The sequence below is a fragment of the Vibrio gangliei genome (genome assembly GCF_026001925.1).
GTDB classification, from domain to species: domain Bacteria; phylum Pseudomonadota; class Gammaproteobacteria; order Enterobacterales; family Vibrionaceae; genus Vibrio; species Vibrio gangliei.
In genome coordinates this window covers 57672-113955 of record NZ_AP021871.1, presented here as the reverse complement: position 1 = coordinate 113955, position 56284 = coordinate 57672, and the positions used below count along the sequence as shown (strand labels likewise).

General features: G+C 44.4%; 62 protein-coding genes and 4 pseudogenes (2 of these 66 only partly in view). 18 read left to right on the top strand and 48 right to left on the bottom strand.

The features are described 5' to 3' along the window. The 3 genes in view from Vgang_RS17025 to traD are tightly spaced (each overlapping or abutting the next) and all read right to left on the bottom strand, a layout consistent with a single transcriptional unit that may run on beyond the window. Positions 1-620 carry the 5' portion of a DUF4400 domain-containing protein gene (locus Vgang_RS17025; protein ID WP_105903636.1) on the bottom strand. 115 nt of this gene lie to the left of the window's left edge, so 620 of the gene's 735 nt are visible here — the first part of the coding sequence; it begins with the start codon at positions 618-620; the stop codon falls past the left edge of the window. Beyond that, entirely contained in the window at positions 617-979 is a 363-nt protein-coding gene (locus Vgang_RS17020; RefSeq protein ID WP_105903637.1) for a hypothetical protein, read from the bottom strand. The genes Vgang_RS17025 and Vgang_RS17020 overlap by 4 nt, the downstream gene beginning before the upstream one ends. Further along, a complete protein-coding gene (traD, locus tag Vgang_RS17015) occupies positions 976-3147 on the bottom strand; it encodes a type IV conjugative transfer system coupling protein TraD (RefSeq protein WP_105903638.1) in 2172 nt (723 codons plus the stop codon). Before traD ends, Vgang_RS17020 begins: the two co-directional genes overlap by 4 nt. Positions 3148-4447: 1300 nt before the next feature. On the opposite strand from traD, the gene Vgang_RS17010 reads away from it, so the two are divergent. The 5 genes and pseudogenes from Vgang_RS17010 to Vgang_RS16990 all read left to right on the top strand — a co-directional run bounded on the left by Vgang_RS17010 (position 4448) and on the right by Vgang_RS16990 (position 8715). Further along, on the top strand, positions 4448-5446 hold the full coding sequence (locus Vgang_RS17010) for a replication initiation protein (RefSeq protein WP_157946058.1): 999 nt from the start codon (positions 4448-4450) through the stop codon (positions 5444-5446). Between the two features lie 670 nt (positions 5447-6116). After that, the gene (locus tag Vgang_RS17005; protein ID WP_105903641.1) at positions 6117-6404 is read left to right on the top strand and encodes a hypothetical protein; all 288 of its coding nucleotides are present in this window, start codon (positions 6117-6119) and stop codon (positions 6402-6404) included. Positions 6405-6494: 90 nt separating this feature from the next. Beyond that, a complete protein-coding gene (locus Vgang_RS17000) occupies positions 6495-6887 on the top strand; it encodes a LexA family protein (protein ID WP_105903642.1) in 393 nt (130 codons plus the stop codon). A 2-nt stretch (positions 6888-6889) separates the two neighbouring features. Further along, a pseudogene (locus Vgang_RS16995) lies at positions 6890-7117 on the top strand (Y-family DNA polymerase); the annotation flags it as partial. Between the two features lie 188 nt (positions 7118-7305). Next, complete coding sequence (locus Vgang_RS16990; RefSeq protein ID WP_061094527.1) at positions 7306-8715, top strand: tyrosine-type recombinase/integrase; 1410 nt, start codon at positions 7306-7308, stop codon at positions 8713-8715. 47 nt (positions 8716-8762) lie between these two features. On the opposite strand, the gene Vgang_RS16985 is transcribed toward Vgang_RS16990, so the two are convergent. Beyond that, a protein-coding gene (locus Vgang_RS16985) for an IS3 family transposase (RefSeq protein WP_102140835.1) occupies positions 8763-9916 on the bottom strand; the annotation gives its coding sequence in 2 pieces (ribosomal slippage) (positions 8763-9670 and positions 9670-9916; 1155 coding nt in all). Between the two features lie 372 nt (positions 9917-10288). On the opposite strand from Vgang_RS16985, the gene sul2 reads away from it, so the two are divergent. Both sul2 and glmM read left to right on the top strand, forming a co-directional pair. Further along, positions 10289-11104 (top strand): sulfonamide-resistant dihydropteroate synthase Sul2, encoded by an 816-nt coding sequence (sul2, locus tag Vgang_RS16980; protein WP_001043260.1) that lies wholly within the window; start codon positions 10289-10291, stop codon positions 11102-11104. A gap of 86 nt (positions 11105-11190) precedes the next feature. After that, positions 11191-11433, top strand: a pseudogene (gene glmM, locus Vgang_RS16975) (phosphoglucosamine mutase); the annotation flags it as partial. A gap of 235 nt (positions 11434-11668) precedes the next feature. On the opposite strand, the gene Vgang_RS16970 reads toward glmM, so the two are convergent. The 10 genes from Vgang_RS16970 to tetR(D) form a co-directional block, all read right to left on the bottom strand. Further along, a complete protein-coding gene (locus Vgang_RS16970) occupies positions 11669-13162 on the bottom strand; it encodes an IS91-like element ISCR2 family transposase (protein WP_001120888.1) in 1494 nt (497 codons plus the stop codon). Positions 13163-13273: 111 nt separating this feature from the next. Then, positions 13274-13579 (bottom strand): LysR family transcriptional regulator, encoded by a 306-nt coding sequence (locus tag Vgang_RS16965; protein WP_001255015.1) that lies wholly within the window; start codon positions 13577-13579, stop codon positions 13274-13276. Positions 13580-13606: 27 nt separating this feature from the next. Next, complete coding sequence (floR, locus tag Vgang_RS16960) at positions 13607-14821, bottom strand: chloramphenicol/florfenicol efflux MFS transporter FloR (protein ID WP_000214122.1); 1215 nt, start codon at positions 14819-14821, stop codon at positions 13607-13609. 216 nt (positions 14822-15037) lie between these two features. Further along, positions 15038-15922 carry a DUF3363 domain-containing protein gene (locus Vgang_RS16955; protein WP_001447541.1) on the bottom strand — a complete coding sequence of 295 codons (885 nt, stop codon included), beginning with the start codon at positions 15920-15922 and terminating at the stop codon, positions 15038-15040. A gap of 30 nt (positions 15923-15952) precedes the next feature. After that, positions 15953-17446 carry an IS91-like element ISCR2 family transposase gene (locus Vgang_RS16950; RefSeq protein WP_001120888.1) on the bottom strand — a complete coding sequence of 498 codons (1494 nt, stop codon included), beginning with the start codon at positions 17444-17446 and terminating at the stop codon, positions 15953-15955. Between the two features lie 210 nt (positions 17447-17656). Next, positions 17657-17881: a hypothetical protein gene (locus Vgang_RS16945; RefSeq protein ID WP_000743213.1), complete on the bottom strand. Its 225-nt coding sequence runs from the start codon at positions 17879-17881 to the stop codon at positions 17657-17659. Continuing rightward, positions 17878-18615, bottom strand: a complete 738-nt coding sequence (locus Vgang_RS16940) for a recombinase family protein (RefSeq protein ID WP_001446887.1) — start codon at positions 18613-18615, stop codon at positions 17878-17880. Before Vgang_RS16940 ends, Vgang_RS16945 begins: the two co-directional genes overlap by 4 nt. Before the next feature lie 485 nt (positions 18616-19100). After that, complete coding sequence (locus tag Vgang_RS16935) at positions 19101-19241, bottom strand: hypothetical protein (RefSeq protein WP_001044210.1); 141 nt, start codon at positions 19239-19241, stop codon at positions 19101-19103. A 5-nt stretch (positions 19242-19246) separates the two neighbouring features. Continuing rightward, positions 19247-19951, bottom strand: a complete 705-nt coding sequence (locus Vgang_RS16930) for an IS6-like element IS26 family transposase (RefSeq protein WP_001067855.1) — start codon at positions 19949-19951, stop codon at positions 19247-19249. An 11-nt stretch (positions 19952-19962) separates the two neighbouring features. After that, entirely contained in the window at positions 19963-20619 is a 657-nt protein-coding gene (tetR(D), locus tag Vgang_RS16925) for a tetracycline resistance transcriptional repressor TetR(D) (protein WP_000113282.1), read from the bottom strand. Between the two features lie 95 nt (positions 20620-20714). Between tetR(D) and tet(D) the strand changes: the two genes are divergently transcribed. From tet(D) to Vgang_RS16910, 3 genes and pseudogenes are all read left to right on the top strand, one after another. Next, positions 20715-21899: a tetracycline efflux MFS transporter Tet(D) gene (gene tet(D), locus Vgang_RS16920; RefSeq protein WP_001039466.1), complete on the top strand. Its 1185-nt coding sequence runs from the start codon at positions 20715-20717 to the stop codon at positions 21897-21899. A gap of 94 nt (positions 21900-21993) precedes the next feature. Continuing rightward, the gene (locus Vgang_RS16915; protein WP_000842134.1) at positions 21994-23103 is read left to right on the top strand and encodes an S-(hydroxymethyl)glutathione dehydrogenase/class III alcohol dehydrogenase; all 1110 of its coding nucleotides are present in this window, start codon (positions 21994-21996) and stop codon (positions 23101-23103) included. 21 nt (positions 23104-23124) lie between these two features. Further along, positions 23125-23547, top strand: a pseudogene (locus Vgang_RS16910) (alpha/beta hydrolase-fold protein); the annotation flags it as partial. A gap of 45 nt (positions 23548-23592) precedes the next feature. Here Vgang_RS16910 and Vgang_RS16905 read toward each other — a convergent pair. The 3 genes and pseudogenes from Vgang_RS16905 to Vgang_RS16895 form a co-directional block, all read right to left on the bottom strand. Next, positions 23593-24297 (bottom strand): IS6-like element IS26 family transposase, encoded by a 705-nt coding sequence (locus Vgang_RS16905; RefSeq protein ID WP_001067855.1) that lies wholly within the window; start codon positions 24295-24297, stop codon positions 23593-23595. Positions 24298-24412: 115 nt separating this feature from the next. Continuing rightward, the gene (locus tag Vgang_RS16900; RefSeq protein ID WP_000985631.1) at positions 24413-27391 is read right to left on the bottom strand and encodes a Tn3 family transposase; all 2979 of its coding nucleotides are present in this window, start codon (positions 27389-27391) and stop codon (positions 24413-24415) included. Positions 27392-27528: 137 nt separating this feature from the next. Further along, positions 27529-28107: pseudogene (locus tag Vgang_RS16895) on the bottom strand (Tn3 family transposase); the annotation flags it as partial. 274 nt (positions 28108-28381) lie between these two features. Here Vgang_RS16895 and Vgang_RS16890 point away from each other — a divergent pair. The 3 genes from Vgang_RS16890 (at position 28382) to Vgang_RS16880 (ending at position 31407) form a co-directional block, all read left to right on the top strand. Next, positions 28382-29563: a DUF4113 domain-containing protein gene (locus Vgang_RS16890; protein WP_105903518.1), complete on the top strand. Its 1182-nt coding sequence runs from the start codon at positions 28382-28384 to the stop codon at positions 29561-29563. A 12-nt stretch (positions 29564-29575) separates the two neighbouring features. Further along, entirely contained in the window at positions 29576-30031 is a 456-nt protein-coding gene (locus tag Vgang_RS16885) for a hypothetical protein (RefSeq protein WP_105903519.1), read from the top strand. Between the two features lie 527 nt (positions 30032-30558). Next, positions 30559-31407 (top strand): GMA family class A beta-lactamase GMA-1, encoded by an 849-nt coding sequence (locus tag Vgang_RS16880; protein WP_012774820.1) that lies wholly within the window; start codon positions 30559-30561, stop codon positions 31405-31407. 219 nt (positions 31408-31626) lie between these two features. On the opposite strand, the gene Vgang_RS16875 is transcribed toward Vgang_RS16880, so the two are convergent. The 26 genes from Vgang_RS16875 to mobH all read right to left on the bottom strand — a co-directional run bounded on the left by Vgang_RS16875 (position 31627) and on the right by mobH (position 49652). Continuing rightward, positions 31627-31953, bottom strand: a complete 327-nt coding sequence (locus Vgang_RS16875; protein WP_105903520.1) for a hypothetical protein — start codon at positions 31951-31953, stop codon at positions 31627-31629. A 78-nt stretch (positions 31954-32031) separates the two neighbouring features. Next, complete coding sequence (locus Vgang_RS16870) at positions 32032-32862, bottom strand: hypothetical protein (RefSeq protein ID WP_105903521.1); 831 nt, start codon at positions 32860-32862, stop codon at positions 32032-32034. 506 nt (positions 32863-33368) lie between these two features. After that, on the bottom strand, positions 33369-33794 hold the full coding sequence (locus Vgang_RS16865) for a hypothetical protein (RefSeq protein WP_105903522.1): 426 nt from the start codon (positions 33792-33794) through the stop codon (positions 33369-33371). 77 nt (positions 33795-33871) lie between these two features. Then, on the bottom strand, positions 33872-34336 hold the full coding sequence (locus Vgang_RS16860; protein ID WP_105903523.1) for a JAB domain-containing protein: 465 nt from the start codon (positions 34334-34336) through the stop codon (positions 33872-33874). Positions 34337-34409: 73 nt separating this feature from the next. Continuing rightward, positions 34410-34904 (bottom strand): JAB domain-containing protein, encoded by a 495-nt coding sequence (locus Vgang_RS16855; RefSeq protein ID WP_105903524.1) that lies wholly within the window; start codon positions 34902-34904, stop codon positions 34410-34412. Between the two features lie 92 nt (positions 34905-34996). Then, positions 34997-35485, bottom strand: coding sequence for a Mov34/MPN/PAD-1 family protein (locus Vgang_RS16850; protein WP_105903525.1), 489 nt, complete (start codon positions 35483-35485; stop codon positions 34997-34999). A gap of 88 nt (positions 35486-35573) precedes the next feature. Beyond that, positions 35574-35825, bottom strand: coding sequence for a hypothetical protein (locus Vgang_RS16845; RefSeq protein WP_105903526.1), 252 nt, complete (start codon positions 35823-35825; stop codon positions 35574-35576). Beyond that, entirely contained in the window at positions 35825-36415 is a 591-nt protein-coding gene (locus tag Vgang_RS16840; protein WP_105903527.1) for a hypothetical protein, read from the bottom strand. The genes Vgang_RS16845 and Vgang_RS16840 overlap by 1 nt, the downstream gene beginning before the upstream one ends. A gap of 294 nt (positions 36416-36709) precedes the next feature. Then, a complete protein-coding gene (locus Vgang_RS16835; protein WP_105903528.1) occupies positions 36710-37000 on the bottom strand; it encodes a hypothetical protein in 291 nt (96 codons plus the stop codon). Between the two features lie 98 nt (positions 37001-37098). Then, a complete protein-coding gene (locus Vgang_RS16830; protein WP_105903529.1) occupies positions 37099-37284 on the bottom strand; it encodes a hypothetical protein in 186 nt (61 codons plus the stop codon). A gap of 81 nt (positions 37285-37365) precedes the next feature. Further along, positions 37366-38040: a single stranded DNA-binding domain-containing protein gene (locus Vgang_RS16825; RefSeq protein ID WP_105903530.1), complete on the bottom strand. Its 675-nt coding sequence runs from the start codon at positions 38038-38040 to the stop codon at positions 37366-37368. A gap of 412 nt (positions 38041-38452) precedes the next feature. Beyond that, positions 38453-38584 (bottom strand): hypothetical protein, encoded by a 132-nt coding sequence (locus Vgang_RS16820; protein WP_264923656.1) that lies wholly within the window; start codon positions 38582-38584, stop codon positions 38453-38455. 21 nt (positions 38585-38605) lie between these two features. Then, complete coding sequence (locus Vgang_RS16815; RefSeq protein WP_105903531.1) at positions 38606-38806, bottom strand: hypothetical protein; 201 nt, start codon at positions 38804-38806, stop codon at positions 38606-38608. 304 nt (positions 38807-39110) lie between these two features. Continuing rightward, positions 39111-39308 (bottom strand): hypothetical protein, encoded by a 198-nt coding sequence (locus tag Vgang_RS16810; RefSeq protein ID WP_170066862.1) that lies wholly within the window; start codon positions 39306-39308, stop codon positions 39111-39113. Between the two features lie 31 nt (positions 39309-39339). Next, a complete protein-coding gene (locus Vgang_RS16805) occupies positions 39340-39945 on the bottom strand; it encodes a hypothetical protein (RefSeq protein ID WP_105903534.1) in 606 nt (201 codons plus the stop codon). A gap of 67 nt (positions 39946-40012) precedes the next feature. Continuing rightward, complete coding sequence (locus Vgang_RS16800; protein ID WP_105903535.1) at positions 40013-40609, bottom strand: PFL_4695 family integrating conjugative element protein; 597 nt, start codon at positions 40607-40609, stop codon at positions 40013-40015. Continuing rightward, a complete protein-coding gene (locus Vgang_RS16795; RefSeq protein ID WP_157946049.1) occupies positions 40606-41190 on the bottom strand; it encodes a transglycosylase SLT domain-containing protein in 585 nt (194 codons plus the stop codon). The genes Vgang_RS16800 and Vgang_RS16795 overlap by 4 nt, the downstream gene beginning before the upstream one ends. 8 nt (positions 41191-41198) lie before the next feature. Beyond that, positions 41199-42014 (bottom strand): hypothetical protein, encoded by an 816-nt coding sequence (locus Vgang_RS16790; protein ID WP_105903537.1) that lies wholly within the window; start codon positions 42012-42014, stop codon positions 41199-41201. Positions 42015-42023: 9 nt separating this feature from the next. Next, complete coding sequence (locus Vgang_RS16785) at positions 42024-43013, bottom strand: hypothetical protein (RefSeq protein WP_105903538.1); 990 nt, start codon at positions 43011-43013, stop codon at positions 42024-42026. 14 nt (positions 43014-43027) lie between these two features. Beyond that, positions 43028-43438 (bottom strand): hypothetical protein, encoded by a 411-nt coding sequence (locus Vgang_RS16780; RefSeq protein ID WP_105903539.1) that lies wholly within the window; start codon positions 43436-43438, stop codon positions 43028-43030. Between the two features lie 669 nt (positions 43439-44107). After that, positions 44108-44974 carry an AcaB family transcriptional regulator gene (locus Vgang_RS16775; protein WP_105903540.1) on the bottom strand — a complete coding sequence of 289 codons (867 nt, stop codon included), beginning with the start codon at positions 44972-44974 and terminating at the stop codon, positions 44108-44110. Between the two features lie 7 nt (positions 44975-44981). Continuing rightward, positions 44982-45584 (bottom strand): hypothetical protein, encoded by a 603-nt coding sequence (locus Vgang_RS16770; RefSeq protein ID WP_105903541.1) that lies wholly within the window; start codon positions 45582-45584, stop codon positions 44982-44984. A gap of 13 nt (positions 45585-45597) precedes the next feature. Continuing rightward, entirely contained in the window at positions 45598-45816 is a 219-nt protein-coding gene (locus Vgang_RS16765) for a hypothetical protein (protein ID WP_105903542.1), read from the bottom strand. A 5-nt stretch (positions 45817-45821) separates the two neighbouring features. After that, positions 45822-46103 carry a hypothetical protein gene (locus Vgang_RS16760; protein WP_105903543.1) on the bottom strand — a complete coding sequence of 94 codons (282 nt, stop codon included), beginning with the start codon at positions 46101-46103 and terminating at the stop codon, positions 45822-45824. Then, the gene (locus tag Vgang_RS16755; RefSeq protein WP_105903544.1) at positions 46100-47032 is read right to left on the bottom strand and encodes a hypothetical protein; all 933 of its coding nucleotides are present in this window, start codon (positions 47030-47032) and stop codon (positions 46100-46102) included. The genes Vgang_RS16760 and Vgang_RS16755 overlap by 4 nt, the downstream gene beginning before the upstream one ends. Before the next feature lie 331 nt (positions 47033-47363). Next, entirely contained in the window at positions 47364-49652 is a 2289-nt protein-coding gene (mobH, locus tag Vgang_RS16750) for a MobH family relaxase (RefSeq protein WP_105903545.1), read from the bottom strand. A gap of 150 nt (positions 49653-49802) precedes the next feature. Between mobH and Vgang_RS16745 the strand changes: the two genes are divergently transcribed. Then, positions 49803-50057 carry a hypothetical protein gene (locus Vgang_RS16745; protein ID WP_105903546.1) on the top strand — a complete coding sequence of 85 codons (255 nt, stop codon included), beginning with the start codon at positions 49803-49805 and terminating at the stop codon, positions 50055-50057. Here the strand turns inward: Vgang_RS16745 and Vgang_RS16740 are convergent. Next, positions 50041-50406 (bottom strand): helix-turn-helix domain-containing protein, encoded by a 366-nt coding sequence (locus Vgang_RS16740; RefSeq protein ID WP_105903547.1) that lies wholly within the window; start codon positions 50404-50406, stop codon positions 50041-50043. The two genes, Vgang_RS16745 and Vgang_RS16740, sit on opposite strands and share 17 nt — an antisense overlap. Before the next feature lie 209 nt (positions 50407-50615). Between Vgang_RS16740 and Vgang_RS16735 the strand changes: the two genes are divergently transcribed. The 3 genes from Vgang_RS16735 to Vgang_RS16725 all read left to right on the top strand — a co-directional run bounded on the left by Vgang_RS16735 (position 50616) and on the right by Vgang_RS16725 (position 52447). Further along, positions 50616-50900 carry an H-NS family histone-like protein gene (locus Vgang_RS16735; RefSeq protein WP_105903548.1) on the top strand — a complete coding sequence of 95 codons (285 nt, stop codon included), beginning with the start codon at positions 50616-50618 and terminating at the stop codon, positions 50898-50900. A gap of 19 nt (positions 50901-50919) precedes the next feature. Then, a complete protein-coding gene (locus Vgang_RS16730) occupies positions 50920-51282 on the top strand; it encodes a hypothetical protein (RefSeq protein WP_105903549.1) in 363 nt (120 codons plus the stop codon). Positions 51283-51652: 370 nt separating this feature from the next. Further along, positions 51653-52447: a site-specific integrase gene (locus Vgang_RS16725; RefSeq protein WP_105903550.1), complete on the top strand. Its 795-nt coding sequence runs from the start codon at positions 51653-51655 to the stop codon at positions 52445-52447. 29 nt (positions 52448-52476) lie between these two features. Here Vgang_RS16725 and Vgang_RS16720 read toward each other — a convergent pair whose 3' ends face one another. Further along, a complete protein-coding gene (locus Vgang_RS16720; protein ID WP_105903551.1) occupies positions 52477-53121 on the bottom strand; it encodes a hypothetical protein in 645 nt (214 codons plus the stop codon). A 199-nt stretch (positions 53122-53320) separates the two neighbouring features. Here Vgang_RS16720 and Vgang_RS16715 point away from each other — a divergent pair, with 199 nt between their 5' ends. Next, the gene (locus Vgang_RS16715; protein ID WP_105903552.1) at positions 53321-53872 is read left to right on the top strand and encodes a porin family protein; all 552 of its coding nucleotides are present in this window, start codon (positions 53321-53323) and stop codon (positions 53870-53872) included. Positions 53873-53906: 34 nt separating this feature from the next. On the opposite strand, the gene Vgang_RS16710 is transcribed toward Vgang_RS16715, so the two are convergent. The 3 genes from Vgang_RS16710 to Vgang_RS16700 all read right to left on the bottom strand — a co-directional run. Beyond that, complete coding sequence (locus Vgang_RS16710; RefSeq protein ID WP_105903553.1) at positions 53907-54737, bottom strand: restriction endonuclease subunit S domain-containing protein; 831 nt, start codon at positions 54735-54737, stop codon at positions 53907-53909. A gap of 58 nt (positions 54738-54795) precedes the next feature. Then, on the bottom strand, positions 54796-55953 hold the full coding sequence (locus tag Vgang_RS16705; RefSeq protein ID WP_105903554.1) for a toprim domain-containing protein: 1158 nt from the start codon (positions 55951-55953) through the stop codon (positions 54796-54798). 67 nt (positions 55954-56020) lie between these two features. After that, positions 56021-56284: the end of a lambda-exonuclease family protein gene (locus Vgang_RS16700; protein ID WP_105903555.1), read on the bottom strand. Its footprint extends 804 nt past the window's final position; the window shows 264 of its 1068 coding nt (coding positions 805-1068); its start codon lies beyond the right edge, outside the window; the stop codon is at positions 56021-56023.

Sequence of the window (56284 nt, the reverse complement as noted above, 5' to 3'; positions counted from 1 at the left end):
AGTGATAAGGAAAATAGACCTAAGCCAATAATCTTTTGAGACATAACAGTTAGCCAGTCTGAGCTCAGTCGGCCTTCGTAAATCCGCTTGATCCGATATACGTAGCCATCCGCCCCGAACTGCACGATAAGTAAGGCCACCAAGGGTAGTGAACTAAAGAAGTACCCAACCTTTACAATGAAAGTGATGGTGGTAAAGGCAATCGATATTAAAAATGCCTTAAATATGCTCCCTGACAGGTTATCAGTCGTGAATCCACTCGATAAGTTAAAAGCATCCGTTAAAGTGAAGCCGAACCACTTTGTTGTAAACTCAGATAGCCAAAGTAGTGGTAATGATGGAGATAGCACGAAATCTCTATTAGTTGCACTCAAATCATCATTGATAAGTTGGATATATTCACTTGCTACCGCTTTGGAATGGTACTCATAAGGTTCATTCCACCAGCCAAAGAAAATCCCAATCCACTCAATTAGAATTGAGACCATAAGAGCCCCAAAAAGAAGCCCACACAAAGACATTATGTAATTAATGACCGGTTTAATTAATCCCGTAGAATGCTCGTGTGAATCGCCTCTTTGGGTGTTTACTGGTGGTGTTCTGTTTTTGGTCTCGCTCATAGGTATTCATTCGCTTTTTCAGGACAAGTAACCGGTGAGTGCCAAACATCAAATTTAGCGATCGGATCATCGCTTACCCAATCAATACCTACTACTCGTTGAGAATACTTTTCACAAATTGGCGAATCTTCACTTGTTTTACCAACAAGGTAAGTTCTATCAATATTTTTGGCTTGTTTTGATTCACCAAGATTTATGGTTTTTGTTACCACTTCTGATAACAAAATAGCTTCGGACCGATTAATGCCATTGCTATTAGCAGAATCATTGCCAGGCTTTTTACTGCTGCTGCATCCAGCTAGTGGCACCAAAAGTACAACTAGGTTTAGGGTTAAAATTATTCCTTTCAATTTCATCATGCGGCCTCTTTTTCCCACCAATTATCGTAACTTCGATATTGAATTTTCATGTTTCGATATACGTCTTTCATTTCACTCGGTAATGGGTTTATTTCTTCTTTCGGCAGTGGGAATCTGATTTTGTATAATTTACTTCCCTCTAGGAGTGCAAATGCTTGGCCTTTAGGCAGGCTGACTATATCGCTAGGGGCTAGTAATGGTTGCGTTCTAACGATTGATACACCATCGGAGAAGCGAGTGTTTGTGTTCGCTTTTTCTTCTTCAATATTCAAATCTGCTGATGCACCCTGTGTTGTCGAGCGATCATAAATATTGATTTCTTTGAGTTGGTCGGTAAGGATTTGAGCTGTACTTGTGGTTTTAACCCTAAACATAATGGTTGTGTTAAAGTTAGATTCAATAACAGAAGCTTTCGCTTTGTCACCCATTCGAACTTCAAGGTCTTCCCTTGCTTGTGTGTATGCAATTACACGAACGCCACTACCACGAGCTTTATTGAGAATTGGTATAAATTCCTCACCACACATTTCATTTGCTTCATCCATGTGTAGGTAAATTTTCGGCTTGTCATGCGAACTACTGCCGTCCAAACCATAATTAATCCCTGTCTGGTAAATCTTACCGCTCAAAGAAAGTAAATCGGATAGCATTGAATTTGATACTGCGCTTGCAACATCGCGGTCTACCATTGCTGCAAAACCACAATACACAACCGCATTTCCACGAATAGCTTGAGTCCAATCAAGAATTGGCCTCATATCACTTGTGTCTGTGTAGTCAGGGGAAAGAATGTTTATTAGATCGCCTGAACAAAGCTTCTCAAGGAGAGGTAATAATGAGGCAGTTATTTTAGAAAAGTAACTTGAATCATATCGAACAGCGTTGAGTAGCCCTTCATAAGCAGAATTGCGTAGATTAGGGTCTTCGGCCATCAATGATTCTACGGTCATTGATAAACCAATGGTTCTACGGGCTAAGCCTTTTAAGTGTTCAGGGGTATTTTTTTCTTTTGAATATATATCAACAAGTTCACGCCACTCGCTCATATTTTGCTTACCTAGCCAGTGTTCGCAAAACTCAACAAACAACACCTCCATGTTCATTATGTATCGCCTTACGTGGTCATACGTTGGCCTTATACCCATTGCGAACAAAGCTTTAGAAATGATTGCAATAAAGCGCCATGCGAACTCTTTAAAGGCAGCCGAATCACCGCCACCACTTAATTGGCCAGCAATTCGAGTCGCACATTCAGAAAGGCGACTAAAGTTACCAATTCCGTTATACCGGCAAGTAATCTCCTGTTCACCAAGGTGAAAGAAATAGAATGGACGTCCATGTTTAAGTGCTTCTGTGTAAGCTCTAGCAAGTAAATCTGCATCACCTTTTGGATCAAGTACCGCAACCATGCCATCCGGTTGTTCTTCAATCCGAGTAATGACTTCATCTTGTTTGTTTTTGAACCGAGTTTTGACTTTGCGTTTTCGTGCTATGTCATTGGTAATGAACAGTTCAGCGGAACGAGTCTTACCACAACCGGTTGTCCCCATAACAAGAACGTGCCCTTCTAAAGACCCTAGCTGCGGTAGTATGTCATCTTCTTCATCAACACCAACTCCATGCAATACAGAGGAACCACCAACAGGCGGCAAAGGTGCTAATGGGTTTTTGAGGAATTTAAACTTACCAATACGGAAAAAATATTTGTCATTCAGTGTATTAACAAGTTTTTTGACGATAATGCTTTTGTTATCAGCATTAACATTGCAAAACTTTCTGGCTTTTTTGTACAGACTGGAATTACTAACTATCTTTTCGCCATTTGGTGTAGAGGCTTCATAAAGTCTTTGGGCGTGTTTTTGTTGCCACTCAAACCCCTTACCAAGCCAAAAATATTTATCAGACGATTTCAACTCATCCGTAGACATGTAGTAAGCATCGATGTTCTTTAATGCGTTATGGTAAGCCTTTAGCTTGCGCCCGCGAATGAACTGAGCCACACCCATAGCCGCGCTTGTTAAACATAAGGCATGTGCTGTTGTGTATGGCAAGCCGAATAAGAATGGTGCTTGGTACAGCACGAGACTTGAACAAGCTGAGACTAATGCAGCTTCATATTCAACAACTGGTCTCATCCTGCCATCTAAGGTGTTATTGCGCTCTATCAAAACATAATTCCTTTAGCTTAGATCTCTCTAAACTGGAACGTAATAGATCTGCATCTTGAGATCGAATTTAGACGGTTTTGTTTGCCCGTCTAAATTGGTCTTTAACTATCTAATGAATATGATGGCGACACAAAAGAATGGAAATTAAAAAAGCAGAAAACAAATAACATAGTTATTTGATTGATCTTTATTGATCTTTGATCTTACTGTTGATCTTCTCTTAGGGGATATAACTTATTGTTTTAAAAGGCTTAAAATGGTTAATTAAGGACAATTTATCGGTCATTAGTGGACAATTTATCGGTAAAGTCTGGACGATTTATCGGTGTTCGCTGGACAGTTTATCGGTAAAGTCTGGACGATTTATCGGTGAAAGCCGGACAAATATTTTGTGGATAAATGATCTGGATCTTCCGTTCCTTAACCTGCTTTCTTCTATTTAACTCAAGTACATACCCCTAGTATATATCGTATGGAGAAAAATTTCTTTTTATTGTCGTTGATATTTCCATTTTTATTTTTCTCATTAAATCAGTGATTTAATATTAACTCTGGACAATTTATCGGTTGATAACGTGCAAACTTGTTTTGTATTGGTTAATGATCACAGGAGTCAATTTTGGACAATTTATCGGTCTAATTCTGATGATTTCCGCTTAACTCTGGACAATTTATCGGTTTGATTTGCCTGTTAGGTATTTGAATTGTCCGTGATAAGTATCACAAATATAAGCATTAATTATAATTATGCTTGTTTTTTATTCAATTTTTGCAGGGTGGCGGTGAATTTGCTAGTGGCGATCTCATTTTTTTTTAAATTGTCCGGTTTTAAAGGGGGTATATGGGCATTTTGTTAGTTTTAACGGGTTGTACTCCCCCTAACTCTGGACAATTTATCGGTTAAAAGTGACCAAATATGCGTAATTCTGGACAATTTATCGGTCGGGTTATGTGCGGAATCGGCTAACTCTGGACAGATTATCGGTCTGAATCGGGCTGTCTTAGTTTAACTCTGGACAATTTATCGGTCTGTGACGGGGTTTTCTTGCTTAACTCTGGACAATTTATCGGTCAAGAGTGTGTGTAGTGGAGCTAACTCTGGACAATTTATCGGTGATAGCCAGTGTGTTCCTGATATAACTCTGGACAATTTATCGGTCATCGTAAGTGAGATGGTTTTCTTTTGGGGGGAGTTGGTTGCTGTTCTTTGTGCTTCAAAAATTAAAGTCGGACAATTTATTTTAAATTTCCTGTTTTAACGTGTATTCTAAAACTAACAATAAAAATGGACGAGAGTTTCATGAGTTTACCTGAATTATCTGATATTACTGTCAATCAAAGTAACGAGCTTTTATCTGCTCAATATACTTTACCTTTGCCGCAGTTTCGTATCGTTTTGATGAGCTTATCAAAGGTTAATAGTAGTAAGTCTAGTGTAGGTTCGGTGACGATCACATCGAGAGAATTTGCTGAAGCCTATGGGTATGATGTTACTGATTGTGCTCAGATAATGCGTGATGCGATTAAAAGTATTAACAAATCACCAATTAATATGATTGTTGAAGATCGCTTGCGTACCTTTCATTGGTTTGAAGTTACTGACGTTCCTCGGGTTGGTGATGAAGGTGTGTTTAAAATTCAGTTTAGTAAGTCGATTGAGCCATTTGTTTTTGAGCTTAAAAATAACTATTCAATTTCTGAGTTTAAGTACGTCAAACAGTTAACAACCTTGTTTCAGTTTAGATTGTACCAGTGGCTTAAAGATGGCCAGTTCTTGGGTATGAACAATTTTCAGAAAGGAAGTAATGGTTCGCACTCGATTAAGTTTGAGATCGAGTGGATGAAAGAAAGGGCTAATATCTCGGGATATGATGATTGGAGTGATTTCAAAAAACGAATTCTTCAACCGTCAGTTGATCACATCAATGCCAGTACAAACCTTTCAGTAACCTACGAACCGGTAAAAACAGGTAGAAAAACGACTCATATTAGATTCTATGTTCTAAAAGAGAATAGCGTGGATGTTATTACCAAGCCTATAAGGCCACGTCTAAAGCGTAGACCTAAAGTTGCCTCTGGTAGTGATGCGCACGGCAAGTGGGCTAGGACAAATATTGCTTTGCTGGTGGGTTATGAATCTGAATTAAAAGATTATGATCCAAGTGAAAAGTTGGCAATTGATGATGTTCGTAGGCTGATTGATTATTATAAGGTTATTGGTAGTAAATTTGAGCAGAAAGAAAGAGAGCTGGAAGTGAAAGAGCGAGTTGAATCAAAAGCTAATAGCTCTACTAAGTAGTAACTTTGATACTGCTAAAGGCATAGTCATCTTAATTTTAAAACCACAAAAAACGAACACACAAAGCCGCATATAATACTTGTATTATATGCGGCTTTTGTTTATCTTTATGTAATGCTGTCGTCAGACAATAAAGATTGAAATTTAACTACTGTTTTAGAGGGAATTTACGATGCTAGATTTAATCAGTTGGTTTGAACGTTTAGCAAGCAGTAAACAAATAGATGAAATCCTTATATTAGGGCTGAACGATGTGTCTTTGTGGATTCAAAATCTAAGTACAAATCAACGTGTGGTAGTCGCTGTTTCCGCGTTTGTTTTCATAATTATTTTAAAGTATATGAGCAGGTACGGTCTTCGCATATTTATTTCGTTGAGGCGTTGGTTGCGTAGAAAATGCATTCCTAAGAAAGTCAATCTTCACCTAGACAGGGAGCAGAAAAAATGAGTGGGCTGCGTACTGTTTCTACTACTTTTTTGGTGATCGGAGTAGTGGGTGTCGCAGGAGTTAAGTTGATGAAAATCGAAAGTATTGACGATAATCATCGAGTAAATAAGGAAAATGAAGTATATGGAATCATTAGTAAAATTAGGCCGTAAGTATGGTTCTAAGTCTCATACGGTTAACCAAAGTTCCTACAAGAAATAAACGATAACTAGGTTGTATGGGTTGAGAAAATTACTATCAAAAAAATTGATTCTAGCTGCTTTAACTGAACGTTATGAGTTATCGGTTGGAGATGTTGAGTTAATCAAATTCGATGGTGAATATCATTGGGCTGGCCGTGTTGGTGCGTGTTTTGCTGATACTTTGGCGGTCACTGGTAATTTGTCTACTTGGCCATTAGAGCGATGGTTGGAGGACTTTAACTTTAAGTCGGAGAAATTACTTGCTGATAAGGGCGCATCACTAAAAGCGTATATAGATTCTATTGATTGGAATGTCGAGTACGAGTAGTTCTAAAGCGCTTCCTCGGTTATATCCAACTTGCAAACTAAGCATTGATCGGTAAAAATATACTGTATGTATAAACAGTATGAGCCGCTTATGAAAGTTATTCCTATCCCCCTTTCGGTATCTGCGGGTTTAACCGGTTTTGCTTCCCCTGCTGATTCCTACGTACAAAAAAGATTGAGCTTGGATGATTTGCTGATTAGAGATCAGCAAGCATCATATTTTTGCCGTGTCTCGGGTAACTCGATGAGTGATGAGGCTGTAATAGATGGCGATATTCTTCTTGTTGATCGGTCACTACCGGTTAGGCAGAACTCACCGATAGTCTGTAACTATAATGGTGAAATGCTATATAAGCGCATAGATTTAGCTAATCGGCTATTGCTTTCTTCGAATGAACAATTTCCTCCAATTCCGGTAAGTGATACAGATACATGCTCATTCGAGGGTGTTGTCACTGCTGTCATTAGAAAAATGGAACTCTGATTTTGTATTTTTTGGTTGACTGCGATCAGTATTATTGTTCGGTCGAAAGCTTGTTCAGGGTTGGCATTAGAGGGCTACCTCAAATTGTCTTGAGCAACAATGACGGGTGCGTCATCTCAATGAATCGACAAGCTAAAGAATTGGGTATTCCCAAGTTTGCGCCCTATTTCAAAATAAGGGAATTATGTAATAAAAACAATGTGATAGTAAGCTCATCAAATTACGCTCTTACAGTTGGGAAATACTTTAGACATCACATGTTGTAATGTTTCAGGTTGTATAAATTAGACGTCGAGATGAGGGGTGGTTACAATTTTTACTATTGGTTAAGAAATATCTTGAAAAAGTAGATGTATGAACGCGTAACCCCCTGGGGGAAGGCTTAGCAGTGTGAATAACGGATGATTTAGGTGTTAATGTGATTGAACAAAATAGGTCGTTTCCAGATGACTTCGGCTTTGACTATTGTCTTATGTGGATTAGTACGGAGAAATATCCCTCATTTATAAGTAGGCCACACCCTGACAGTGGCGAGATCATCCATGACGTTAGGGACAACTCAAAACCATTTGCTCATAAACTTCCAATTTTAATAGACCCCGATGGTATCAATGTGGTGCCAGTGAATCTATATCTTCACTCTTTGTTGGCAGATCCAGATATATCCTCCGATAAGACGATTCAATCCCATGCAGTTGCGTTATTGAGCTTCTATCGGTGGTTGAGCACGGAAATCCCCGAACATACACACCCAAGGACTGGCCTTCTGGTTGATGAAAAACCTCCGTTAACAATATATGACTGCACCGAGAAGGTAGAGGAAAGTCCAATCGTGAGATATCGAGACTATTTATTGGAAAACCTTTATACCAAGGATGAAACTGGAAAAGTCGGTGGTTCTCCAAGTACAGCCTCTAACTATGTTTTGAAAGTTGTCAATTACTTCATCTTCCTTCATCGCCAGCGGATCATTTCAATCAGCAAAACCTTTCGACCATTTGAGTTTAAGGCAAAGACTGTTCGCATAAGCAACAAAGGAAACAGAGCACAACATGAAATGCTCTCACATCTCAATCGCAGTCACAGTAAGGAAATTATTGTATACACCACAGGTCTCACTAGACCATTTAAGAACATAAAAAAACCTCAAGATGCTGATATTCGAGAGCTTAACCCACTTCGTGAAGATGAAAAACAAGAGCTTTATAAACACCTTGATATTGAAAATTCATCTGACACTAAAGCCCTAATGGTGTACTTAAAAACTGAAACGGGATTGAGATTGGAGGAATTAATAACATTTCCTGCCTCTGTCGTGGACAAGCCAAAAGCTAAAGTAGTTAAGGTGCAAATTGGTGAGAATATTAACGGTTGCTTAACCAAGTTCAAAAAAAACAGAACAATTGAAATCCCAGCCAGTGTCATGGATCTGTTGTACGAGTACAAGTTAAGTAAGGCGAGGAAGAAGGCTATTGAAAAAGGATTACTTCGCCATAACCACTTATTCGTTAAATCGAATGGCAATATCTACGCTCCAAACACCATTCAAAAGTATGTGGAAACTATCCGCAATGATTTGACACACTGTGGGCTTGATATTTATTTTGCCCCTCATGACTTACGAGCCACTTTCGCAACCGACTGGCTGTACAGCAAACATATGGAAACAGGTAAGCCCTTCGAGGCTTTGTTACAGGAGCTGGCTGATTTGATGGGGCATGAAAGCACCTCTACCACTCAAAAATACGTTAACTACATGAATGACAATAAAACATGGTTGGAATTCGCTCAGCGTAAAAATCAATTCGCACAACAATCGCTGAGGTGATGATATGGCAAAAAGTCGATTAGCAGCATCGAGATGATCTGGTCAAGCTAGGCCGCACACTTTTTCCTTACACTTTCAAACTCAATTGGCGACATATCATTTAATGAAGTATGAAGCCGAACTGAGTTGTAGTATTTGATGTATTTCTCTACATCAGTTTTCATGCTTTCTCTGGTTAAATGGTAAACATTTAATAGCCATTCATTTTTCAAGCTGCCGAAAAACCTTTCAACCACAGCATTATCTAAACATGCTCCACAACCACTCATTGATGGCGTAATTCGATTGCTCCATAGCAATGATTGAAAACGCTTACTGGTGTATTGTGAGCCTCTGTCGCTATGGAAGATCAAGCCTGCTTTGGGTTGACGCAGGTTGATAGCCATTTGCATCGCTCTCATGGTTAAATCAACCGTCATGCGTTTACTCAACGCCCAGCCAATAATACGGCGAGAATGCAAATCCATCACAACAGCTAGGTACATCCAGCCTTGATGCGTTCTTAGATAGGTGATATCACCCGCCCACGCCTGATTTGCTCTGGCTGGATTGAATTGGCGCTTCAATAAGTTATCAGCAACCGCATGGCTATGTTTGCGCATAGTCGTCACTTTATAAGCCACTCGCTGTTTAACGACTAAACCGAGCTTTTTCATCAAGCTCTTAACCCGACAAATACCAATTTTAAAGCCTTCTTTGCGTAGCAACTTCATTAAGGTTCTGGCACCAGCACTACTGCGGCTATCATCAAATAACCTCTTCATGCGACGATAAAGCATTAACTCTTCAACACTAATAATCTTGGCTGGTCGCCTCAGCCATGCGTAATAGGCTGACCGACTCACTTCTAGAACCTCGCACAAAACGCTAATTGGAAAGCGCCATTGCTGCTCTTTAATATATTCGAACTTTATTTCATTTCTTTCGCAAAGAAGGCACTCGCCTTTTTTAAGATCTCACGCTCCATCTGTAAGCGTTTATTCTCTTTTCTGAGCTTAACCAGTTCAGCTCTCTCATCTTTGCTTAATGCTTCGCCTGAAGTTTGCTTGGCTAGTTTGTCTTTCCAGTTGTAAAGCAGCTTAGTTGTTATGCCTAATGATTTGGCTGCTTCAGTAACACTGTAACCTTGTTCAGTGACTAGCTTTACAGCTTCTTCTCTGAACTCATCAGTATATTTTCTAGGTTTTCTTCGTTGGGTCATTTTCACACCTTTGTTGTTGGACTAATTATCCTTCACAAAAGTGTGCGGTGCCATTAAATCAGATCAGTATCCCACTCTATTGTAAACAAGACATTTTTATCTTTTATATTCAATGGCTTATTTTCCTGCTAATTGGTAATACCATGAAAAATACCATGCTCAGAAAAGGCTTAACAATATTTTGAAAAATTGCCTACTGAGCGCTGCCGCACAGCTCCATAGGCCGCTTTCCTGGCTTTGCTTCCAGATGTATGCTATTCTGCTCCTGCAGCTAATGGATCACCGCAAACAGGTTACTCGCCTGGGGATTCCCTTTCGACCCGAGCATCCGTATGAGACTCATGCTCGATTATTATTATTATAGAAGCCCCCATGAATAAATCGCTCATCATTTTCGGCATCGTCAACATAACCTCGGACAGTTTCTCCGATGGAGGCCGGTATCTGGCGCCAGACGCAGCCATTGCGCAGGCGCGTAAGCTGATGGCCGAGGGGGCAGATGTGATCGACCTCGGTCCGGCATCCAGCAATCCCGACGCCGCGCCTGTTTCGTCCGACACAGAAATCGCGCGTATCGCGCCGGTGCTGGACGCGCTCAAGGCAGATGGCATTCCCGTCTCGCTCGACAGTTATCAACCCGCGACGCAAGCCTATGCCTTGTCGCGTGGTGTGGCCTATCTCAATGATATTCGCGGTTTTCCAGACGCTGCGTTCTATCCGCAATTGGCGAAATCATCTGCCAAACTCGTCGTTATGCATTCGGTGCAAGACGGGCAGGCAGATCGGCGCGAGGCACCCGCTGGCGACATCATGGATCACATTGCGGCGTTCTTTGACGCGCGCATCGCGGCGCTGACGGGTGCCGGTATCAAACGCAACCGCCTTGTCCTTGATCCCGGCATGGGGTTTTTTCTGGGGGCTGCTCCCGAAACCTCGCTCTCGGTGCTGGCGCGGTTCGATGAATTGCGGCTGCGCTTCGATTTGCCGGTGCTTCTGTCTGTTTCGCGCAAATCCTTTCTGCGCGCGCTCACAGGCCGTGGTCCGGGGGATGTCGGGGCCGCGACACTCGCTGCAGAGCTTGCCGCCGCCGCAGGTGGAGCTGACTTCATCCGCACACACGAGCCGCGCCCCTTGCGCGACGGGCTGGCGGTATTGGCGGCGCTGAAAGAAACCGCAAGAATTCGTTAACTGCACATTCGGGATATTTCTCTATATTCGCGGTTCAGCAGGCATGTCCCCTTTGAGGGCGACCCGACGACAGGATAATCGACCTTATGGTGCGCAAATATTTCGGCACAGACGGTATTCGTGGCAAAGCCAACGAAGGCGCGATGACGGCGGAAACCGCCTTGCGCGTCGGCATGGCGGCTGGCCGTGTCTTTCGTCGCGGTGACCACCGCCATCGTGTCGTGATCGGCAAGGATACGCGCCTGTCGGGCTATATGCTTGAACCCGCGCTCACAGCCGGTTTCACCTCGATGGGCATGGACGTATTCCTTTTTGGCCCGCTGCCGACAACGTATAGGAAGAATAAACGCCCTTTTCACCCAAGTCCAACAGCTTTGGACCGCAGTTGACTCTTTCGACACCCCTGCGATGCAACCCAATCCGGCTGACGGGGAGCCAGCAACGCTGAAAATTTACCCTCCTCTTTCCCACTAGCGGCTCCTTTTCCGACAACCAGCACGGCGGATCCCTGCCGCGGCGCTGTGAACGCAGCATTTTGATTGGTATCGTTGGCCTTCAGGCTCGTCAGTCAAACAGACCCAGGAGCAGCTCAGCCGGTGGCGCCCGGCTTTCGGGTAACGCCCTGGTCCCGCTGGTTTCGGCTTTGTGCTTCAGGTGATCAAGGATCTGCTTGATCACTATAGGGTCTTCAATGCAGGCGATGACTTTCATGGCGCCGCCGCAGCCGCTGCAGGTCTCGATGTCGATATTGAAAACACGCTTGAGCCGTTGCGCCCATGTCATCGACGCTCGCCGTTGTGCTGGTGTTGCCGGTTCATCAGCCACCCTGACCTTGTTGCCCCTGCCCCGTTTTGCCGGCGTGACCAACGCCCGGTGCCGACTGTTGGGTGCGAACACCCCGTGGAAGCGGGTTAGGTTGACTCTGGGCTTCGGTACCAGGGCGGCCAGCCTTGCAATGAAATCCAATGGTTCGAAAATGACGTGCGTGGTGCCGTCCCGGTACGGCGTCTTGAGCTGGTAGCGCACGTTGCCGCCTCGTGTTAACGACAGCCGCTTCTCGGATACCGCCGGGCGGCTGATGTACCGGCACAGCCGTTCGAGCTTCTTGCGTTCATCGGCCCTGGCCGCCACGCCGGCGTGCAGGCTGGACCCGGCTACCTTGCCAATCCCGTCACCGAACGGATCACCACTGGTCGGCAGAGTTTGCAAAGTGAACACCTTTCGCCCCGCCTGTGAACCGACAGCGATACGGTAAGTGATCGAGTGCCCCAGCAGGGGTGTCATCGGGTCGTCATCCACCGCATCCGAGGCCAGATAGCTGTTTTCGACATCCCGTTCCAGCAGGCCTTGCCGTTCCAGATAGCGACCCACCCGGTGGGCGATGGTGTGCGTCAGCTGGGTGAGCTCTGGGCTGGTCGGCGCCTTGACCCAGCGGAAACGCGCTGAGCCGTGGGATTGCTCGACATACACACCGTCGAGAAACAGCATGTGGAAGTGAACATTCAGATTGAGCGCCGATCCAAAACGCTGGATCAGGGTGACCGCGCCCGTCTTGGCCACTTGGTGGGTATGGCCCGCTTTCTTGACCAGGTGCGTGGCAATGACGCGGTAAACGATGCCCAGCACCCACCCCATGATCTCGGGCCGGCTGGCAAACAGGAAACGCAGCTGAAACGGGAAGCTCAACACCCACTGACGCATGGGTTGTTCAGGCAGTACTTCATCAACCAGCAAGGCGGCACTTTCGGCCATCCGCCGCGCCCCACAGCTCGGGCAGAAACCGCGACGCTTACAGCTGAAAGCGACCAGGTGCTCGGCGTGGCAAGACTCGCAGCGAACCCGTAGAAAGCCATGCTCCAGCCGCCCGCATTGGAGAAATTCTTCAAATTCCCGTTGCACATAGCCCGGCAATTCCTTTCCCTGCTCTGCCATAAGCGCAGCGAATGCCGGGTAATACTCGTCAACGATCTGATAGAGAAGGGTTTGCTCGGGTCGGTGGCTCTGGTAACGACCAGTATCCCGATCCCGGCTGGCCGTCCTGGCCGCCACATGAGGCATGTTCCGCGTCCTTGCAATACTGTGTTTACATACAGTCTATCGCTTAGCGGAAAGTTCTTTTACCCTCAGCCGAAATGCCTGCCGTTGCTAGACATTGCCAGCCAGTGCCCGTCACTCCGCGGTCTTCACTGCGTGATCGAGTTGATCGACACCCGCCGTGACACGCTCCATGAAGTGCCTGCCTGCGTCTGTTAGCCGAACGCCCCGCGCATGGCGCTCAAATAGCAGGACACCAAGGTTATCCTCCAGCGCTTTCACACGCGCGCTGACGCTCGACTGGCTGATACCAAGTGCCTTGGCCGCATGCCGAAAATTCAGATGCTCGGCGACGGCGATGAACTGAACAAGGGAAATGAGCGGTATCCTGCCAGACAGGATACCGACATTCACGAGGTTTCGATGGTTAGTGCGCCGCATCGGAGCGGGCCTGCTACCAGTCGTCGGTTAGACGACTGGCGACTTCTCGGTGGCAGCCCCACGGAGCCGAAGGAGCACCAGCCCCAACGAAACCAGTACCGCCATCGCCGTGGCGTAACAGATCACGGGCCACGCTGTGTCACCGTTTAAAAGTGCCACCGCCAATGTCCCGACAATGCTGACTATCAGGCTTTGAACGCAGAAGTAGAACGCGACCGCTGATCCCGCGATGTCGTCGAACTCTGCCAAAGCGCCGTTCGCGGTAACGGACACCGTGAAGACAATACCGACCGCGACAACCCACATCGGTAGGATGAAGGTGAGGAATGACGGCGAGCCGTAAAGTTCGCCGATCCCCAACAGGACCGCTCCGCAAACAAGCAACGCCATCCCACGCGCCACGCATCCTGCGATGCCCCATCTGGCGACAAAGGACTTCGCGAAACGGGTTGTCACGATCATTACAAGCGCGACAGTGGCGAAGGCAAAGCTGAATCCGATCTCGGAATATTCCGCTTGGCCTATGAGCACACGGGGAGCCGTCGAGAAGAAGACGAAGTAGGTGCCCATACCGGCGCTAAAGCCGACAGTGTAAACCCAAAAAGCCGGACTCGCGAAGATCGGCAAGACAGATCGGCGCGTCTTGACTTGATCCAGAGGGCGGGTTTCGTGCCACCTGAAACCCGCATTTAGGAGTGCGAGCATCGCCAGTATAGCCAAAGTAATGAATATCGCCTGCCATCCCAAGAACTCGCCGATCAATACTCCGGCGATAGGGCCGAGCGCAGGCACGAACGCCAGCATCGAACTGAAAAGGCCGTAGATGACGACACCCTCAGGACGGTTGGCATAAACGTCGCGAACCGTCGCGAACGTCGCCACCAGCATGGCCGACGCGCCCACTGCTTGAAGTAGACGGAAAGCGACAAAGGCCGGTGCAGTTGAAGACCAAGCTGCTCCCAGAGACGCAATGACGAAAGCCGTTGCGCCCGCAAGTAGAATTGGCCGTCGCCCGATTCTGTCTGAGAGCGGACCAAAAATCACCTGGCCCACGCCGAGCATCACCATATAGAGGCTCAACGTGAGTTGGATCATAGCGGGCGTCGTGTTCAGGATGCCGGGCATCGCTGGAACGACAGGGAGATAAATATCCATCGCCAGTGAAGCGAGGATGTCGAAAGGAGCCATCAGCAGCAGTGCTGCCGGCAGCGTATAGGCCCACGCGGGGCGTGTGGTGGTCATGACGAATCAACCCTCGATTAAGGAATACCGGGCGACGTCTGCTCGTCAGCAATCAGATGAGACTAGCCTTACAGAGCGCCGCAACAACAATACTGGTTGTTGCGGCTTACTTGTCTGCTGACTTGGAATTTCCCATCTGATTACTCCACGCTTACGAATATGAATTGCTACATTTTATCCGATTATCTTTTGCTTCGCAATGCGGCATGGGCGCACTCAGCGTTCCAGCCCCCTCTGCCGCCCTAACTGCCACGACACCGACCCGCCCTGCACGATGCCCATAACCTCGCGGCCGAGTTGGCGGTCGATGATCGGCCGCCACGGGACAAGGGTGAACTCATGGGATTTCTCGACCACGGCGAACTTGCCGCTCGATAGATGCACGGTTCCGGTAAACTTGCCGCTGACGCTCTCGCCGTCCGTGGCGGCGCGGAACGGCAGGCCCTTACTCAAAGCCATATCCGATCCGACGCCGGCTACCTCGCGCTCCCGCAGGATGGCGAGAAGGTTGCGCCGGTAGAAGACGCGGCTGTCCCGGCTGCGGGTGGCGTCGCCCTGTTCGATATGGTGCTCGCGGCGCTGGTCCATGGCTTCGCGGACTTGTTGCCCGAAGCCGGTTGGCGCAAGGTCGGCCGTCTCGCCGTGGATCAGCCGCCGGTCCAGCCAGGTCGCGCCGTCCGATCCGATCTGTTTGTTCAGATCGACCGGGGAAAGGACGCGAACGCTGGCCTGACTGTCTCGGCCGGCGTCATGGGCGGCGGCACGGCTGACCAGATCATCGGGGATGCGCCATTGGTCGGCGTCGATCCGCTCGACGATACCGGCCCGGCGTAGCGCCTCCAGCCGGCGCACATGGGCATCGACATAGCCCTCATAGTCGCCGCCTGGAACGCGGCACGTATAGGAAGAATAAACGCCCTTTTCACCCAAGTCCAACAGCTTTGGACCGCAGTTGACTCTTTCGACACCCCTGCGATGCAACCCAATCCGGCTGACGGGGAGCCAGCAACGCTGAAAATTTACCCTCCTCTTTCCCACTAGCGGCTCCTTTTCCGACAACCAGCACGGCGGATCCCTGCCGCGGCGCTGTGAACGCAGCATTTTGATTGGTATCGTTGGCCTTCAGGCTCGTCAGTCAAACAGACCCAGGAGCAGCTCAGCCGGTGGCGCCCGGCTTTCGGGTAACGCCCTGGTCCCGCTGGTTTCGGCTTTGTGCTTCAGGTGATCAAGGATCTGCTTGATCACTATAGGGTCTTCAATGCAGGCGATGACTTTCATGGCGCCGCCGCAGCCGCTGCAGGTCTCGATGTCGATATTGAAAACACGCTTGAGCCGTTGCGCCCATGTCATCGACGCTCGCCGTTGTGCTGGTGTTGCCGGTTCATCAGCCACCCTGACCTTGTTGCCCCTGCCCCGTTTTGCCGGCGTGACCAACGCCCGGTGCCGACTGTTGGGTGCGAACACCCCGTGGAAGCGGGTTAGGTTGACTCTGGGCTTCGGTACCAGGGCGGCCAGCCTTGCAATGAAATCCAATGGTTCGAAAATGACGTGCGTGGTGCCGTCCCGGTACGGCGTCTTGAGCTGGTAGCGCACGTTGCCGCCTCGTGTTAACGACAGCCGCTTCTCGGATACCGCCGGGCGGCTGATGTACCGGCACAGCCGTTCGAGCTTCTTGCGTTCATCGGCCCTGGCCGCCACGCCGGCGTGCAGGCTGGACCCGGCTACCTTGCCAATCCCGTCACCGAACGGATCACCACTGGTCGGCAGAGTTTGCAAAGTGAACACCTTTCGCCCCGCCTGTGAACCGACAGCGATACGGTAAGTGATCGAGTGCCCCAGCAGGGGTGTCATCGGGTCGTCATCCACCGCATCCGAGGCCAGATAGCTGTTTTCGACATCCCGTTCCAGCAGGCCTTGCCGTTCCAGATAGCGACCCACCCGGTGGGCGATGGTGTGCGTCAGCTGGGTGAGCTCTGGGCTGGTCGGCGCCTTGACCCAGCGGAAACGCGCTGAGCCGTGGGATTGCTCGACATACACACCGTCGAGAAACAGCATGTGGAAGTGAACATTCAGATTGAGCGCCGATCCAAAACGCTGGATCAGGGTGACCGCGCCCGTCTTGGCCACTTGGTGGGTATGGCCCGCTTTCTTGACCAGGTGCGTGGCAATGACGCGGTAAACGATGCCCAGCACCCACCCCATGATCTCGGGCCGGCTGGCAAACAGGAAACGCAGCTGAAACGGGAAGCTCAACACCCACTGACGCATGGGTTGTTCAGGCAGTACTTCATCAACCAGCAAGGCGGCACTTTCGGCCATCCGCCGCGCCCCACAGCTCGGGCAGAAACCGCGACGCTTACAGCTGAAAGCGACCAGGTGCTCGGCGTGGCAAGACTCGCAGCGAACCCGTAGAAAGCCATGCTCCAGCCGCCCGCATTGGAGAAATTCTTCAAATTCCCGTTGCACATAGCCCGGCAATTCCTTTCCCTGCTCTGCCATAAGCGCAGCGAATGCCGGGTAATACTCGTCAACGATCTGATAGAGAAGGGTTTGCTCGGGTCGGTGGCTCTGGTAACGACCAGTATCCCGATCCCGGCTGGCCGTCCTGGCCGCCACATGAGGCATGTTCCGCGTCCTTGCAATACTGTGTTTACATACAGTCTATCGCTTAGCGGAAAGTTCTTTTACCCTCAGCCGAAATGCCTGCCGTTGCTAGACATTGCCAGCCAGTGCCCGTCACTCCCACTCGATTGTAAACAAGCACACAAAACCCTTTAGTGACAACAATTTGCAAGAACTATCAGGCTCAGTGCCATGAAAAATACCATGACCAGATCATGAGGTTGAACACGGCTTGCGCCGGCAGCGTTCACGCTCCTGGTCGGCGATCTCGCCCGGCTGCAATGCTAGCTCAGCATCGGTCATGCGCTCCAGCACGTCGCGTAGGCGGATGGTGCAAGGAATGGGCGGCAGCTCGAACTCATAGCCGCCGGCGATCATTTCGGCCGCAATCTCCTCGGTGATGAAAAACGGCTCGTCGTCTTGGTTCGGCTTCTTCATGCCCTTTCCTCCTGGCGCTCATCCTGGCCGACAGCGGCCAGGGCATCGGCTTCCGTCAATGCGTCCTCCACGAACGCGCCGTGCTGCTTCGCTTCGGCCTGGCTGACCTCGGCCCATATCCGTTTCACCTGGGCCGCACTGTACCCGGCCAGCTCGGCGGTCTTGTTGATGCTGTAGCCGGACTTGCGCAGCGCGACAACTTGGGCGCGGCGCTTCGGATCAGCACGGCGGCCCTTGTACCGCCCGGCCTGGCGGGCCAACTCAATGCCTTGGCGCTGGCGTTCGCGCCTGTCCTCGTAGTCGTCGCGGGCCATCTGCAAGGCCAGGCGAAAAAGCATGATCTGCACGGCTTCCAGCACGATCTTGGCGACGCCCTGGGCCTCGGCCGCCAGGTCGGATAGATCGACCACGCCAGGGACGGCCAGGCTTGCGCCTTTGGCCTGTATCGAGGCCACCAGGCGCTCGGCCTCGGGCAAAGGTAGGCGGCTGATGCGGTCGATCTTCTCGGCAATGACCACCTCGCCGGGCTGTAGGTCGCCGATCATGCGCAGCAGCTCAGGCCGGTCGGCGCGTGCGCCGGATGCCTTCTCACGGTAGATGCCGGCGACGTAGTAGCCGGCGGCCTTCGCGGCCGTAGTGATCGCCTCTTGGCGTTCCAAGTCCTGCGCGTCGGTGCTGACGCGCAGATAGACCCGCGCCACCATCGGCGCGGCTACTGGCTTCGTCCTGCGCATACTTGCGGGCTCCTTTGGGCATACGCAAAGTGTCCGGTCATGCTACCCCCGGCCAAAAAGGCCGTCATGCGATTTATCTTGGCCGGGTCGTTATTGGCGGGTCTAAATGGCCGCTCCGTGGATCTCATCGCCAGAAATGGCGATGCGAGATCCAGGGCAGGGCGGCCGCCATCGTCAGACCTGGCGATGGTCGACGCCGGCGCGCATCGTCGGATGTGGCGATGCGAGCTCGAGGTCGGTGGCCACCGCCGGCGACCTGGTGCCATCGTCGGCAATGGCGATGCTGCAGCTCGACGTGCGCGGCCTGGTCGTCTCGGCATCGTCGGATGCGGCGATGCTCGAGCGAGGCGAAAAAAAACCGCCTCGGGGTGTCCGAGGCGGCAAGTCTGCATGCGGTTCAGGGAGGAAGAAACCGCGCCGGCGATCAGGGAGGAAAACCGCGCGGCCTGATGTGCAGCTCGGCCACTTTAGCCGGATTTTTCGACTTATCCGATGCGAGCGGCCCGCCGTGGGCGCTGCTCGATCTGCTGTTGCTTTTTCTCGACGTGCTTCTGCTCCTGGTGCTGCTGCTCGTCGCGCGGCACTGTTGCAAAGTTAGCGATGAGGCAGCCTTTTGTCTTATTCAAAGGCCTTACATTTCAAAAACTCTGCTTACCAGGCGCATTTCGCCCAGGGGATCACCATAATAAAATGCTGAGGCCTGGCCTTTGCGTAGTGCACGCATCACCTCAATACCTTTGATGGTGGCGTAAGCCGTCTTCATGGATTTAAATCCCAGCGTGGCGCCGATTATCCGTTTCAGTTTGCCATGATCGCATTCAATCACGTTGTTCCGGTACTTAATCTGTCGGTGTTCAACGTCAGACGGGCACCGGCCTTCGCGTTTGAGCAGAGCAAGCGCGCGACCATAGGCGGGCGCTTTATCCGTGTTGATGAATCGCGGGATCTGCCACTTCTTCACGTTGTTGAGGATTTTACCCAGAAACCGGTATGCAGCTTTGCTGTTACGACGGGAGGAGAGATAAAAATCGACAGTGCGGCCCCGGCTGTCGACGGCCCGGTACAGATACGCCCAGCGGCCATTGACCTTCACGTAGGTTTCATCCATGTGCCACGGGCAAAGATCGGAAGGGTTACGCCAGTACCAGCGCAGCCGTTTTTCCATTTCAGGCGCATAACGCTGAACCCAGCGGTAAATCGTGGAGTGATCGACATTCACTCCGCGTTCAGCCAGCATCTCCTGCAGCTCACGGTAACTGATGCCGTATTTGCAGTACCAGCGTACGGCCCACAGAATGATGTCACGCTGAAAATGCCGGCCTTTGAATGGGTTCATGTGCAGCTCCATCAGCAAAAGGGGATGATAAGTTTATCACCACCGACTATTTGCAACAGTGCCGTAAGCTGCACCTCAAACCCCCGGATCAGGCTCTCCAGGCCATGCAGAAAGGCCTGCTCACCATCATCACTGTCCATAATCTGCAGCGCTTCCCGCAATAGCGGCGGCAGGTTTTCGTCCGGTGCTGCAGGGCGGTCGGTCAGGGCGGCAGTATGCTCCTGCTGCTCCAGTACGGCACCAAGGGTAAAATGACTGACCGCTGAAATCGCATATAACCCGTCGCGCAGTGAAAAGCCGTTTTCTGTCATAAAGCGTAACTGGGTTTCCACCGTATCATACTGTTTTTCATCAGGGCGGGTGCCGAGGTGCACTTTTGCCCCGTCACGGTAACGCAGCAGCGCCCGGCGGAAACTCATTGCATTATTGCGCAGAAATGACTGCCAGGATTCCCCCGCCGCAGGCAGTGAATAATCATGATGACGCGCCAGGATCTCCACCGCCAGCGCATCCAGTAACGCCCGTTTATTTTTCACATGCCAGTAAAGTGTCGGCTGTTCTATTCCCAGCTTCTGCGCCAGCTTGCGGGTCGTCAGCCCGTCAATCCCTGTCTCATTCAGCAGTTCCAGTGCCGCATCAATAACCGATTCTCTGTTCAGCCGTGCCATGACCGTCTCCTCCGATTTTCAGATTGACACTCTATCATTGATAGGGATATATTCCAACTCTATCAATGATAGGGAATTAACACAGGATCTGAAAAATGAATAAACCCGCTGTCATCGCGCTGGTGATTACACTGCTGGACGCGATGGGAATTGGTCTGATCATGCCGGTATTACCGTCACTGCTGCGGGAATATCTCCCGGAAGCGGATGTGGCAAACCATTACGGCATTCTGCTGGCGCTGTATGCGGTGATGCAGGTCTGTTTTGCTCCGCTGCTGGGCAGATGGTCAGATAAGCTGGGGCGCAGACCGGTGCTGCTGTTATCCCTGGCGGGTGCCGCGTTTGATTACACACTGCTGGCACTGTCCAATGTGCTGTGGATGTTGTATCTCGGGCGGATTATCTCCGGGATCACTGGTGCCACCGGCGCGGTTGCGGCTTCGGTAGTGGCGGACAGCACGGCGGTCAGCGAGCGTACCGCCTGGTTCGGCCGTCTCGGTGCGGCCTTTGGTGCCGGGCTGATTGCCGGGCCGGCTATCGGCGGACTGGCGGGGGATATCTCACCGCATCTGCCGTTTGTCATTGCGGCAATACTGAATGCCTGCACCTTTCTGATGGTCTTTTTTATCTTTAAACCGGCGGTACAGACAGAAGAAAAACCGGCGGAGCAGAAACAAGAAAGCGCAGGTATCAGCTTTATCACACTGCTTAAACCTCTGGCGCTGTTGCTGTTTGTCTTTTTTACCGCGCAGCTTATCGGGCAGATCCCGGCCACTGTCTGGGTATTGTTTACGGAGAGCCGCTTTGCCTGGGACAGCGCGGCGGTCGGTTTTTCACTGGCGGGACTCGGGGCGATGCATGCACTGTTTCAGGCGGTGGTTGCCGGGGCGCTGGCAAAACGGCTGAGTGAGAAAACCATTATTTTCGCCGGATTTATTGCCGATGCCACCGCGTTTTTACTGATGTCTGCTATCACTTCCGGATGGATGGTGTATCCGGTCCTGATCCTGCTGGCAGGCGGCGGAATTGCACTGCCTGCATTGCAGGGCATTATCTCTGCCGGGGCATCGGCGGCAAATCAGGGAAAACTACAGGGTGTGCTGGTCAGCCTGACCAATCTGACCGGCGTGGCGGGCCCGCTGCTGTTTGCTTTTATTTTCAGTCAGACACAGCAGAGTGCGGACGGTACGGTGTGGCTGATTGGCACGGCACTGTACGGTCTGCTGCTGGCAATCTGTCTGCTGATCAGAAAACCGGCACCGGTGGCGGCCACCTGCTGACCGGCGCTATACAGGCAGCGCTGTTGTGCGGTATGGTGGACGGCATTCGTGCTTATCGCCTGCCATGATAAGCCTCAGACACAGAGGAACCGTTATGAAATCACGCGCAGCAGTCGCCTTCGGGCCGGGTTTACCCCTTGAAATTGTTGAAATTGATGTGGCACCGCCGAAGAAAGGTGAAGTGCTGGTGAAAATCAGTCACACCGGGGTATGCCATACCGATGCCTACACGCTTTCCGGTGATGATCCGGAAGGTCTGTTCCCGGTGGTGCTCGGCCATGAAGGTGCCGGGGTGGTGGTTGAGGTCGGTGAGGGCGTGACCAGTGTGAAACCGGGCGACCATGTGATCCCGCTGTACACCGCCGAGTGCGGCGAGTGTGATTTCTGTACCTCCGGTAAAACCAACCTCTGTGTTGCCGTCCGCGAAACCCAGGGCAAAGGCGTGATGCCGGACGGCACCAGCCGTTTTTCGTATAACGGTCAGCCGCTCTATCACTATATGGGCTGCTCGACATTCAGCGAATATACCGTTGTGGCGGAAGTATCACTGGCGAAAATCAATCCGCAGGCCAATGCGGAGCAGGTTTGCCTGCTCGGCTGCGGCGTGACCACCGGGATCGGCGCGGTACACAATACCGCGAAGGTACAGGAAGGGGATTCTGTGGCGGTATTCGGCCTCGGCGGTATCGGGCTGGCCGTGGTGCAGGGCGCACGTCAGGCAAAAGCGGGGCGCATCTTTGCCATCGATACCAATCCATCCAAGTTTGAGCTGGCAAAACAGTTCGGCGCCACAGACTGCATTAATCCCAATGATTATGACAAACCTGTTCAGCAGGTGCTGGTCGAAATGACCAAATGGGGTGTGGATCATACCTTTGAATGTATCGGCAATGTCAATGTGATGCGGTCGGCGCTGGAAAGTGCGCACCGTGGCTGGGGGCAGTCGGTAATTATCGGGGTGGCGGGTGCCGGAAAAGAGATTTCAACCCGTCCGTTCCAGCTGGTGACCGGCCGGGTCTGGAAAGGCACGGCGTTCGGCGGCGTGAAAGGGCGTACCCAGTTGCCGGGAATGGTGGAAGATGCCATGAGCGGCAAAATCGAGCTGGCGCCGTTTGTCACGCACACCATGGAACTGGATAAAATCAATGAAGCTTTTGATTTGATGCACGACGGCAAATCCATCCGCACAGTCATTCATTACTGATAACGTATTCAGGGAGATACTATGGAACGGATTGAACATCACGTCTGTTTCGGCGGCAGCCAGGAAGTCTGGCGTCACCACTCTGCGGTGACCGGCACGCCGATGACTTTTTCCGTGTTTCTGCCGCCGCAGGCAAAAACAGAGAAATGTCCTGTGCTGTACTGGCTTTCCGGGCTGACCTGCAACGAGCAGAATTTTATCACCAAAGCCGGGGCACAGCGTTACGCAGCGGAACACGGCCTGGTGATTGTCGCGCCGGATACCAGTCCGCGCGGCAGTCAGGTGGCGGATGATAAAGAGTACGATCTCGGCCAGGGTGCCGGGTTTTATGTCAATGCCACACAGGAGCCGTGGAAAGCGCATTATCAGATGTATGATTATATTCTGAATGAGCTGCACACCCTGGTAAGCGGGCATTTCGGCACATCGGAAAAACGGGCACTGTTGCAAAGTTAGCGATGAGGCAGCCTTTTGTCTTATTCAAAGGCCTTACATTTCAAAAACTCTGCTTACCAGGCGCATTTCGCCCAGGGGATCACCATAATAAAATGCTGAGGCCTGGCCTTTGCGTAGTGCACGCATCACCTCAATACCTTTGATGGTGGCGTAAGCCGTCTTCATGGATTTAAATCCCAGCGTGGCGCCGATTATCCGTTTCAGTTTGCCATGATCGCATTCAATCACGTTGTTCCGGTACTTAATCTGTCGGTGTTCAACGTCAGACGGGCACCGGCCTTCGCGTTTGAGCAGAGCAAGCGCGCGACCATAGGCGGGCGCTTTATCCGTGTTGATGAATCGCGGGATCTGCCACTTCTTCACGTTGTTGAGGATTTTACCCAGAAACCGGTATGCAGCTTTGCTGTTACGACGGGAGGAGAGATAAAAATCGACAGTGCGGCCCCGGCTGTCGACGGCCCGGTACAGATACGCCCAGCGGCCATTGACCTTCACGTAGGTTTCATCCATGTGCCACGGGCAAAGATCGGAAGGGTTACGCCAGTACCAGCGCAGCCGTTTTTCCATTTCAGGCGCATAACGCTGAACCCAGCGGTAAATCGTGGAGTGATCGACATTCACTCCGCGTTCAGCCAGCATCTCCTGCAGCTCACGGTAACTGATGCCGTATTTGCAGTACCAGCGTACGGCCCACAGAATGATGTCACGCTGAAAATGCCGGCCTTTGAATGGGTTCATGTGCAGCTCCATCAGCAAAAGGGGGTTCTAGGGATTTTCCCCTCTAAAAAGACATAATCCTCTGTAGACCACACCAATAAATGGCTGCGGAGGTGGTTTACTTTCAGCTTGGAGCCTAATCATCCACTATCGGCCTTGTTATTTCGCCAATATTGGGCAATTTCCCAGTATTAGTGAAGTTATACGTTCCGCTTAAGTTGATATTTTGCCACGCAACGGGCGAAACAGCACGAGTGATACCCGCTTTCTCTTCATCTCCTCTCGCTTCAAAGTGTCCCAGAAGATGACTCAGTATCGCGGAGTTGAAGTAGATGATCGCGTTGGCAAGCAATCTTGCGCATTCATTCCAGATAGCGATTTCAGACTCGTTTTTGCCACGGAACTGATCACCATTCACCGACGCAATGGCTCGTCTAAGGAAGTGCCATGCTTCTCCCCGGTTCAGGGCACGTTGCACATACTGCCGCAAACTGGCATCGTCGATGTAGTCAAGTAAATATTGCGCTTTAACCAGTCGATTATACTCCGTCAGAGCCTGTAATATTGGGTGTCCAGAAGGGTAACCAGACAACTTTCTTACCAGCATTGCTTGTGTCGTCCGCTTTGTCTGAAGTGACAGAACAATACGCCTGATATCTTGCCATCCCGTTGTAATAACATTCGTTCTGATAGGCTTCTTTAGCGCCAGTATGGTGCTGCCTTGTTCACTTTCAGTCACATCAAACAGATCATTGATGACACTACTGAACTGCGCGTATCGCGGTGCAAAACTGTAACCGCATAGATCCAGTAAGGCGAAGTTAACATGATTGACACCGTGTGTATCTGTCGAGAGTACGTCAGGTTTGATTTCACTGCTGTTGGATTGTAACAGGTCATAAATATAGTGTGATTCGTGCTCGTTGGAACCGATGATCCGAGCATTGAGGGCGCTGTGGTTGGCCACCAGTGTCATGGCCGTGATCCCTTTGTTGGTGCCGAAATACTTAGAGGAGTACCGGGTTTTAAAGGTTTCCAGATGGGTTTCGAATTTCTGACCATCCGCACTGGCATGCAGCTGGTCCTCCTGAATATGGTAGTGGCGGAAGATGGGTAGCGCTGCAACCGCATTATTGATCACGTCGCTGGCGTCATGCAGCGTTTCAGGCCGGATATAGTTGGCCTGCACCGTACTCAGGTGTTCATAGCTTCGATCGGAGATCTGCGCCATGCCATACACACCACGGTGAGTGGCGTTGGCAATCAGAATGGCCAGTAAATCATCCTGATGAGTGAACCCTTGTTTTTGTATCGGAAGTACATGAGTCAGACATTTCATGAACCCGGTTTCGCGCTCTACATACCGCAGTACATCCGCGATACCGACCGGTTGCATTCGCTTAAAAAAGGGATTGTTGACCAGAGATGTAGCGCTTTTGGTCGGCAGACGCCAGCGGGTACCGGTACGATTTTTCATGATCACATTTCGATTGTCTCCCTCATCAATATGGAGAGCAACGTCTTTGAGTGCACTTTCCAGCCGGTGTTGTTTCTCCTGTAACAATAACTCTGCGGGCTGTTTTAGTCTGTCCAGTGTTGATGAGGCCAGCAAGGTATCCTGCGATGTCTGGGGGATCAGGTCGTCTTCCAGTGCGCGGTATTTGGTAACATTTGGCAAATAAATGCGTCCATTCAGTCGTGAGGTTAACTGCCGGTAGAGCAGCCATTCGTAACGTTGCGGGTTAACGTTATCCTGTTTAACCAACCATGGGAGGTGCTTTTTCGGGATGAGCGACGTATCCATCGTCTTCAGTGGTCCACCGAATGCGATTTCCGTCTGCATCTGTTGAAGTTGGGCGACGACGGCTTCTGAGCCTTTACCGGCCTCACATTCAAGGCACAAGAACACCTGCCTTAACAGTTGCTCCAGGAGATTGCATTGTTCATCGTAATGTTGCCACTGGTACTCTTCCACGGTCCGTTTCTGTTTTTTCAGGTAAAGGCAGAGGGTCTGGATATCCCTGTCATTCATGACCTTCAATGCCTGTTGTCTGACTACTGAGAAGGGTTGATTATCATCAATGTTCTCATCCACAAACAGATGCAGTAACTCTGCCGCTTTCGTGACATTGTCCGCGGCTGACTGCCAGGACAGGAACACTGCTTGTTGTGCAAAGGTGTTGGCAGCTTCTTGTTGCTTGCGGATATGGTAAATGAACCCATCAGTTAACCGTTCCAGTGCCAGTTGTATCCGCTCTGTCAGGTGACATAGCAACCATAGATGCTGCTGTGCGCGTTTGAATCGTTTGAGTTTACTACCGTAATAGTTGATGAGCTCACCGAAGTGTTGTCGATTTTTAAGAGACAGATTAAGCCCATCGATAACGCCATTGATTTGCGTGCGCCATGGCGCTAACTGATGATAAAGGGCAAGCTCTTTTTTAAGTTCAGGTACGGTCAGACTTTTTGCACCGCCTCTGAGCTGGTTCAGGCTTAGTCCGTCATCAATGGCTGTTATGCTGTCCAGAAAGACGTGAAGTTCAGGACTGGTGAGTTGATTAAGTTGGTGCGCCAGGTCTTTTCTGACCTGCTGCATCGCTCTGCTTATCAGTCTCTGGAGTACGGTGTACCTAGGGATAGCAATGCTGTGACTGGTTAGGAATTCAATAGCAGTATCAAAGAGGTAACGCGGCTCCAGCCAGGCATTGCCCACCTGAACAAGGTGGTCGAAAAGAGAATTGAAGTGCTGACTTTCGTCCCATTTGTGATAACCAGCAAGGTCTAATACTTTTGCGTAGAGTCGATCTTTTTGTTTTTGTGAGGGAGTGAATGGTCTGAGCCCCTTGCCGCCAAGCAGCTCTTTACTGATGAACATTAAATCCTTAGAAACCTGCGAGTAAGCGATATCTAGGATGACGGGCTTTGATTTGAAGTATCCCAAAATCGCGACAAAGTAACATCTATGAGCTCTGAGACGAATTGACCGAAAAACTGCCAATTCCGCATCGTTCAGAGAAAAGTACAGACGTTGTTCTTCGATTGAAAAAATGGGTGGGGAATAAAGATCTGCCTGTTCTGCTCTCGTGAGAATAGTAATTTCGTTTTTGATGGCCATATCAGGGCTGTTCCGTATTAAATGTACGATATTTACCTAATTTGCCACACTTATAAGTAGTAACCCACCTCCGCAGCCATTTATTGGTGTGGTCTACAGAGGATTAAGTCTTTTTAGAGGGGAAAATCCCTAGAACCCCATTGTGATACTTGGTAATCATTCCCCCCACGAAATTTATTGCCATTAACTGAAGTAATAGCACGTTTTAACTGATGGTATGCTTCACCTCTGTTCAAGGCTTGCTGGACGTAATGACGCAACGTTGAATTATCAACATACTCCAAAACATAAATAGATTTAATTAAACGGTCGTACTCATGCAATGCTGACAATCTTCGGCTCTTGCCGTTACTCAACTTTCTAATGATTGTGCTTTGAGTGGTGGTTTTACGACTCAATGAACAAACAATATGCTGAATATTGTCCCATTCTTCAGCAATTAGCTTATGATTAATATCTTTCTTTAATTGAATACGGCCTCCGTTCTCTTCAGTCACTTCAAATAGCTCAAAAAACACCTTTTTCATTTTCGCGTATCGAGGGGCGAATGTGTAACCAAAGAAATCTAATATAGCGAAGTTAACATTATTGGTACCATGCGTATCGGTCGATAAGGTATTAGGCTGTATATCTGAAGAGTTGTTATAGAGTAAGTCAAAAGCAAAGTGACCTTCATATTCGTTAGCGCCAATGACTTGCGTACTCACCGGAACATGACGTGGTCAACCAAAATTGACCAACCCAGTTAAGCTACTTTTTTCAATTTCTTCATGTCCGCCTCATATTGATTTGAAATTTCCATACTTTATCTAATTCATGTTTTTCTAAATTAGCTAAAATGCAACTCAGAAATGTCCAGAAGTGAGTTGTGTGGTGTCGAGTGGAGATTGTACGATTAAGCCCCTAAGTAATTAGTCCGTCAGTCTCCCTCGGTAATCAAATTAGTACATCTTAGCGATCAAATTGGTAAAAAATTAGACATGTAGATGAATGCCCACCTTAAAAAATAGACAGCGGGTTGGGCTGGGTGATTTTTCTGGTGTTAGACGCCAGCAACCCATGCGGCAGAATGGTTGCTCACTTACTCGTCTATTTTTAGCGGGAATTCTTAGCCAACTGTATGCGCTCTATGCGGATATTAGTTCCCGTGTTATGGGTGTTATCGGTCGTTATGCCCCCCAGCAACATGAATATTCGATTGATGAATCGATACTATATTTCAGGAATATACAAAAGGTCATTCCAGACCTTACCGCCCATGCAGCAAAAATACGAAAAGATGTTTATCGCTTATGCAAAATACCTGTTTGCGTAGGTGGTGGAAGTTCGATCACTCTATCGAAGATAGCAAACAGAGTCGCTAAGAAAGAGCGTTCGCTTGATGGTGTCCTTGTTATAGAAAGTGAAGATGTAAGGCTAAGAGCCCTTAAATCAACGCCTTTAACTGATGTTTGGGGGGTTGGGCGAAGATTGGCACCTAAATTAAATCTAATGGGTATAAAAACGGCCTATGACCTTTCTCAAATGAACTTATCAGTTGCAAGAAATCAGTTTTCAGTAAATCTTGAAAGAACAGTTCGAGAGCTGAATGGTCAGGTATGTTTTCATTGGGATGATATTGAGCCAGATCAGAGGCAAATTTTTTCCACTCGCTCCCTTGGCACCAAGCTTTATGATTTAGAGTTAATACTCCAAGCGCTGTCTAAACATGCAGGAGTAGCAGCAACAAAGGCTAGGAAAAAAAACTTAAAAGCAAAGGCCGTAGTGTGTTTTATTTCAACCTCTGCATTTCAAGATGAACCAGTTTACTTAAAAGGTGTTCATGAGTTTGAATATGCAACGAACGATACAATAGCCATCACAAGAGCCGTAAACCACGTAGGAAAAAAGTTGTTTCGTGAGGGTGTGGCTTTTTCAAAAGTTGGTGTTGGTTTGTTGGATTTGACCAATGCAAAAAACAGTCAAATGGATATGTTTAACCCTGAACCAGATAACCCTAAATTAATGCAGGCAATGGATGTGATTAACAGCCGTTATGGGCGTGATACGCTTTTTGTTGGTGCTCAGGGATGCGAGCAAAAGTGGGATATGAGGCGCGAATTTCTATCCAAAGAATATACAACAAACTGGAATGACATACCGGTTGTTAACTCTGGTATTAAAGCGATGTGAGGCATCAAAGGAATGGTAAAGAAAAAGTTTAAGGTTACTCTAGCTGAATCAGCACCTTATGAGTTTATTGAATTGAAGGAAAGATTCGATTGCTCATCTCCGTCATTTTCAAATTACACAATCGTTTGGGTTGATGTGGCAAAGCTGGTGGAGCTATCCGAAATTGATCCATTTTCCAGTTTTTTGCCGCATGTAAACCAATGGTCAAAGGAAAAGAAAGAGCTTTACATTAATCTAATGAAACCTGACCCCGAGTTAGATTGCTTGGGGACGCCATTTGTATCGTTCACTACACATGAAACGACAACAAAGCGATTTGGGTTCTTCAAACAAAGAACAGTAACAAGATCTGTCGGTTTTATAGATGGCAGACACCGAGCTCGTATCTGTGAGTATTTGGGCGCAAAGAGAATACCAGTAATAACCCACGTTTCTCATAAAGCAGATTTCGAACAATATTGCACCTAATCCAAGCGCCCACCAGCAAACGAAACAATTTACGATTAAAAGACCATATTTTGCTTTTCTTTGTTTAAGAGGATTTCTTTTTTAGCTGCAACATGCTTTGCAATGCCTCTTTCGTACTCATGTGGGAGAGAAATAAAGTTTCATACTAAACAGTCAAATAACCCTGTTCGTACCGTTCTAAATGATACGTAACCCCAAAAAAAGATTCATACTAATTTCTACAACCAAGTCTGAATCGGGCTATCACTGAGTATTAAAGTATCATACTGGTTTCTTCATCACAGCCCCAACCAACGCTTTCAAACTCGTTTTTGGACAGAAATGAGTTATTCACAACTTATAGTTGACTTATGCGTATGAGATTCAGATAGCGCTTCCTTCATCCTAAGTCGAGCAGAAAATAACGCTCCATAAACACACTCATCTTTTCATACAAACTTAATATGACCCGCTGTTGATTTATATCTTTCGGGCTGTATTATTACGCTCCGTAAATTCAGTCTTATTACATAAATAGTCGAGTTATCATGAAAAAATCAATCTTACTTTCGAGCTGTTTGTTCATTTCTTTTTTATCGACCGCTTCAACATTGAACGACTCGCTCTATTCTATAGAACAACGCACCTTGGGACGCATAGGCGTATCAGTTTTAGATTCAACGGATCAACAATGGCACTATAAAGGGAATGAAAGGTTCCCTATGATGAGTACATTCAAGACATTAGCATGTGCAAAAATGCTACAGGACTCTGATAGAGACATTTTAGATATAAGTACAATGGCGCCAGTAAAATCCGATGAACTAATCGCTTGGTCACCAATAACAAAAAACATGGTTGGCAGTTCAATTACCATTGAAAATGCTTGTGAAGCTACGATGAAGACTAGTGATAATACTGCTGCAAACATAGTCTTAAAGCACATCGGAGGCCCACAGGGTGTCACTGCTTTTCTACGTTTGATCGGAGATAAAGTAACTCAATTAGATCGTTTTGAACCTGAACTAAACCAAGCCAAAGCTGATGACCTACGTGATACAACGACGCCAAATGCGATGAATAAGACCCTATATCATATTTTATTCGAAGATGTATTAGCTCAAAATTCAAAAAAACAACTTAAGGAATGGATGCAAGGGAACACTGTTTCCGATTCTTTACTCCGTTCTGTTTTACCAAAAGGGTGGTCTATTGCAGATCGTTCTGGTGCAGGAGCTAACGGTTCGCGCGGTATTACAGCAGCAATTTGGACTGACGAGCGCGAGCCATTAATCATTAGCATCTACCTGACACAAACCAACCTTTCTATGCCAGAACGTAATCAAGTTATTAATGAAATTGGTAAGGCTATTTTCGAAGAGTATGCTGTAAAATAACTAGATGAGATTGTCATACTGTTGACAATAGATATGCCGTAGAGAACAAAATGGGGTTGTACGGCATATTGACCACCTTCGTTGCTTGGCTATAACTCATTTTGGGGCATTTTCGATTTAGGAATGGCAGCGTATCGATTGCGATCGCTGCCATTTTAGTATGATACTTTAATACTAAGTATGAATCTTTATTACTTGGTATGAGACTTTATTACTCTCTCACAACTCATCATCACTCATTCGGTCTATCGTTCTACGATCATAGGAAGAATGAAATTCATTTCTTCCTGACATATTGGCCATGTAATCAATTAGCTGTTGTACGATCTGACTATCAGATTTTCCTTTTAGATTAACCATGCAGATTTCATCAAATATTTCAATTAGACGCTCTTTGAGTGGGTTATCTAAGTAATTCCACATTTGAGAAACAGAGGAACCTTGCTCTGTTACAGATCCGGTTAGTAGCTTGTATGTATAGGTTTCGCTGCTGCTACCGCCTCTATTGATTAAACCTTTTATTACAAGGTGATCATAGTGTTCCATAGATTAACTTCCCTATTAATGATGCTGCCAATGTTGCGACCAACACTTATTCACAATATTGGTGTATAAGTGTGTGGATTATGGATTGTCGTTATCGAAAAAATTAACGTATTGACCATGCAGCTTACACTCAAACTCAAGGGGTTGTTTGATTAATTCGGTTTTATGCGCTCTGGTTCGGAATGGTTTTTTGTAAGATGTGACAGAGAACTGACCAGAACAGATAAGTAGACCTAAGTTGTATCGTTTTCCAATCCCCTGCTCACCTTGGATGGTTACTTTGGCTCGATGCGCTGAGCCGCTTTCACGTCTTGCTCTTATTTCTAGTTCGGTGCCAGTCATTTTGGAAAAATATTGAATAAGGTCTAGCTGGTTGGCCATCAAAAAAATGCTAGGTTGCTGGTGGATTTGAGTGGCTTTTCCCTTTGGTTTGATTTTTTTGATGGTTGATTCAATTCCAATAGACTTTAAGGCCAGCTTATCTTCTTCCGCGTAAGCCATTTCTACATGAAAGTAACGACATACAGGAGTAACACCAATACCGTTTAACAAAAGGCTAGAGTATGCAGGGTGCTTTGAAATATTAATGTTTTCTACATTTTGAATGAATTGTGGAAATCGTAACGGTAGGCGCTTCGGGTTTTTACCTTCTGCTATCATCAATGTGATCCAGTTTTCCTTTATTGGCTCCCAAAGTTGCATTAATGCTTCTAGTTGCTCTTGTGTAACCTTGTATATCTGACGGATGTATGTAGGAGGAACGCTGGTGGTTTTACCGCCCTCGCTATCAACCGTTGTAAATTCTGGTGTGCATTCTTCGATTGTCTTAATGAGGCGTAGTGATTGAAGCTCACTATAAAAGTGTTGCTCTAATGCAAAATGCTCAAACCAATCTTGGCTATTGCTCATAACCCGTTAACCTTTGTGAATTATAATACTTGTGTTATGTTTATTGTATTGCTTCTATGGATACCGCTTTGGGGATTTATGGCTAAATATATAAATGCTTCTGATATTGGAAAAACCAATTTTTGTCCAATGAATTATTATTACGACTTTCACAGTATCAGTGATGTAAGTAATGCAGCCAAAATTAGACGTTTAGAGGGGATTGCCGCTCATAATGTGCTGAACGAAAAGGTTGTGTCCCATCAGAGTCGTCAGTCACTATTATTAAGATTTTGGAGATGGCTTGTCTCTTTATTCCGATGATTTTGTCGGAGTATGCCCCTGCGTCTGAATTTTATCCAAAAAAATGCCATTGACAGTATCAATGGCATTTTTATATTAGCAGAATAAAACTTTAGAATTACTAAATATCTATTCCTTTTTTGTTCTATTCGGTGTTTTTTCTGTAAGAAACTACAATGTTGAACAAAAAATACACACGGAAAAATCCGTGTGTGTTTTTGTTGTTATAGTTCAATGCTGTTTCCAAGAAAGAATCCTTGAGCGGGATCGTTTCTTGATGGCTCATAATCGTGCCAGTTAGCATCTTTATTGTATGAGAACTTCAGTGGGTATCTTAGTTGGTCTAAGTGGTTGTTGAACAATTTAAGCCCAATACCATGAAGCTCTTTTGTATCTTCAAACAAATCCAGTTCCCTGACCTTTTCCGGTAGACCTAGTAACTCGATAGCTTGTTCAATGTTATGTTTGCCAATCCACGCATAAGCATTGATATTTCCATAAGTGCCGTAGCCCTCATAGCCATCAATGGGGATAGGTTCACTTCCATCATATTGAAGTAAATAAATCGTTCTCTTTGCGTTTTTGTGGTTGCTATAAACATTGGCAATGCTTTCTTGTGTGTCACAAGTAGTAAATGAGAAAAATCCCATGATGTATCCCTTTTGTTCGTTAGATAAAAGGGATTACCCCACAAGGGAGTAATCCCTTGTGGGGTTGAAGTTATTGCTTAAATGAAGCCACGTTCACGAAATGAAGTGATTTCATCCTCTGCAATAATGAAGTGATCAACTACGTTAACCTCGATGAGTTTTAGTGCATCGATTAACCGTCTGGTGATTGTCCTGTCAGCCTGTGATGGCTCACTAACACCGCTCGGATGGTTATGCAGAAGAATTATATTTTTTGCTTTGCCTTTTAGGGCAACTTTTAACACTTCTCTTGGATAAACTGATGCGCTGTCGATTGTTCCCTCAAAAATAATATCTGTTTTGATGAACTGTTTATTTTCATCTAACAGGATTACTGCGAAACGTTCACGCTCAGCCGTTCTGAGAATTGTTTGTAGGTAGCCTTTGATTTGCTCTGGTGATGTACAGTCAAGATTTTCGTTCCTGATTTTTTGCTCGAAAATATTACGGGCAAGATATAGAACTTCGTCTTCACGTACACTTAGTGTTTCTTCAATTTTCATGGTGTGATTCCTTTAATTGAGATCACACCCCCATAAGGAGTGTGAGTCCCTATGGGGTTTAAATTGATATGAATTAATGAACAGAAAATAAACCTCTTTCTGCTAGAGAATGAATGTCATCGCTTGATGCGATGATGCAATCCAAAACTCTGCAATCAATTAGGTTCAGTTTATTCCTGATGTGATTGGCCAGCTTTAGGTCAGTATCCGTAGATACTGATGCACAATCTGTGTTTGGTTGGCAGCTCAGTAATATGACTGCGTTACCGTTTTCAGTTAGTAGTTTTTCAACAAGTGGCCGCATGTCCATTGAATGAACGTCTGCTTCAGATACCTCAATTTCATGAATACAGAGAACATGGTGTTGATTATCTAAAATCAGCGCCTTATACCCTTTATCCGTAAATCCTTGTTTTTGAATAAACTGCTTAGTTTTTGTTGGTGAAGTAAGCTTAATTGATTTGTCTCGTAATTTTTTAGAGTAAATCTGCTCTGTTAAATACAAAACAAGTTCTTCGTTCACTTCAAGTAATTGGTCGTTGATGTGTAATTTTAAATCGGTGCTCATGGTGTGTCCTTAATTTATAAGATCACACCCCGCAAGGAGTGTGATCTCCTTACGGATGGTTGTAATAGTTATTAACCTAGCGGCAAACTTGTTTACATGTGCCCTCTCTCGACCAGTGAAATAATCTCTTTCTCACAAACAATAAGGTGATCTAAGAAAGTTACGTCAACTGTGCCAAGGAAAGCTCTTGCCTTTTGGTTGATAGCTTGGATGTGAGTTTTCGTATCTGATTGTAGTAACCGACTACTATGTGCAAGACAAGCAAATTTAACTTTACTGTCCTTCATAAAGTCGTTTAACCCCTCGAACGAATATCCCGTTACCTTTACAGCCTTTGAGCCGATTAGTTCGTTTTTTTCTCCTAATGCAATCATAACAAAGCGATCATGAGTAAAGATTCCTTGCATGGTGCCAAGGTACTCTTTAACTAGAACAGGGGTAGTCAATGCTTGCCCATTGTCTTTTAGTCGCTTCTCGAACAAGCGCTGCTCAAGTGACAACACATTGTTCGGATTTGCTTGATTGCTATTGCTAAAACCAGCTTCATTGCTGATGCCAGATTTTGATTGGAGTTTTTTCATAGTCAGTTTCCATTAGTTTTGCGACAAGCGCGGTTGGTCAGTAATAGCCCTAGATGTAGAGCCTTACTGTGTTTGTTATAAATTTGTTTTAGTAATACTTGTCACCTTCAACAAAGAGCCAAGTATCCCGATCAACAATTTGACAAAGTTCGTGGTGGTTTATAGCAAAGGCTTTTGCTTCTTCGAAATCATCAAAAGAGATGATGATGTCGTGCATTCCGCCATGTGCGTATGGTTCGGCCATTTCAAAAACCACATATTTTTTTGGTTTTTCAAGTCCGCATTTGAATTCATATTCGAATTCATCTTCATGTATTGGTGTTTTTTTAAATAAGCTCATTACATAACCTCGTTTAAATGGTTAATTGATGTATCCACCAGCAGCTCACTTAGTGCTTTATGGATGTTATTCATGGCTCTTTGCGTTATTTGCTGTTCAACCAGCAGTTCAGGAGTGCCCTGTTCTGTAGTATCAAGCCAAATATCTGCATTAATGCCATTGGATAAAGCATTTACATCGGCAGTGTTAATATCATTCAACACATTCTTATTTAAAAGCCACTTAGTAAACTCAACCGGTTGCTTGTCGTTTGCCGCACAAGCGCGGTCGAAATCTAAGTAGGCATATACTTCTTTGATTGATGTTTCGATCTCGGGACAAGCATTAAACAACTCATTCATATCAATGAGGGGCTCATGACCCATCACCACTAGGTGTTGGTTAATGTGATTGAATGTCTCGTAGGTCGCATTGTGCTCATTTATGCCTACAAACAAATGATAAATCGAAGTATCTATAAACTTAAACTTTGGCTCGAAAGATAAATCCAGTGCTTTTTCAAATAAGCAGATACCTTTAAAGCGGTTCGAGAAATATAGCGCTTGTTTAACATAGTATTTGATAGCAACGTTTGAGGTTAGGTTGTTCATGGTGTATCTCCGTTAATAAATTTCGGAATACACCACCCCTTTCGGGCTATGTATCCCGATTGGGTTTGTTTGAGTCAGATTCATTACTGAGTAATGGTTTTGATCTCTATGCTGTATAGGTCTTCATCGCAGTTCGAACAAAAAGCAGTATAACCATCGGAAACAAATTCCTTGCCGGTGTGTACCTTTTGATTGCAACGATCACATACTTGAATGGTGGTTGGTGGAGCGCACTTGTTTTGACAAATACTATCCACGCAGTTTTTACAGGTCATGGTTTACCCCTTGTAAGTGTTAAGCTAACAAATAGACTTCTTTGTTATACCGAAAATCAATCATGTACTTGATTGACGTTACTAATTGAATCGCTATGTAAGCTGCAAGCAATGCGTCAAAAATATCTCTATGAGCGCTGCTCAATACCGCCACTTTTAATGCGAGACAAATGGTATTCACAAAGACAAACATTCCCATTGATTCGGAAATCAAAATCACAGATGTTTTCCAAATATTGCCTTTACATAACATGAGGGTGTTCAAGGTGTTTTGTGCTGTTAATGCACACCAAAAGTAATAAAAGTTCATAGGGAACTCCGTTGATTTGGGCACATTAGCCCCTTTGGGCAGATGTGCCCATTAGGGTTTTAGTATTGAGTTTTATTACCGGTAGCTATGTATCTAGCTTAATTTGGTAATAACTCGTACTGTTCTTGAGGAAGTGTATCGAAGTGAGCTTTACATTCTTTGTATGACTCGCCCTCGAAAATTACCTCTCCTGATTCAATATCAAATAGTTCCCACCAAGCACTGTCAGTGAAATAGCAAATTTGCTTTGATATTTTTAAATCGAATTTAGTTTGATTTGGCATGGCCGCGTCCTTAAAAAACGCATCCACCCCAAAGGGCAGATGCGCCCATTGTTGGGATGAAATTGACTTTGACTAAATCAATTAGATTGATGGTGGAGTGAAGTTACCACCTACAGGGTTGTATTGCTGGTTGTTCTGCGGTGCGTTTTGGTACTGCTGCGGTTGAGCTGGTGCCCGTTTCGCTTTAGAACTATGCGTTAGCACACGATTGATAAAGAACGTATATGAAACACGCTCTTTGCCCTCGTTGTCGTTGTACTTACTCGTAGAGCAGGCGCAATCAACATACAGGAAGTCACCTTTTGCAATGTTTAGCTTGGAAATTCGTTGAGATTTAATGCGCAGGTTTACCCATTGCGTTTCATCTTTATACTCATTTCCAATTTTTTGTGTGGTTTTCGCGGCTAGGCTAATTGAAGCCCACTCACCCGAGCAATCAACTTTGCTAACAAGACCAGATAACTGGAATTGGTTAACTTGAAGCTCTGATTGACCGGTGGCCACACCAAGAATGCCGTAATCAACCTTAACATCCACGAAAGTGGTTTTATTTTGGTTTTTCACTTGGCCTTGGACTAATAACCAATCATTAATATTGGCGTGAAGAACACCATCAAGACGGATCTCAATGAATGTGTCTTTGCCGTTCTTATTTGGTTTGCGTAACCAGACACTAGATAGGCCAGCTTGTTCGTTGAATTTTTTGCTAACAACGGAACCGCCAACGATGCCTGAGTTGTGGTTGAAAGTATTCATAGTAAGTACCTTTTAGTTTTGAAATAAATTTCGATTGGGTAATCAAAACAAAGAAACCTACAGCTATGTTGCTGTAAGACTGGCTTTGATGTTGGGTTGCGTACACCAAGCAAAACGCAAACAAGCCACAGAAATAATCTGATTGGCCTGATGGTTGTGTATGGAATACTGTTGGTTAGTCCTAGGAGGACATAGGGAGTTGCCAAGAAAGGCTGGTGGTATGGGCTAAAACGCTTCTCTAAGAGTGCCCGAGAGAGAAGTGAGTGTTTGAGTCTTTAATTTTGCACAGGGGGGAATAATTGTCAATAAAGCGCATTATTACCACGGTAATAATCTGCGAAATTAGGGAACAATGTGAATTGCTTCTGATAGAAACAAAAGCAAATCACCTTATTGCCAGGTCTTATTATGGTTATGGTATGGCAAAGTGTTCGGGTTGGATTCCGATCATATCTGCCCACTTACCAAGCATAATAGCTGAGAAATAGACAATAACGACAATCAGAACAATGGCACCGGTTAATTTGAGGAAAAATGGTTTCATGGGGTGCGTTACTCCTTGGTTTTATAATGCAGTCCATAATATTGCTTCGCACTCGCGGCCACCTTGAGCTGTTTTATCTTCCACCAGCACGACCAAGCCCAGTTTTTCAAGTGCCTGAAGTGTTTTGATTTGCGTACCTATATCTTGGCTTGTTGCAGGCTTATTGAGTGATTTCAGCGATTCTAATGCTTTTTCTTGAGCCGGTGTGAGTTTTTTAGCCATGTGTTCCTCCGAGTTATTTGATTTCTTCAGGTATGGTGTCATTTAAGTCGTGAATGGTTGAGCAATTACGGCACTTAATTAAAACGGCTGGCTTGAACTTTCGTTCAACGTCACTTATGTCATGGCCAGTCAAATCTATGCTGAACGTAAACATGTCATTGCATCCACAGTTGCCACAAATAATATGTAATTTCGCCATTACCATGCTTTCACCTTCCTAATTGCTGTTGCCTGTTTTGTTATCATAACAACCTATCAAGTATAGTTGGTTGCCACCAATTTAATAATCCCCACTCGCTATGTGTTACTTGCGAACATGGGCTATTTTGGCCTCGTATAATTCATTTAATGCTTTGAATTGCTCTGTTGGTAGGCAAGCCCATAAATTGCTAATTACGGTGTGTGTGACGTTGTATGACTGTTCGATGCCTTGGTTTTCGCTTTCTACTGCTGCGTTAGCTAGAGCGCTCGCAAGCGATTCAAGTTCTTTTGTGTTCATCATTTGTGCCTTGTAATTCAAACTGCTGGTGGTTTTAATCTTCAAAATATTCGCGAGCAATGGTCTGTGCTAGTTCGTAAGAGCTGCAGCGAGTTCCCATTGGTGGAATTAAGTGAGCGTGGCTATGTTTCATGAGCCAGTGGTAGAGAATATCTTTTATTTCAGACTCACTTAGCTCCCCTGTCATATTGTTCACCCACTCGGCTAAATGGTTAAACGGGATGAATGTGATGATCTTCTTGATGGTTTCTACCGTATCCATTGTGATGGACTCCAATTTCGATTTGGCTTTTGAATCACGCTCGTGAAGCATATCTGTGTGGTTTTCAAAGCGAGTTTCAGTTTGAACATTTAGGCAAGGAAACGCTTGCTCTTTAAAGCTGGTGGTGATGTGGTAGCTCTTGGTGCCATTCGAACGAATGAAGTCATCGATGCGCTTCACCATTTTTGGAACTGTGTCTTCCGCTTCAACAAGCGCTTTCAGCTTTACCTTTGTTGGGCTGGATGTATTGAAATACTCTCTAAAAAAAGCCTTTGCATAACCGTTCTCGGCCACTTTATTGCGTGTGAGCATCTTGGCGATAGCGTTTGATACACAAAGCTGTGTCTTGTTATATGGGACTATTGGAAAGTATTTCATATTCAACCTCGCTCAATTGATTATGAAATGAATTATAATACTTGTGTTATATAATACAAGTGTTATGTTAGTGATAAATTCCTTTACTGGTTATTAGTGCTGGATACTCGGTAACACCAAAGGTTTGGGTTAATGGGTAGCCGTTGGCCGGTATGATTTTAATGTTGCTCGGGATGCCTGCCCTTACCTTGTTGAAGCTTTCTAAGTCTCGAACCTCAACCACGACAATCATTGCACCTAGGCGTTGGAGTTCGTTGATGTTGGTGTTTAGCCAATTGATTGAGTATGTGTCGGAACCAATGACCGCAATAGGCTGAGTCGCTTTGGTTGGTTTACGTTCTGTTTGGGCTGAAGCGTTTAAGCTCATCGAGTTTGTCTGTACAGGAAAGACCATCTTTTCCATTGACTGTATGAGTTCTTCTTTTGATGCCTCGCCCGCTTCTACCTTTTTAGCCATTTGCATTGCGATTTCGGTGTTTTGGGATTGCTTTATCTTGATGAGTGCTTCGTTGTACTTGTCATTGCCAATGGCGGTGCCAATGTCCATCGTGCGCAGGGTTGCTGTGCTACCGGTTATGTCTTGAACTTGATTTGCCAGAGTGAATGGTGAAGCTAGGCAAAGTGTTAGAAGTAGAGTGTATGGTTTTGTTGTTGGAGTTTTCATTTATTTGAAGCCTCAGCTAGTAATTGGTTGTGATCGGCAAGACGTGAGATTTTCTTTTTATAAATTCGCATGTAGCGATCATAGTGTTTTTTAACTGATGGATTGTGGTAGTAACCCGCTGCTTCCACCCAATTTCCGCGAGCTTTGTAGCCCTCCTTTAGAACCTCGCAAGCCACTTCGATATTTGTCCGAATATCCGTGAGTTCCCATAGTGTGTAACCCCTATGCTTTTGCCAGTACCAATTTAATTGCATGATTCCAACGTCAAATGATTGGTAGCCCTTTTTGATGAGCTTTTGGGCGAACTGATATAGTTCTTCCCTACTTGCAAAGTGATATGACTTCCCTTTCCAGTTTAATGAGTAGTGCCAAACAGAGGATGAGCCATTGGCCATACCGGTTTCAGTTTCAGTTAACGCAATCCCATACAATGCTTCAGGTGGTACGTTGCATTGGTGTGCGATTTTTTGGAAGCCTACCGGTACAGCCGATTGCGCGGTGGCACTGCAGCTTATCGATAAGGCGATTGCTGTAATTGCTGTGATCGCCTTTTTTGATTTTCCAAATCTAAGTATGGCCATGACAAGAATCACTTATTCAGTTCGATTATTTGTGAGCCTTGATTGCTTTGAGTAACAGCAAAAGGAATCTTGTATTTGGTTAATTTGCTATTGGCAATTTCACCATTCTCTATGTTCAAGGTGATCGAACCGGATGAAACTGCTGATGACTTAATGCCGTTGTTATAAGCAAAATCAGTAATCTGTTTGTTGCTTGAGTCTTTGAAGTAAATATCAAGCTTGTTGTTGGTTGAGTTCGATAGCACTAGATCGGAAACAAACTCTTTGCACTTTTTGCTGGCGTCACAGTTGGCCGCGTTTATGAATAAGCTAGTAAGAGATGTTTTGTTTTCAGGAAGCTGTTCGGCAAAACCAAATTTGCTTGTAGTTTTGCTTTTCCAAGAGCGCATTACTTCATTGTGCTCCATTTCTACCTGCACCCCAATTCTTGCGAATTGAAGCTCTTTCTTTTCTCGTTCTTCTTTTAGTTTGTACGCAAGCTCTGCGTAGTGTCTGCGTTCCTCGTCTGATTTAGCCTCGGCACCAAGAGCAACAATTGGACTGATGTTTGGTGTCCAGTATTTTCTAGGTGTGTACTCCATGATGTATTTGAACTTAGCCATTTCTTCATTGGTTAATAAGAATGATTCGGCAATGGCTTTGTCCTTTTCGCTCAGCTCAATTCCAAATCCGTTCACATCAATGCTTTCAAGTTGAGTATCAGAGCTAGTGGATGTTTGCTCGGTTGTAACGACCTTAGCGGCATTCGCGATACTTGGTGCCCCAAACAGAATTAGTGTCGAGATTAATGTGGCTGCTTTTGATTTGGTTAAAGTCAATTTCATATCTTGTCCTTACTCGGCAATTAGTGAACCAATTTTGTGTGCTTTGCTTTTCACATCCACTCGGTCAGGTGTGATCTTAATGATTGTTAAGTCCCCCACTTGCTCACCGACCTCTGCTATGTATGCGCCACGTTTCGGATCGTTGAAGATTGATTGAGCGATTCCATTGGTCACATTGATACCGAGTAAAGAGCTGCCGTTTAGTGACTTGTTTATCTCACTTTGCGTAAGAAGAACTGATGATTTCAAATTGGTTGATTTCTTCTTTTGCGTTTCGATAAATTGATTGTATTTGTTAACTGCAGAAGCAACTTTCTGTGCGACTTCGTTGTGCTTGGCTGTTAAGTTTCGTAAATCGTTTTTTATTGCGTTTAGTTCAGATGAAGAAAGCTCTGACCCTGATGGTGCGTGTAGCTTTTCAATTGCGCTTTGTTGTTCACGCATAGCAAGGCTCACTTGCGAAAGTGTTTGCTTTGTTTCGGTGATTTGAGATTCAATTTTCTGGCGCTCTTTGAGAAATGTTTCGTTGTCCACTTTTGATTTGATGCTGTTACTGAGTTGTCCAACTTCCCCGCGCAACGCAGTTACCGATTTAGAAATGTCTTTGATGTTGTTACTTGCTACCTGCGTGTCAGATTTAGATGAGAGTGGGTTCCCAACTAGAATTAAAAAGCTGACGGCACCCAATGCAGATAGACTTAGAATTGTGTTAAGAAAATTCCAACGCCATTTGGGGTTATTACTATCGCTCGACTTCCTAATGTCAGTTGCGTTTTCATTTTCTCTAGTTGGTTCTTCCGTGTTGGTTTCTCCACTCTGGTGCTCTGGATTGGTTTTAGTTTCACTGATGTTTTGCTCTGCGGTGTTTGGATCTTCTTGTTTTGTGTGTGTGCCAGTGCTTTCGGTATTTGCCGTATCCAAATCGTTAAGTGAAATTGTTGGATCTACTTTTTCGTTTAGAACGTCAAAGTCTTTATCTTGATTCTTATCTTTGCTCATTGTCTTTAATCCGATTAATTAGATTTGTATTCGATTGAAATGGTGCGTGATACTTTGTCTTTGTTGATGGCAAAGCTATTACCAACTAATGCTTGAATGACTTGCTCGATGGTTGTGTACTCAAACTTACGTTGGGTGCGTGGGATCTTTCTCATGAGTACCGTGCGTGTTTCAGGATCAAACTTTGTGCGATCTTCTAGGTCGTAACCGGTTGGTAGTAATGAGTAATTTACAGCTTGGCCGATTGTGATTAATGACGCTGGAAAGGTAATTGATGAAATATTTGAAATTGGATCTTCTTGGCGACTATCTGCACCAACTTTTACCAAGCTTAGCCCGTCTTCAATGTAAACATTTTGCGCGTTAGCGAATGATGATGCTGAAAGCAAAGCTAATAATGGAATGATGGATTTTTTAAATTGCATTTTTACCCTACCTGATAATTGGTTTTGATGTTGGCACATTAAAACTGGATTTTATTAGGCTGGCTAATTTAGGCGGTTTATTAGAATGCAGAAAAGGATAAGGCCAACTAGTTATAAACCAGTTGGCCTCATTGGATTTCTAATTAAAGAAATGTTTTCAGTAGAATCATGGTTTCAAGTGCATAGAAGCTCATTCGGGATGAGTTCTAATATGATTCGCACCGATACCTACTAATAGGCATCAAGGGTGTTACGTTTTTTCAGGGGTATAACACTCCCCTGCGAAAGATTATCCATACAAAGGATTATCCATACAAGCTATTTAACTTTTATTTTAAATAATTAATTTTAAATAGGGTTGGTTTGTGCAATTTGATACGTGTTGTTTGTGCAATTTGATATATAGATTTGTGCAATTTGATATATTGGTTTGCGCAATTTGACACCGCAATTTGTGCAATTTGATAGCCAGTAGTTAAGATGAAATATTAGGTAATATTTTATAATTTGTGCAATTTGATAATTGGTTTAATAGTCTAGTTTGTTCAATTTGACAGCGTTGCAGTTTCGCTATTTGTGCATTTTGATATGTTTAGTTTGTGCAATTTGATTCGAATTATATGCAATAAAAAAGCGAGTTTTCACTCGCTTTTTTGGGGAGGAGTTTGCTTATTTTGATAATGGGTTTTCTTCCATTATTTCTTTTCGCTGTTGAACTTTTTCTTTCACCACCTGCTCTTGTTCTTCTGGTGAAAGTAATGGGCGAACATCTTCTTCAGGCTTGGTTTTCAGTTTAGGTGCGAACGTTGAACGCTCTGTTCCTGCAAGAACACCTTCCGTTAGTGTTATTCTTTTATTTTCTTCAATTGCTTGCTGTGCGCGTTGCGTGTTTGATTTTAGCTCTGCTCGTGTGATACCGGTTGGGTGCCAGCGGAACACATTCGAGTAGATTTTCCAGAACGCATTTGCAACTGTTAGGTTCACGTTTCTTGCTGCAGCTTCGTCAATGATTGCGATTGCTTTTTGGAACAAATTGAATCGAATAATCTCATCAGCATCACGCAGCATCCAGAAGACGTGCAAGCCGATATTTGTGCGTAAATGCACATCGAAAACTGACATTTTTTTCGGCTGCTTGATAGAGCCAGAAACGTTTCTAAATTTGGCTTGAGCTAATTGTTTGAGATATTGATCTGCCGAGGCCAAGACTTCTTCTGCTTCCAAAATATTCGCGTGAATATCCATAATAACCTGATCTGCAAACGGGTCATCATTAGCTGCGGCATCTTCGATTCGGCGTAGAATGTCATCAAACTTTGTTAAACCTGCTCGTGCAAATTTGTTTTCTTTTCTTTCTTCGCCTTTATAAAGACCGATGGCTATGTTGGTGTAGAAGCTAGTTTTAAGCTCAATAGAACCAAGATTGCCTTTTGCTTTTTGCCCCTTGTTGATCGCGACTTTATCAAAGAGATTGTCATCATCAAAAACAATCGTCCCACCTAGGTGTTCAGACTCAAGTAAGTTATCTTTTTCCATTGTGTTATCACCTTAATATGAAGTTGTATTGGTGTTCATTTAGAGTTGCTTCAATTGTCGCGATTGGATAGTGCAGCAAAACTTTTGATAGTTTTAACAAAAATCGTGCGTATTCCAGACGTTCAATTTCTATGTTTCTGTGTGTGCCAAACTCGGATTTGATGATCTCAACTAATCGAAATTCATCAGCGATACCAAGCTTGCGCTTTCCTCTATCGAGGAAATCAGATGAATAAAATGTGGCTATAGTGCGTTTATTGCATCTAAGTATTGGTTTAAAAATTTTGATGGCGGTTTGGCGCTTAATCCCAGAATTTAGACAGTCCTCCATCAAGATGTTTACACTGATTATGTGCTCATATTCCGTCATAAAGTGTGCAATGTTTTCGTTCAGTAAAGGCAGCTTTTGATGGTTAGAAATGTAGTGGTTCAAGGCAATGATAAGCTCGTGCCTTAACGTACAATTTGATAGCAATAAGTAGTGTTCTCTGTTTAGCCCGTATAAGCATTCTATGCTGCGTCTTTGATACTCTTTAATGGATTTACTAAAGAAAAGAGAGAGCATATTTAGTTGCTTAATGGTGATAAGCTGAAGCGTATCTACATTCATGTTTAAAATCTCATTACGAAAATATAGAAATTTTCTTTATGATTGAGTTCGTTAATAGCTGGCTCAAGTCACCGGATTTAACGATCTCATCTACGGTGCCAACAATTTTTTTTGCGGTTTCTTCTGTTAAGTTCAATAAGCCAATTGTTTTGGTGTCTTTGACATATAATGCAGATCTTACCGTTCCAACCGTAGATAAAATGATTTTGATTTGAATGTTAGGGCTGAACATGTTTGCTACTCCATATCTAAGCTTGCTTTAACAATATTTTCGAAAAATGCCTGTCTATTTTCACTGCAAATAAACGGGTGCCCTTTAGGGTTAGGCAAATTTGCCATTCCTTTGTAGACCAAATCGATTGATAGATTGACCCTTAGAAATTGTTGGAAAAGTTCAGGTTCAACGTGAATTTGCTTTGCAGCTTTTACGTAATCAAATGCTGATTTTGTTAGTGCTTCAGAGCGAATCAAATCTAAAGTCGTGATCGCGTCCAGAGCTACTTCTTGACTAGTTATCATTGAAATCTCCTTGATATTTCAAGCATCTTGTCTTGCGTTCTGATTCGATTGGTTGTTTGCATGTAATTACAAATAATTTGCTCGTAGTTAAGATCGGCCAAAGGTAGAACCTCATCTTTATCAGGCATTGAGTTGGCCAGAATCGTAAAAAACTGACGCCAAAGGTTGACGATTATTTTTGGTGATTGGCGTTCTGGGGCGTCAGTTAATGGAACGATTTCAAACTGATTGTTTGTATCAATATCCATGTACGGTGTTAGCTTTAGCCTTAAACACTCCGAATAAGTGTTCCTGAAACAAAGAACGCCAGAGGTTTCAATTAAGAAGATATATAAAGCAACAAAGTCTGATAAAAATGTTTTTAGGTTGCCTTCTTTTGAATTGGTTGCTGAGTTTCTATAAACGATCTCATCGCAAATGCTTTTGTCTAAGTTAACAACAAATCTATTTTGAGCTGATTCATTTTGAACTATGCACAAGCCAGAGGCGGGCAAAATATCGTTTGCATAATTAATGAGAGATTGGACGTTTGCATTGAATGAGCGCCCTTTTAACTTCTCAGAAATTATTTTTAGCGTAGGTGCGGTATGTAAGGTTGCGCAGCTTTTTACAGCTTCCTCAATGTCCTCAAAATCAATATCAACAAACTCGCACATGAACGCTTCTAGTTCAGCAATTGTTTCTACGTAAACACGTTCTGAAAAAATATCAGCATACCTGCTAAGGTGAATATATCTATTGAATGTATTTCGTGAAATATGCTGCCGATAAGAACCCATCGAACAAAATTGAGAATATGACAATCTCTGATCGACTTGAGTTGTCTTCAATCTATATAAACACGCTGCAATAGAAATTTTATTCGCTATTGTTCTAGGTTTACTCACCAGTCTAGTAAGTTTTTTGTTAATTGCCTTTGAGTCGTTCATTTTCGAAATCCATGATGCTTTGATAGTTAATTTGACTATCAATTGCTAAATCAATTTGACTGTCACATTCATGAATTAAATTGTATTGATTAGGTTGATGCGTTGTGATTTTTTAACCACCAAATAAATAAAAGTGTGACGTGAGTCACCTAATGTTTATTTATTAATATATTTATCCTTACTTTTATTAAAAAAATCACCCTGAAAATAGCTAACATGAGCATGACTTTCCTTTGACACAAAAAAACCTAACAATCTGTCGGTATTGACATGATGAAAGGTTTTTGAGATTAAATCTGGTTAAATATGCTTAATTGCTATGGAATTGTTGCTAAGCCACTATGACATATTTGTTCGATTCTATTATTTTAATGTTATTGCTTACCAACCAGTCATTGAATAGTTCGTATTTCAATACTAAGCCCTTTAGTTCCCTTTTCTTCATTAGCATTGTTCTTATTTTCGTTGTTCCGATATGAACAGCTCTCTCCTTGGTTAGTGCGTTTATCATTGATGAGGAGTCGATTCTTTTATTTTGTTGCTTGTTGTAGGTGTGAATAAGGTTTGGCATACAGATGAAAACACCTTCTTGAATGAAATAAACCTCACTGTACCTATGTAGCATGTTATATGTGAGTACCTTTTCTTCAATTGACCCCTTTATCCATTCAGAGAACTCTTTAGCATTTGGTGTGTTGGAAAGGGCAAACTCCTTTTGTTCGTCCATGTTTTTGCTTGTCATGAACATTTGCAATGACATGTTTCCTTTTAGTGTTTTACTAAATGGATTTGGTGGTGATTGCTTTTCTGTTGTTGGGTAGCTTGGGATAAATAGTTTGCTCGATTTTGGTTTGCTCAGTTGTTTTTGTAGATTTTCCTTGCTGCCATCATAACTACCATTACTTCTATCAGTGTTAGTACCGGTTGATTTTACGGTTTCTACGTTTGAGTCCTTACTATTGTTTTTCGATTTTGTGGTTTTTGCTTCGTGACCAGACTCACTTGCTCCCTGTTCACCCTTGCCTGTTGCTTGCGCTTGTGCCTTTTTGGGTTCGAGCTTTGCTGAATAAAAGGGGTTTAAATTTAATTCTGTTGATTTGGTTTCTGGTTGTAAGGTCTTGGCCTCTGCATCATTTGACTTTGAGGGGTTGGTCTTTTTAGCGGGTTTTTGGGTTGGCACTGTGATGGTGCTATGTGAGCTTTTTATTACCTCAGACAGTGGTTTCGTTTCTGGTTGAGGCTTGTTCGTAGTTTGCGAGAATAGAGATGAATGGTCTAACGTAAATGGGTTCGCTGCTGTTTCAGATTCCTTCTTAGTCTCAGTAATAGGTGTAGATTCAGCCTTGTGCTCCTCTCCTGTTTCACTTGCTGACTTCTTCGCTTTGTAACCATCTTTGGCTGTATTGTCTTTTAAAATAGCATTAGCATTTGCCAAGTTCAGTGTGTTGTTAGGATCTAATGCTTCACGTTTAAATACTAGAAATGTTAATTGAGATTTCCATGCCTCGCTTGCTGAATTAGGCATGGTAATGTGAATAGTATGAATAATATCGTTGGTGATCGGATGGCGTTCGCAGTAACCCGCATCACAAAGCATTGAGAACAGAGCAACCGTATTTTCTGGCAGTGCCGTATAGCCAGCTTGCGCGGCCATAGAGCGAGCTTTATCAATAATGACTTTTGATACTGCATAAATTTTGTCATCCACCACCCAAACTGCGCCACCAGCAACGTTAACGCGCACTTCATTCGACTCAATGGCAAGTCTGATCATAGAGACAATTATATCTGCTGTTGATTTCTTACCTTTTGAGTACGGTGCATTTGCTTCTCGTTTTGCTTCAATATTTGTACCTTCAAGCATTGAGCGACTTGCTGAGTCCTGATCGGAAAATTGCAATACTTGCGCAATCTCCCCACCAGCCTTGTAATTTCCAGCAAGAGTGTTAATTAGGAACTGGAATAACTTAGGGTACGACTTAATCCAGATAATACCTTCGGGCGGCACAATGTGGGTAAACATCGTAGGTGAAGCTAGTACGTGCGTTTTATGCTGACGTAAAGGGTTGTACCTGTATTTGTAATGGCAGTTCAGCGGTAGAGCTTCAATTAGTGGATACCATACTTTTACTTTTTCGCTACCTATTGGTTTGTACACTACATCCAAATCAGTAACTATCTTCCCTATATCGTGCAACGCGCAAGCAATGAAACAGGCATAGGCAAACACATCTGACTCATTTTCAACGTCCGTTTCCTTGCCACTTTCTGAATAAAAGAAATTGAGCTTATAGATTAAAGCTGTGTTCATTACATCCAAGGTGTGTTCTATCATCCCTCCACTGTGACTATGGTGGTTATATTCAGAAGCCGGTAGAGCTTGATAAAAGCTTATGATGGCCTCTAGCACTGGCTCATAGTAGATATTCCTGTGAGTGTTGCTCATTCGCACTTTCTCTCGGATTAAGTTTATCTGATGAGCGAATTTGTCCTTCCAAAAACTTGTTGGTGCAGATAGAAACCAGCCGTCAATAGGTGTAGTAAATTGCTTCGTACCTATGCTTTGCTGTGATTGTTGAGGTGAACTTTTGTCTTTGAATATCTTTCTAATAATGCTCATTATGCTCTACTCAGAAATAGGCTTAAACAGATTAGAGCATGGTATTTTAGGTGGTTCGAATAATGTAATTTAGGCGGTAAAAGGCACGTAATACTTGTATTGTTCTTTGTTTGGTGCATAATACTTGTATTATATTGGGTGGAGGTATTTATGGATCTGCTAGTAACACCGGTTGAGGCTGTTTTCGCGGTATCATTACTTGGTACGGTAGGTGTGTATCTGATATACTTGGTTTCCGCTCTATGTGTATCACATGCGCTTAAATTCACAGCCATTTCAGGTTTATATGCTCTTGCATTGGTGTATTTTATTCATGGTGATTTGCCGGTTCTGGCGTCAGTTACCGCACTTGCCTATGTCAAATCTGTTTCCTTTCTGTTTGATAAAGCTAAGCGTTACTGTTGAAAGGGAGTAAGCCATTTAGAGATGCTTGAAGATTGATGATGGTTTTCTTTCTAATGGTTGCCTTGCCTAATTCGAAGTTGATAATAGATGTGCGGTTAACTCCTGACTGCTCAGATAATTGATCAATTGTTAAACCCGCCTTTCTCCTTAAATCACGACACTCGCTGCCCGTAAACTCAGATTCAACAGGTGTATAGCCAACATTGTTTGTTTCAATTCCATAATGCTTCAGCCATCGCCAAAATGTTGGATAGGCTACGCCTGAATATTTGGCAGCCTTTTCTATGCTGCGCTGTTCTTTGTAGACTCGTTCTACGTATTCTTTTGATCTTAACACTGACAATTTCATTCCATTTTATTGATCAGTTATTCATACATCTTATCAAAAGCACCATTAAATGTAGGGCATCTGTATGCTTTTTCTCAATACTGAGAATTAGATCGCCACAAGAGTAATCTGATTCTGAGTATTTTGAGATTAGAACACCTAAATTTTTGGATTATTCAAAGAGTTGGTACATTGCTGATCTGAAATCGATATTTGAATTTGGAGTGAATATGAACGCAACAACCAGTTCTGTAGCAAAAAAAGCGGGCTCTAATAGTGATCTAGCTGTTTTGAAATCTTCTCAGAGAGTAAAGCGAGCAATTGCATCTTTGGATGAAGGTGCAGTCACAAAGCTGCAAGAGAAGTTAACGCGAATTTTTAGTGATCGAGTTGACGAGCTGAGAAAAGCGAGCGAAGAACAAGAGCGAAAAAAAGCCCTTGTCGATGAAATGATTCAGAAATTGAAAGAGCAAGGTGTTTCATCAAGTGAGATCAAAACAATTATAGGTAATTGATTTTATTGGGTGGTGATATATGAGTGATTATAAATCAATTTCGGAATATGAGCTGCGTGAATTGCTGCAGAATATTGGAGGCTTGAGTCATGCTAATACTGAGTTTTTGATGGGCGTTAGAAATGAACCAAAAAATGAAATTGAGCAGTATTTATCTCGGTATATATCAATTATTTCTGCATCTGATGGAAACCTTGATGAAAATATAAAAAGTTTAATTGAGGACTTGCGACCGGTTGCTAAGCGATTTATAGAAACCTTTGATTTCACTAAAGCCAATAAAGAAGAACAGTCGGCATATATTAATGCCAAGGCTGCTTATTTATCTTTAGAATGCTTACTTGAATCAACTGGTGAGAATATTAAAGAAGAAAAAAAATAACAATTCGAGATTCGTTACAGAGCTACATATACCCCATCCTTATTTATAACTCCTATTTTCATAGATCTTCTATGGGTTGCCCACATTTTTTGATGTGGGTTTTTTTTGCTGATTGCTTTTGTCACTATCTAACCCATTTCCACCCCTTAAAATAGTGTGACGGTGTAACTACTCTTAACTATTGTGACGCGGTAACATATAAAATAAAAAAGGAAATCAATGCCATTGGTTTGGTGTATTTGGGTTTTATGGTATTTACTTGTAATACTAGCAAGTATTACAAGTAAAAGTATGCTATATTTAAGCAACTAGAGGGGTGAATTTTTAAATAAATTCTTGTTTTTCAATTGGTTATATAAGGTTGGTTTTTATGGCAGTAAAAGCCTCAAGTAGCGTTAAAAAGCGTAAAATTAAGCGCATTGATGCGGTTGTTAATGAGTTTGATAATGGCAGTGTCATTTCAAAGAAAAAGAAGTCCAAGGTTCCCAGCATACCACCAAAATCAGTTAAGGAACTGAATGCGATTTTTGATGAGGTTTATAAACAGAATGAAACCTTGTATCAGATTTTCCACATGGCTGCGTTAACCGGTCTTCGTTTTAGTGATGCTTCTTGGCTCACGGTTGAAGATTTTTACGATAATGAAGTTGGGAAATTCGTTGATAGCTTTTCGTTGTCACAGCAAAAAACCTGTAATATGGCCATAACGCGCTTAACGAAAAAAAGGTTGAAAGAAAAAGGTGTGGACCAGCTATCAGAAGCCGAGATTAAAGCAATTGAGTCTCGAGCCAAGAAAGGCTCAATGGTCACAATTTTTGTAAATGATGAAATGAGAGAAATTGTGCAGAACGTCATGGATAAGAGAAAAATTACTGCTGGCTTGCTATTTCCAAATAAGCATCATTTTAGTGAGAACCTACCAATTAGCACCAATGGCGCGAACAATATTTTAAAAAAGGTAAAGTTAAAGCTTGGGTTAAACTACCCGCTAAGTACGCACTCATTTAGGAAGTTTTTTGCTAATGCGGTTATGCGAGGTGGGTGTACTCCCGAAAAAGTGAGAGACTTGTTAGGTCAAAAAAGTCTCGATGCGACAACACTTTACGTAAGCTCAGAGGAAGAAGAATTAAGATCTGCTGTCGGGCAGCTATCTTACAATCAATAAAAAAAATGGCCGCTAAATCGCGGCCTCTTTTATAGTTTTTTTTTCAGTCTATCTATTGGAATTAAGTGCAGTTTCTTCTTCCCGCGTCCCTTCTTTTCATCCAAAAAGACAGCAAATTTTGGTTCATCTTGAATGCTGTACGGGTTCCTAATCGCTTCAGTTGAGTAATCGTCAATGTTTCCATTGAGCGCAGAATAAAGTGATTCTCCGCGAGAAACTTTAGTCAGCACAAAAGCCTTTTTGGTTTCAGGATTTTTGTTTTTGGCGGTTTTCCTTATTGCTACTTCGATGTGAGTACCGCTTTTGATGGCTTGCAATTCGTCAAAGCTCAAAGGGTATGATGGATTTTCGATTTTGTGATATTTAGTGACCTTCATGAATCGCTCAAGAATGTGAAACGCACATTGAGTTAACCTGCGTTCTTTGTGTTCGCAATCAAGCAATAATGCAGCAATTTTCGCAGCCTCTAACACCTTGCACTCAAAGGTATTCCAGTCAACAAAAAAGCTATCATTGTGCGTTTGAGCTATAATTAGCCGCCCATTTTCTTCATTAAATTCAAAGTAATAACCACCTTTTTTGAATCCAAGAATGCAATTAAGCTGATGTATAAGCTCACTGGGAACTGGATGGCATACCTTTATGCTATATGAAATCTCGTTATCTTTAATCACCAGAAAATCCTTTCATTCCTCTTTGAATCTTTTGTTCCGCAATTTCGTTGTGCGCGATGCTTTTGATTCAATAAAATAAATCTATACTTGATAGGTTGTTTTTGCAACATATAATTTATAACCGCCTATTTTTAACCTATCAGCCCAATGCCCGTATCATTTAAAAAACCATGGGGACATAGGAATAAAGGTCGAAAAAATGAAATTGAAACTTAAATTTTTAGTTATCGCTCTAACTTGTGTTGGCGGTACTGCACAAGCAACGGAATGGGAGTGGGATTGGGATTTTCCTGCTTACATAGGTGTAAGTTATTCACCAATGCAGGTTAAGATTGGTGATGCCGACTATAACCTAGGGGTAGCAGGTGCAACTCTTGGTTGGAATTTTAATGATTACGTGGCCATCGAGGGCAATGTTCTTGCTGGTATTGATGATGATAATTCAGTGTATGGCAGCGTTAAGCTCGAAAGCTCATATACGATTTTTATGAAAGCCCAATACCCGATTAAGCTTTCAAAAAACTACTCTATCAGCCCTTATGTACTAGCTGGTGCCGGTAAAACACATATCGATTCTGAGCAATATGGTGACTTTAAAGAAAGTGATTTTGCCTATGGCGCTGGCATCGATTTCATTATGTTCAAAAGTTTCTCAATCAATGCTGACTACTTGAACTACTTGGATTCCTCAACAAATGGCATGGATTTAAAAGCAGACGGCTTGCGTGTCGGATTGACTTATCGTTTTTAATTTGAAAAACAAGGCCGCGAGTAAGCGGCCTTATTTATATTGGAATGATCGTAACCAATTTCTCAAACTTTTCTAATTCCTCATCAAAGTAAGAGTTAACGGGCTCAAAATCATAGTAGTCACGCTTCAATGTAACCAAAAGAAGTCTATGTAGCGTTTCTTGCTTGTTGAATTTACATGCGACAAACGCATAGCCAGTCTTCTCGTTGATTAACTCCATAAAATTACCATCAGGCTTATTTATTATCTTGAAGTCAGTTGTTTCAAGCATTCTGATAATTTGATCAATCGCATTACGCGACCTATCAAAACCTGAATGCCGTTGCATAAATCGATATATAAAGTGCGGTGAGATTCGGTGTTTTGCTAGAAAGCTTTTGTCCTTATTGATAGCAAGGGGCTTTGTAGTTAACGCAAACATCAAATGCTGCTCATCTTGTTGGAACACTGGATAACTCTCAATGTCGGCCAAGTACAAGCACTCATCATACTTAAATGTCGCTCTACGCTGAGCTGAATAAGCCAACGCTATTAACACTTCGATAGTTTTAATGTTAGATACTGATTCAGTAACTAGATCCATCAACCCATATACTTCTTCGTGTTTGTTTGTTAGCTCAACATTACATGTGACGTTTAATGTTGGTGGCATTCTTCTTATGTGATTGCCCAACTTAACAGATATGTCGCAAACAACTTGGTAGCAATGGAGCATTAATTCAATAGGTCTAACACGACTTTTTGAAAGCTTAATGCGCCCTTGAAACTTGGTTCCATCTACTGACCATACTAGCTGGTAGTTATCATAGAACAGCTTCATATCGAGCTCTTTACGCTTCTGTAATTCTGCCATTGATAAAAGCATTGTTTAGTATTCCTTGTGTTTAGTGCAAAGCACAATGCGGGTGTTACCCCGCATTCAGTTATAAGTATTTATACCAGTTAATCGCTTCTTCAGGAAATGCGTCTATACCCATTTCATTGTAAGCATCTGCCCAGTCAACACCTTTCTCCCCATCGGGAATAGGAATTGGTGGTTCGCAGATTTGCGATTTGATATTTAACTTGTTTAGTCTCTCTTGTAGCTCTTTTGCTCTATTTATTCCGGTTTTACTAACGTCCTTGTCTGCCCAAATAAAGACAAACTCGGTTCCCTTTGCTGGTGTCCAGCTTTTTAGTAATTCCGCATTAATACAGCATTGCACTGGCATTTTTGTTGCTACCATCGCAGCTAATATGGTTTCCAACCCCTCTCCGACCCCAAGCACTTTAGTGCCAGCCGGTGAAAGTTGAATTGATGCACCGGTTAAAGGAATAAGCGGAACATCCTGAGTTAGCTTTTTCGCTGACTCGCCATTATGAGTGACTTTTTTACCGTCCATTGTAATGTAGGTTCGATGAATACGAATTGGTTGCCCCTTTGGGTTTCTTACTTGAGATAAAATACATCCGAAGTAACCAACTAATTCCATATCTTCACCAGCATAGTAAGGTAAGTTTGGGTGAAAAATAACTTCACCACGCAAAGTCCCTACATTGCCTAAACCTCTATTTACAAAATATTGTCTTGCAGGTTGCGACTCGGGGGCATCAAGTGAATACCCATCAGCCCACATGTCACAAAGTTTTTGGAGTTGCTTATTGCGTTCTATTTCATCACGCTTACGCTGCTCCGCTTCCCTTTGCTTTTTCGCTGCTTCTTGTTTCTTTAGGCGCTCGTTCAGTTTGGTAGTGTCATAAGCAGAATCAAATCTATATCCGATTTGCTCACCTACCATACGAACTGCGTCATTAAAGTTTATTCCTTTAGTTTCCATAAGGAACTCAAAGCCATCTTTCCAAATGCCACATGTATAACAACCACAAGCACCATTTTCATCACCAGACTTTAAAAACCTGAATGATGTTTTCGATTTTGCAGCGTGATACGGGCACTTAATTGCTGGCCTTTTCATTCCAGTAAATCCATCAGCAGCATCGCTTACTTCTGGCGCAAGAGCTGCCAAAACGCTAGTCCACTGACCGGAAACTAAATGCTTAATTTCTTTAGTTTGAAGTTTAAATAACTCTAATTTATTCATAGTTGTAGCCTTAGTTTTGTGCAAAGCACGTTGTCTTGGAAATGGCGGCCAAATGGCCGCATATAACTCAGAACATGTTAGCCATTAAACTAAAGTCGTCATCAGTTTCGCCAACAAGGTTAAGCTGATTTACGATCCTATTTTTTGTGTCTTCGATGTTCTTCTGTGTTATTTCCTCACCAGATTTTTTATTGATACTGATTCTATAGGAGTGTGAAATGTCCCCTGTAAAACCTTTAATATCAACCTCTTGACCAGTTTGTTTAACCAAAGCTTCATAGGCGGCCTTGTAATCTGTTCTACCTTTTCTTTCGGATATTGAACATTTTAC

Coding starts and splice junctions, on each gene's coding strand:
- Vgang_RS16765 (WP_105903542.1), bottom strand. CDS start 45,816: ATGTTCAGCCCTAACATTCAAATCAAAATCATTTTATCTACGGTTGGA.
- Vgang_RS17020 (WP_105903637.1), bottom strand. CDS start 979: ATGATGAAATTGAAAGGAATAATTTTAACCCTAAACCTAGTTGTACTT.
- Vgang_RS16770 (WP_105903541.1), bottom strand. CDS start 45,584: ATGAATGTAGATACGCTTCAGCTTATCACCATTAAGCAACTAAATATG.
- Vgang_RS16815 (WP_105903531.1), bottom strand. CDS start 38,806: ATGGCTAAAAAACTCACACCGGCTCAAGAAAAAGCATTAGAATCGCTG.
- Vgang_RS16840 (WP_105903527.1), bottom strand. CDS start 36,415: ATGAACAACCTAACCTCAAACGTTGCTATCAAATACTATGTTAAACAA.
- Vgang_RS16725 (WP_105903550.1), top strand. CDS start 51,653: ATGGCAGTAAAAGCCTCAAGTAGCGTTAAAAAGCGTAAAATTAAGCGC.
- Vgang_RS16805 (WP_105903534.1), bottom strand. CDS start 39,945: ATGAAATACTTTCCAATAGTCCCATATAACAAGACACAGCTTTGTGTA.
- mobH (WP_105903545.1), bottom strand. CDS start 49,652: ATGAGCATTATTAGAAAGATATTCAAAGACAAAAGTTCACCTCAACAA.
- Vgang_RS16730 (WP_105903549.1), top strand. CDS start 50,920: ATGAGTGATTATAAATCAATTTCGGAATATGAGCTGCGTGAATTGCTG.
- Vgang_RS16745 (WP_105903546.1), top strand. CDS start 49,803: ATGGATCTGCTAGTAACACCGGTTGAGGCTGTTTTCGCGGTATCATTA.
- Vgang_RS17010 (WP_157946058.1), top strand. CDS start 4,448: ATGAGTTTACCTGAATTATCTGATATTACTGTCAATCAAAGTAACGAG.
- Vgang_RS16825 (WP_105903530.1), bottom strand. CDS start 38,040: ATGAATACTTTCAACCACAACTCAGGCATCGTTGGCGGTTCCGTTGTT.
- Vgang_RS16735 (WP_105903548.1), top strand. CDS start 50,616: ATGAACGCAACAACCAGTTCTGTAGCAAAAAAAGCGGGCTCTAATAGT.
- Vgang_RS16705 (WP_105903554.1), bottom strand. CDS start 55,953: ATGAATAAATTAGAGTTATTTAAACTTCAAACTAAAGAAATTAAGCAT.
- Vgang_RS16875 (WP_105903520.1), bottom strand. CDS start 31,953: ATGGAACACTATGATCACCTTGTAATAAAAGGTTTAATCAATAGAGGC.
- Vgang_RS16785 (WP_105903538.1), bottom strand. CDS start 43,013: ATGAGCAAAGATAAGAATCAAGATAAAGACTTTGACGTTCTAAACGAA.
- Vgang_RS16760 (WP_105903543.1), bottom strand. CDS start 46,103: ATGATAACTAGTCAAGAAGTAGCTCTGGACGCGATCACGACTTTAGAT.
- Vgang_RS16710 (WP_105903553.1), bottom strand. CDS start 54,737: ATGCTTTTATCAATGGCAGAATTACAGAAGCGTAAAGAGCTCGATATG.
- Vgang_RS16870 (WP_105903521.1), bottom strand. CDS start 32,862: ATGAGCAATAGCCAAGATTGGTTTGAGCATTTTGCATTAGAGCAACAC.
- Vgang_RS16930 (WP_001067855.1), bottom strand. CDS start 19,951: ATGAACCCATTCAAAGGCCGGCATTTTCAGCGTGACATCATTCTGTGG.
- Vgang_RS16940 (WP_001446887.1), bottom strand. CDS start 18,615: ATGCGCAGGACGAAGCCAGTAGCCGCGCCGATGGTGGCGCGGGTCTAT.
- Vgang_RS16830 (WP_105903529.1), bottom strand. CDS start 37,284: ATGCCAAATCAAACTAAATTCGATTTAAAAATATCAAAGCAAATTTGC.
- Vgang_RS16945 (WP_000743213.1), bottom strand. CDS start 17,881: ATGAAGAAGCCGAACCAAGACGACGAGCCGTTTTTCATCACCGAGGAG.
- floR (WP_000214122.1), bottom strand. CDS start 14,821: ATGACCACCACACGCCCCGCGTGGGCCTATACGCTGCCGGCAGCACTG.
- Vgang_RS16865 (WP_105903522.1), bottom strand. CDS start 33,794: ATGGGATTTTTCTCATTTACTACTTGTGACACACAAGAAAGCATTGCC.
- Vgang_RS17000 (WP_105903642.1), top strand. CDS start 6,495: ATGAAAGTTATTCCTATCCCCCTTTCGGTATCTGCGGGTTTAACCGGT.
- Vgang_RS16905 (WP_001067855.1), bottom strand. CDS start 24,297: ATGAACCCATTCAAAGGCCGGCATTTTCAGCGTGACATCATTCTGTGG.
- Vgang_RS16795 (WP_157946049.1), bottom strand. CDS start 41,190: ATGGCCATACTTAGATTTGGAAAATCAAAAAAGGCGATCACAGCAATT.
- Vgang_RS16880 (WP_012774820.1), top strand. CDS start 30,559: ATGAAAAAATCAATCTTACTTTCGAGCTGTTTGTTCATTTCTTTTTTA.
- Vgang_RS16955 (WP_001447541.1), bottom strand. CDS start 15,922: ATGCTGCGTTCACAGCGCCGCGGCAGGGATCCGCCGTGCTGGTTGTCG.
- Vgang_RS16915 (WP_000842134.1), top strand. CDS start 21,994: ATGAAATCACGCGCAGCAGTCGCCTTCGGGCCGGGTTTACCCCTTGAA.
- Vgang_RS16800 (WP_105903535.1), bottom strand. CDS start 40,609: ATGAAAACTCCAACAACAAAACCATACACTCTACTTCTAACACTTTGC.
- Vgang_RS16740 (WP_105903547.1), bottom strand. CDS start 50,406: ATGAAATTGTCAGTGTTAAGATCAAAAGAATACGTAGAACGAGTCTAC.
- Vgang_RS16775 (WP_105903540.1), bottom strand. CDS start 44,974: ATGGAAAAAGATAACTTACTTGAGTCTGAACACCTAGGTGGGACGATT.
- Vgang_RS16855 (WP_105903524.1), bottom strand. CDS start 34,904: ATGAGCACCGATTTAAAATTACACATCAACGACCAATTACTTGAAGTG.
- sul2 (WP_001043260.1), top strand. CDS start 10,289: ATGAATAAATCGCTCATCATTTTCGGCATCGTCAACATAACCTCGGAC.
- Vgang_RS16900 (WP_000985631.1), bottom strand. CDS start 27,391: ATGGCCATCAAAAACGAAATTACTATTCTCACGAGAGCAGAACAGGCA.
- Vgang_RS16845 (WP_105903526.1), bottom strand. CDS start 35,825: ATGAGCTTATTTAAAAAAACACCAATACATGAAGATGAATTCGAATAT.
- Vgang_RS16965 (WP_001255015.1), bottom strand. CDS start 13,579: ATGCGGCGCACTAACCATCGAAACCTCGTGAATGTCGGTATCCTGTCT.
- Vgang_RS16790 (WP_105903537.1), bottom strand. CDS start 42,014: ATGAAATTGACTTTAACCAAATCAAAAGCAGCCACATTAATCTCGACA.
- Vgang_RS16860 (WP_105903523.1), bottom strand. CDS start 34,336: ATGAAAATTGAAGAAACACTAAGTGTACGTGAAGACGAAGTTCTATAT.
- Vgang_RS16890 (WP_105903518.1), top strand. CDS start 28,382: ATGCCCACCTTAAAAAATAGACAGCGGGTTGGGCTGGGTGATTTTTCT.
- Vgang_RS16810 (WP_170066862.1), bottom strand. CDS start 39,308: ATGATGAACACAAAAGAACTTGAATCGCTTGCGAGCGCTCTAGCTAAC.
- Vgang_RS16970 (WP_001120888.1), bottom strand. CDS start 13,162: ATGCCTCATGTGGCGGCCAGGACGGCCAGCCGGGATCGGGATACTGGT.
- Vgang_RS16820 (WP_264923656.1), bottom strand. CDS start 38,584: ATGAAACCATTTTTCCTCAAATTAACCGGTGCCATTGTTCTGATTGTC.
- Vgang_RS16835 (WP_105903528.1), bottom strand. CDS start 37,000: ATGAACTTTTATTACTTTTGGTGTGCATTAACAGCACAAAACACCTTG.
- Vgang_RS16885 (WP_105903519.1), top strand. CDS start 29,576: ATGGTAAAGAAAAAGTTTAAGGTTACTCTAGCTGAATCAGCACCTTAT.
- Vgang_RS16850 (WP_105903525.1), bottom strand. CDS start 35,485: ATGAAAAAACTCCAATCAAAATCTGGCATCAGCAATGAAGCTGGTTTT.
- Vgang_RS16950 (WP_001120888.1), bottom strand. CDS start 17,446: ATGCCTCATGTGGCGGCCAGGACGGCCAGCCGGGATCGGGATACTGGT.
- Vgang_RS16780 (WP_105903539.1), bottom strand. CDS start 43,438: ATGCAATTTAAAAAATCCATCATTCCATTATTAGCTTTGCTTTCAGCA.
- Vgang_RS16755 (WP_105903544.1), bottom strand. CDS start 47,032: ATGAACGACTCAAAGGCAATTAACAAAAAACTTACTAGACTGGTGAGT.
- Vgang_RS16715 (WP_105903552.1), top strand. CDS start 53,321: ATGAAATTGAAACTTAAATTTTTAGTTATCGCTCTAACTTGTGTTGGC.